Source organism: Streptomyces sp. NPDC001231 (genome assembly GCF_042896885.1).
Taxonomy (GTDB): domain Bacteria; phylum Actinomycetota; class Actinomycetes; order Streptomycetales; family Streptomycetaceae; genus Streptomyces.
In genome coordinates, this window is the sequence record NZ_JBIAXS010000023.1 from 94,876 (window position 1) to 152,546 (window position 57,671).

At 73.1% G+C, this 57,671-nt stretch carries 44 protein-coding genes and 2 pseudogenes (1 of these 46 running past the window's edge); 26 read left to right on the forward strand and 20 right to left on the reverse strand.

Annotated features, from left to right (window positions below; all coding sequences use genetic code 11):
* The 8 genes and pseudogenes from ACFY3J_RS26280 to ACFY3J_RS26315 form a co-directional block, all read right to left on the reverse strand.
* Positions 1-502, reverse strand: a pseudogene (locus tag ACFY3J_RS26280) (hypothetical protein); the annotation flags it as partial.
* The gene (locus ACFY3J_RS26285; protein WP_390841877.1) at positions 502-3,459 is read right to left on the reverse strand and encodes a DEAD/DEAH box helicase; all 2,958 of its coding nucleotides are present in this window, start codon (positions 3,457-3,459) and stop codon (positions 502-504) included. The gene ACFY3J_RS26285 and the pseudogene ACFY3J_RS26280, both read right to left, overlap by 1 nt.
* Positions 3,460-3,562: 103 nt before the next feature.
* The gene (locus ACFY3J_RS26290) at positions 3,563-4,144 is read right to left on the reverse strand and encodes a sugar kinase (protein WP_384185351.1); all 582 of its coding nucleotides are present in this window, start codon (positions 4,142-4,144) and stop codon (positions 3,563-3,565) included.
* Positions 4,141-5,289: an ROK family glucokinase gene (locus tag ACFY3J_RS26295; RefSeq protein WP_390841858.1), complete on the reverse strand. Its 1,149-nt coding sequence runs from the start codon at positions 5,287-5,289 to the stop codon at positions 4,141-4,143. The genes ACFY3J_RS26290 and ACFY3J_RS26295 overlap by 4 nt, the downstream gene beginning before the upstream one ends.
* A gap of 141 nt (positions 5,290-5,430) precedes the next feature.
* Positions 5,431-6,222 carry an ATP-binding cassette domain-containing protein gene (locus tag ACFY3J_RS26300; RefSeq protein ID WP_390841859.1) on the reverse strand — a complete coding sequence of 264 codons (792 nt, stop codon included), beginning with the start codon at positions 6,220-6,222 and terminating at the stop codon, positions 5,431-5,433.
* A complete protein-coding gene (locus ACFY3J_RS26305) occupies positions 6,219-7,283 on the reverse strand; it encodes an ABC transporter permease (protein ID WP_384185343.1) in 1,065 nt (354 codons plus the stop codon). Before ACFY3J_RS26305 ends, ACFY3J_RS26300 begins: the two co-directional genes overlap by 4 nt.
* Positions 7,280-8,284: a sugar ABC transporter substrate-binding protein gene (locus ACFY3J_RS26310; RefSeq protein WP_390841860.1), complete on the reverse strand. Its 1,005-nt coding sequence runs from the start codon at positions 8,282-8,284 to the stop codon at positions 7,280-7,282. Before ACFY3J_RS26310 ends, ACFY3J_RS26305 begins: the two co-directional genes overlap by 4 nt.
* A 183-nt stretch (positions 8,285-8,467) precedes the next feature.
* Positions 8,468-9,217 (reverse strand): GntR family transcriptional regulator, encoded by a 750-nt coding sequence (locus tag ACFY3J_RS26315; protein ID WP_390841878.1) that lies wholly within the window; start codon positions 9,215-9,217, stop codon positions 8,468-8,470.
* A 117-nt stretch (positions 9,218-9,334) separates the two neighbouring features.
* On the opposite strand from ACFY3J_RS26315, the gene ACFY3J_RS26320 reads away from it, so the two are divergent.
* Together ACFY3J_RS26320 and ACFY3J_RS26325 are read left to right on the forward strand one after the other, a co-directional pair.
* Positions 9,335-10,357, forward strand: a complete 1,023-nt coding sequence (locus tag ACFY3J_RS26320) for a Gfo/Idh/MocA family oxidoreductase (protein ID WP_384185338.1) — start codon at positions 9,335-9,337, stop codon at positions 10,355-10,357.
* Between the two features lie 295 nt (positions 10,358-10,652).
* Positions 10,653-11,618, forward strand: coding sequence for an NADPH:quinone reductase (locus tag ACFY3J_RS26325; RefSeq protein ID WP_390841861.1), 966 nt, complete (start codon positions 10,653-10,655; stop codon positions 11,616-11,618).
* Here ACFY3J_RS26325 and ACFY3J_RS26330 read toward each other — a convergent pair.
* The gene (locus ACFY3J_RS26330) at positions 11,607-11,921 is read right to left on the reverse strand and encodes a hypothetical protein (RefSeq protein ID WP_384185333.1); all 315 of its coding nucleotides are present in this window, start codon (positions 11,919-11,921) and stop codon (positions 11,607-11,609) included. The genes ACFY3J_RS26325 and ACFY3J_RS26330 overlap by 12 nt on opposite strands.
* 194 nt (positions 11,922-12,115) lie before the next feature.
* On the opposite strand from ACFY3J_RS26330, the gene ACFY3J_RS26335 reads away from it, so the two are divergent.
* Positions 12,116-13,615 carry a M48 family metallopeptidase gene (locus ACFY3J_RS26335; protein WP_390841862.1) on the forward strand — a complete coding sequence of 500 codons (1,500 nt, stop codon included), beginning with the start codon at positions 12,116-12,118 and terminating at the stop codon, positions 13,613-13,615.
* A complete protein-coding gene (locus ACFY3J_RS26340) occupies positions 13,612-14,592 on the forward strand; it encodes a hypothetical protein (RefSeq protein WP_384185327.1) in 981 nt (326 codons plus the stop codon). Before ACFY3J_RS26335 ends, ACFY3J_RS26340 begins: the two co-directional genes overlap by 4 nt.
* Before the next feature lie 127 nt (positions 14,593-14,719).
* On the opposite strand, the gene ACFY3J_RS26345 is transcribed toward ACFY3J_RS26340, so the two are convergent.
* The 5 genes from ACFY3J_RS26345 to ACFY3J_RS26365 form a co-directional block, all read right to left on the reverse strand.
* The gene (locus ACFY3J_RS26345; RefSeq protein WP_384185325.1) at positions 14,720-15,115 is read right to left on the reverse strand and encodes a ribonuclease domain-containing protein; all 396 of its coding nucleotides are present in this window, start codon (positions 15,113-15,115) and stop codon (positions 14,720-14,722) included.
* A 243-nt stretch (positions 15,116-15,358) separates the two neighbouring features.
* Positions 15,359-16,474, reverse strand: coding sequence for an allantoicase (gene alc / locus ACFY3J_RS26350; RefSeq protein ID WP_384185322.1), 1,116 nt, complete (start codon positions 16,472-16,474; stop codon positions 15,359-15,361).
* Between the two features lie 5 nt (positions 16,475-16,479).
* On the reverse strand, positions 16,480-17,826 hold the full coding sequence (allB, locus tag ACFY3J_RS26355; protein ID WP_384185320.1) for an allantoinase AllB: 1,347 nt from the start codon (positions 17,824-17,826) through the stop codon (positions 16,480-16,482).
* 186 nt (positions 17,827-18,012) lie between these two features.
* Positions 18,013-18,738: an aspartate/glutamate racemase family protein gene (locus ACFY3J_RS26360; RefSeq protein WP_384185317.1), complete on the reverse strand. Its 726-nt coding sequence runs from the start codon at positions 18,736-18,738 to the stop codon at positions 18,013-18,015.
* Positions 18,739-18,825: 87 nt separating this feature from the next.
* Positions 18,826-20,319 carry an NCS1 family nucleobase:cation symporter-1 gene (locus ACFY3J_RS26365; protein WP_384185315.1) on the reverse strand — a complete coding sequence of 498 codons (1,494 nt, stop codon included), beginning with the start codon at positions 20,317-20,319 and terminating at the stop codon, positions 18,826-18,828.
* A 235-nt stretch (positions 20,320-20,554) separates the two neighbouring features.
* Here ACFY3J_RS26365 and ACFY3J_RS26370 point away from each other — a divergent pair, with 235 nt between their 5' ends.
* Entirely contained in the window at positions 20,555-21,358 is an 804-nt protein-coding gene (locus ACFY3J_RS26370; RefSeq protein ID WP_384185312.1) for an IclR family transcriptional regulator, read from the forward strand.
* Between the two features lie 239 nt (positions 21,359-21,597).
* On the opposite strand, the gene ACFY3J_RS26375 is transcribed toward ACFY3J_RS26370, so the two are convergent.
* Together ACFY3J_RS26375 and ACFY3J_RS26380 are read right to left on the reverse strand one after the other, a co-directional pair.
* Positions 21,598-22,302, reverse strand: a complete 705-nt coding sequence (locus tag ACFY3J_RS26375) for an ABC transporter ATP-binding protein (RefSeq protein ID WP_384185309.1) — start codon at positions 22,300-22,302, stop codon at positions 21,598-21,600.
* Positions 22,299-23,333: an ABC transporter permease gene (locus ACFY3J_RS26380; RefSeq protein WP_384185306.1), complete on the reverse strand. Its 1,035-nt coding sequence runs from the start codon at positions 23,331-23,333 to the stop codon at positions 22,299-22,301. Before ACFY3J_RS26380 ends, ACFY3J_RS26375 begins: the two co-directional genes overlap by 4 nt.
* Positions 23,334-23,468: 135 nt before the next feature.
* Between ACFY3J_RS26380 and ACFY3J_RS26385 the strand changes: the two genes are divergently transcribed.
* A complete protein-coding gene (locus ACFY3J_RS26385) occupies positions 23,469-24,653 on the forward strand; it encodes a sensor histidine kinase (RefSeq protein WP_384185303.1) in 1,185 nt (394 codons plus the stop codon).
* The gene (locus tag ACFY3J_RS26390; RefSeq protein WP_384185300.1) at positions 24,650-25,288 is read left to right on the forward strand and encodes a response regulator; all 639 of its coding nucleotides are present in this window, start codon (positions 24,650-24,652) and stop codon (positions 25,286-25,288) included. Before ACFY3J_RS26385 ends, ACFY3J_RS26390 begins: the two co-directional genes overlap by 4 nt.
* Positions 25,289-25,367: 79 nt before the next feature.
* Here ACFY3J_RS26390 and ACFY3J_RS26395 read toward each other — a convergent pair whose 3' ends face one another.
* Positions 25,368-25,682 carry a DUF5955 family protein gene (locus ACFY3J_RS26395; protein ID WP_384185297.1) on the reverse strand — a complete coding sequence of 105 codons (315 nt, stop codon included), beginning with the start codon at positions 25,680-25,682 and terminating at the stop codon, positions 25,368-25,370.
* 192 nt (positions 25,683-25,874) lie between these two features.
* On the opposite strand from ACFY3J_RS26395, the gene ACFY3J_RS26400 reads away from it, so the two are divergent.
* Positions 25,875-26,474: an NTP transferase domain-containing protein gene (locus tag ACFY3J_RS26400; protein ID WP_390841863.1), complete on the forward strand. Its 600-nt coding sequence runs from the start codon at positions 25,875-25,877 to the stop codon at positions 26,472-26,474.
* A 222-nt stretch (positions 26,475-26,696) separates the two neighbouring features.
* A complete protein-coding gene (gene aceB, locus ACFY3J_RS26405; RefSeq protein ID WP_390841864.1) occupies positions 26,697-28,322 on the forward strand; it encodes a malate synthase A in 1,626 nt (541 codons plus the stop codon).
* A 336-nt stretch (positions 28,323-28,658) separates the two neighbouring features.
* On the opposite strand, the gene ACFY3J_RS26410 is transcribed toward aceB, so the two are convergent.
* Positions 28,659-29,573, reverse strand: a complete 915-nt coding sequence (locus ACFY3J_RS26410) for a HipA family kinase (protein WP_384185288.1) — start codon at positions 29,571-29,573, stop codon at positions 28,659-28,661.
* Between the two features lie 210 nt (positions 29,574-29,783).
* On the opposite strand from ACFY3J_RS26410, the gene ACFY3J_RS26415 reads away from it, so the two are divergent.
* The 12 genes from ACFY3J_RS26415 (at position 29,784) to ACFY3J_RS26470 (ending at position 48,836) form a co-directional block, all read left to right on the forward strand.
* Positions 29,784-29,954, forward strand: coding sequence for a thiazolylpeptide-type bacteriocin (locus ACFY3J_RS26415; protein WP_031128743.1), 171 nt, complete (start codon positions 29,784-29,786; stop codon positions 29,952-29,954).
* Positions 29,955-30,501: 547 nt separating this feature from the next.
* The gene (locus ACFY3J_RS26420) at positions 30,502-32,415 is read left to right on the forward strand and encodes a BTAD domain-containing putative transcriptional regulator (RefSeq protein ID WP_384185283.1); all 1,914 of its coding nucleotides are present in this window, start codon (positions 30,502-30,504) and stop codon (positions 32,413-32,415) included.
* A 126-nt stretch (positions 32,416-32,541) separates the two neighbouring features.
* Positions 32,542-34,800: a TOMM precursor leader peptide-binding protein gene (locus tag ACFY3J_RS26425; protein WP_384185280.1), complete on the forward strand. Its 2,259-nt coding sequence runs from the start codon at positions 32,542-32,544 to the stop codon at positions 34,798-34,800.
* Positions 34,790-36,757: a TOMM precursor leader peptide-binding protein gene (locus ACFY3J_RS26430; RefSeq protein ID WP_384185277.1), complete on the forward strand. Its 1,968-nt coding sequence runs from the start codon at positions 34,790-34,792 to the stop codon at positions 36,755-36,757. Before ACFY3J_RS26425 ends, ACFY3J_RS26430 begins: the two co-directional genes overlap by 11 nt.
* A 116-nt stretch (positions 36,758-36,873) precedes the next feature.
* Positions 36,874-38,511: a nitroreductase family protein gene (locus ACFY3J_RS26435; RefSeq protein ID WP_390841865.1), complete on the forward strand. Its 1,638-nt coding sequence runs from the start codon at positions 36,874-36,876 to the stop codon at positions 38,509-38,511.
* 18 nt (positions 38,512-38,529) lie between these two features.
* Complete coding sequence (locus ACFY3J_RS26440; RefSeq protein ID WP_390841866.1) at positions 38,530-41,406, forward strand: lantibiotic dehydratase; 2,877 nt, start codon at positions 38,530-38,532, stop codon at positions 41,404-41,406.
* Positions 41,394-42,527: a lantibiotic dehydratase C-terminal domain-containing protein gene (locus ACFY3J_RS26445; protein ID WP_384185268.1), complete on the forward strand. Its 1,134-nt coding sequence runs from the start codon at positions 41,394-41,396 to the stop codon at positions 42,525-42,527. Before ACFY3J_RS26440 ends, ACFY3J_RS26445 begins: the two co-directional genes overlap by 13 nt.
* Positions 42,524-43,711 carry a metalloprotease gene (locus tag ACFY3J_RS26450; RefSeq protein ID WP_384185265.1) on the forward strand — a complete coding sequence of 396 codons (1,188 nt, stop codon included), beginning with the start codon at positions 42,524-42,526 and terminating at the stop codon, positions 43,709-43,711. Before ACFY3J_RS26445 ends, ACFY3J_RS26450 begins: the two co-directional genes overlap by 4 nt.
* A gap of 47 nt (positions 43,712-43,758) precedes the next feature.
* The gene (locus ACFY3J_RS26455) at positions 43,759-44,727 is read left to right on the forward strand and encodes an ATP-binding cassette domain-containing protein (protein ID WP_390841867.1); all 969 of its coding nucleotides are present in this window, start codon (positions 43,759-43,761) and stop codon (positions 44,725-44,727) included.
* Positions 44,724-45,479, forward strand: a complete 756-nt coding sequence (locus ACFY3J_RS26460) for an ABC transporter permease (RefSeq protein WP_365424450.1) — start codon at positions 44,724-44,726, stop codon at positions 45,477-45,479. The genes ACFY3J_RS26455 and ACFY3J_RS26460 overlap by 4 nt, the downstream gene beginning before the upstream one ends.
* Positions 45,476-47,428 (forward strand): TOMM precursor leader peptide-binding protein, encoded by a 1,953-nt coding sequence (locus tag ACFY3J_RS26465; RefSeq protein ID WP_390841868.1) that lies wholly within the window; start codon positions 45,476-45,478, stop codon positions 47,426-47,428. The genes ACFY3J_RS26460 and ACFY3J_RS26465 overlap by 4 nt, the downstream gene beginning before the upstream one ends.
* 67 nt (positions 47,429-47,495) lie before the next feature.
* On the forward strand, positions 47,496-48,836 hold the full coding sequence (locus ACFY3J_RS26470; RefSeq protein WP_390841869.1) for an amidohydrolase: 1,341 nt from the start codon (positions 47,496-47,498) through the stop codon (positions 48,834-48,836).
* Positions 48,837-48,908: 72 nt separating this feature from the next.
* Here the strand turns inward: ACFY3J_RS26470 and ACFY3J_RS26475 are convergent, their stop codons facing one another.
* On the reverse strand, positions 48,909-50,402 hold the full coding sequence (locus ACFY3J_RS26475) for an IucA/IucC family protein (protein ID WP_390841870.1): 1,494 nt from the start codon (positions 50,400-50,402) through the stop codon (positions 48,909-48,911).
* A 111-nt stretch (positions 50,403-50,513) separates the two neighbouring features.
* Here ACFY3J_RS26475 and ACFY3J_RS26480 point away from each other — a divergent pair, with 111 nt between their 5' ends.
* The 3 genes from ACFY3J_RS26480 to ACFY3J_RS26490 are packed head-to-tail and all read left to right on the forward strand — an operon-like array spanning position 50,514 to position 54,142.
* A complete protein-coding gene (locus tag ACFY3J_RS26480) occupies positions 50,514-52,046 on the forward strand; it encodes an IucA/IucC family protein (RefSeq protein WP_390841871.1) in 1,533 nt (510 codons plus the stop codon).
* 9 nt (positions 52,047-52,055) lie between these two features.
* Positions 52,056-53,321 carry a VWA domain-containing protein gene (locus ACFY3J_RS26485; RefSeq protein WP_390841872.1) on the forward strand — a complete coding sequence of 422 codons (1,266 nt, stop codon included), beginning with the start codon at positions 52,056-52,058 and terminating at the stop codon, positions 53,319-53,321.
* Complete coding sequence (locus ACFY3J_RS26490; protein ID WP_384185245.1) at positions 53,321-54,142, forward strand: hypothetical protein; 822 nt, start codon at positions 53,321-53,323, stop codon at positions 54,140-54,142. The genes ACFY3J_RS26485 and ACFY3J_RS26490 overlap by 1 nt, the downstream gene beginning before the upstream one ends.
* A gap of 60 nt (positions 54,143-54,202) precedes the next feature.
* Here the strand turns inward: ACFY3J_RS26490 and ACFY3J_RS26495 are convergent, their stop codons facing one another.
* The gene (locus tag ACFY3J_RS26495) at positions 54,203-54,841 is read right to left on the reverse strand and encodes a winged helix-turn-helix transcriptional regulator (protein ID WP_384185242.1); all 639 of its coding nucleotides are present in this window, start codon (positions 54,839-54,841) and stop codon (positions 54,203-54,205) included.
* Positions 54,842-54,928: 87 nt separating this feature from the next.
* Here ACFY3J_RS26495 and ACFY3J_RS26500 point away from each other — a divergent pair, with 87 nt between their 5' ends.
* Complete coding sequence (locus tag ACFY3J_RS26500; protein WP_384185239.1) at positions 54,929-56,137, forward strand: pyridoxal phosphate-dependent aminotransferase; 1,209 nt, start codon at positions 54,929-54,931, stop codon at positions 56,135-56,137.
* 279 nt (positions 56,138-56,416) lie between these two features.
* A pseudogene (locus ACFY3J_RS26505) lies at positions 56,417-57,671 on the forward strand (hypothetical protein); it runs 200 nt beyond the window's last position.

The window sequence follows — 57,671 nt, forward strand, 5'->3', positions numbered from 1 at the left end:
CAGCACCGTCCACCAGGGCGCCGGAAGCCACCCCCGGTCCGGGTACCGACTCGTCCACATCCGCCCCAGGCACGACCCCCGAGGAACGGGCCCCCGCCGACCACCGCAGCACAGCACCGTCCACCAGGGCGCCGGAAGCCACCCCCGGTCCGGGTACCGACTCGTCCACATCCGCCCCAGGCACGACCCCCGAGGAACGGGCCCCCGCGGGCCGCCGAGGTGCGGCGCCGTCCGCCGGGGCGCCGGAGGACGTCTCCGGTCGGGGTACCGACTCGGCCGCGTCCTGCGCGGTGCCCCCGTCGTCCGCGGTGCCGTCGCCGCGCCGGGCGTTCACCGCGCGCCGCAAGGCGTCCCGTGCGGCGTCCCCGGGACGGTTCCCCGCACCGGCCGGATCGCCCGGAGCGGGCTTGCGGTGGTCCGCGGGGCCCTCGGGGGTCCGGGTCTGCTGTTCCCGGGCGGCGCGCAGGGCCCGGCGTGCCGCGTCGGCGGGGCGCTCGTCCATCAGGCCTCCCTCCGCAGCGAGACCAGGTCGGCCAGCTCGCGGTCGGTCAGCTCCGTGAGCGCCGACTCGCCCGCGCCGAGGATCGCGTCGGCCAGGGCGCGCTTGGCGGCGAGCATCTCGGCGATACGGTCCTCCACGGTGCCCTCGGTGATCAGGCGGTGCACCTGGACCGGCTGGGTCTGGCCGATGCGGTAGGCGCGGTCGGTGGCCTGCTCCTCGACCGCCGGGTTCCACCAGCGGTCGAAGTGGACGACGTGGCCCGCGCGCGTGAGGTTCAGGCCCGTGCCCGCCGCCTTCAGGGACAGTACGAGGACCGGGGTCGCGCCGCTCTGGAAGCGGTCCACCATCCGCTCGCGCTCCGGGACCGGCGTACCGCCGTGCAGCAGGTCGACCGGGACCGCGCGCGTGGTGAGGTGGGAGGTGATCAGGCGGGCCATGCCGACGTACTGGGTGAAGACCAGCGCCGAGCCGTCCTCGGCGAGCAGGGTGTCCAGCAGCTCGTCCAGGAGCGCCAGCTTCCCGGAGCGCGCCGCCGACCTGTCGCCGCCGCGGGCGTGCTCCTCCTTGAGGTAGAGCGCCGGGTGGTCGCAGATCTGCTTCAGCGAGGTCAGCAGTTTCAGGACCAGTCCGCGCCGGGCCATGCCCTCGGCGGTCTCGATGGCGAGCATCGACTCGCGCACCACGGCCTCGTACAGCGCGGCCTGTTCGCGGGTGAGGGGGACCGGGTGGTCCGTCTCGGTCTTGGGCGGCAGTTCGGGGACGATGCCGGGGTCGGACTTCCTGCGGCGCAGCAGGAAGGGGCGTACCAGGCGGCCCAGACGCCGCACGGCCTCGCCGTTGTCCTCGGCCCCGCCGGTCTCCACCGCGCGGGCGTGCCGGGCGCGGAAGGACTTCAGCGGGCCGAGGAGCCCGGGGGTGGTCCAGTCGAGCAGGGCCCACAGTTCGGAGAGGTTGTTCTCCACGGGCGTGCCGGTGAGGGCCACGCGCGCGGGGGACGGAATCGTCCGCAGCGCCTTCGCGGTCGCCGAGTACGGGTTCTTGACGTGCTGGGCCTCGTCGGCGACGACCATGCCCCAGGGCTGATCGGCCAGCAGGGGTGCCGTGGACCGCATCGTGCCGTACGTGGTGAGCACGAAGCCGCCGTCGAGGCCGTCCAGGGAGCGGTCCTGGCCGTGGAAGCGGCGGACGGGGACGCCGGGGGCGAACCGGGTGATCTCCCGCTGCCAGTTGCCCAGCAGGGAGGCCGGGCAGACCACCAGGGTGGGTTCGTCGCGCGCCCGCTTGAGGTGCAGCGCGATGACGGTGACCGTCTTGCCGAGGCCCATGTCGTCGGCGAGGCAGCCGCCGAGGCCGAGGGAGGTCATGAGGTCGAGCCAGCCCAGACCGCGCAGTTGGTAGTCGCGCAGGGTGGCGTCGAGGCCCGGCGGTGCTTCGGCGAGCGGTACGCCTGCCGTGAGCCGGTCCCGCAGGGTCGCCAGCGCGCCGACGGGCACCGCCTCGACCGTCTCGCCGTCGACCTCCGCGGTGCCGGTGAGGGCGACGGAGAGCGCGTCGACCGGGTCGAGCAGACCGAGTTCGCGCTTGCGGGCCTTGCGGACGAGGGCCGGGTCGACGAGCACCCAGCGGTCCCGCAGCCGCACCACCGGGCGGTGGGCCTCGGCGAGCGCGTCCATCTCGGCGTCGCTGAGCGGATCACCGCCGAGCGCCAACTGCCAGCGGAACCGCAGCAGTTCCTCGCCCTCGAAGAAGCCGGTGCCGTCCTTGGCCGAGCCCGGCGCGGGGCGCACCACCGCGGTCGCCGTGAGGTCCTGGGCCAGGTCGCGCGGCCAGTGCACGGCGACGCCTGCCGCGGCGAGCCGGGTCGCGGCCACGCCCAGCAGCTCGCTCACCTCGCCCTCGGAGAGGGCGAGGACGTCGGGCACCTCCTGCTCGGAGAGCCGGTCCAGCGGGGGCCAGACGCGGGCCGCGCGCCGTACGGCCAGGGCGGCGTCCACGCGTGCGCGTGGGCCGAACGCCGTGTCCGCCTCGCCCGCCCACAGGGCCGCCGCGTCGGCGACGAGGGTGGGGTCGGCGAGGCTGTGCACCTGGACGATCGCCGCGCCCGCGTTGCGGGCGGCCCGGTCGCCGTTGTCGCCGTCGCCGTCGAACAGGTTGTGCGCGGACAGGTCCAGGCGCAGTGAGACCCGTACGCCCGCGTCCATGCCGGCGGCGACCTCGGCCGCCCAGTCGTGGGCGTGCGGCAGGTGCTGCGGCTCGCGGGCGGCGAAGGGTTTCCCGGAGGTGTGGGGCGCGGCCGGGGTGCGGGGCAGGGTGTCGGCGACCGCGTCGAGGAAGGTGCGCAGCAGCGCCTCCGGTTCGGGCAGGCGGAGCGGGCCCGTACCCGGCAGTGGGACCGCGTGGCCCTCGTAGGGCAGGGCGGCGGCGATCGCGCGCAGGTGGGCGATGTCGTCCGGGTCGAGGGGGCCCGCGCGCCAGGCGTCGTGCCCGGTGGCGGTCAGGCCGGGCAGCAGCCGTCCGCGGGCGACGAGCCGCAGCGCGTGCAGTGCGGCGGCGCCCCAGCATGCCGTGGCGGGATGGGCCGCCGGGTCGTGCCGTGCCCGTACGAGGTGGGGCAGCGCGTCCTCGATCGGCAGCGACAGCGCGGACGCGCTCCTGCGCCGGGCCCCCGCCCCGTGCCGCCGCACGACGGTGAGCTCCGTGGGCACCGGCCCACCGCCGTCCGGACGCGGCGCGGGCGTGCTCGCCGCCTCCTGTCCGGCGCCCTGCGGGCGGGGGTCGGCCGCTCGGCCGTTGCCGTCGGCGGGGTCGCTCGCCGCCCGTACGTCGCCGCTCGGGTCCCAGAAGGCGATGCGGCTGTCGCGTGGAAGGGAGGCGGGGAGGAAGACGGCGGCGAGGCGAGGGGACACGGACACCGTGTGCGTCGCGCTGTCCGTCGCTCCGACGGCCATGTCGCTCATACGTTCTGTCACCTCCCGCTCCTCGTCCGGCCCAGTCGTCTTCGACTGTACGGGCGAGGTCTGACAATCGGCTCCGGCGGCCTGGATCGGGCCACGGCCGGCATCAGGGGACGGTGCGGGAGACGACGTAGACCATCGGCAGGACCGGGTTGGACAGGTTCACGACCACGTCCTGCGTGGGGGCGGGGTTCTTCTGGCTGTGGGTGAGGCCCCACCAGGGGCCGGGGCTGGTGAAGGTCCAGCCGGTGGTCTTCTTGTCCCGGGCGCCGACGGTGACGGCGCCCTCCTTCAGGTCGCTGCGGTTGACTCCCATGGCCTCCAGGAAGGAGGTGAGGCCCGGTTCGGTGGTCCGGAACTGGACGTAGAGACGGCTGGTCTTCCAGTTGTTCGTCTCGTAGTAGGAGACCTTGTCGGCCGGGTGCGGGATCGGCACCTGGTAGAGGCGGCGCTGGACCTTGGACGGATAGCCGGGCGCGAGGCCCTTCACCGCGTACCGGGCCTCCTTGTCCTTTCCGCTGTCGCGGCTCTGGTTGGCGGAGATCACCAGGTAACCGGCCGGGACGCCGATGAGCAGCCCGATGATCAGCAGGGTGAGGGTCCTGCGGCGGTTGCGGTGCCGGCGGTCCTCGACACGCGGCGGCCGCCCGTCCGGGGGCGCCGCCTGGCGTGGCAACGACATCGTCACAGCGCCTCCTGGGCCTCGCGCCGCGCCTGCGCGTACCGCTCGTAGCGCTCGTACCGCTCGACCCGGCGCCGCTTGGCGCGCCGGAAGCGGCGGGCGACCAGCCGGGCGAGGTCGGCGGCGCCGACCATGCCGGCCTCGGGACCGAGCTGGGCGCGGGTGATACGGGCCTCGGGGCGGTAGCCGCGGCCGGTGAGGTGCCGTTTGAACGCGTCCCGCGCGGGGCCGATCAGGAGGTCGTCGGCCGCGGAGACCCCGCCGCCGATGACGAAGCAGGACGGGTCGAGGGCGGCGGCCAGGTTGGCGATGCCGACGCCGAGCCACTGGCCGATGTCCTCGAGCAGTTCGACGCACATGGCGTCGCCCTCGCGGGCCAGCTCGGTGATCAACGGACCGGTGATGTCGGCGATGTTCCCTTTGACGTGCTCGATGATCCCGTAGGCGACCGGGGAGTCGGCCGCGGCCAGCTCACGCGCCTCGCGCACCAGGGCGTTGCCCGAGCTGTACTGCTCCCAGCAGCCGCGGTTGCCGCACGGGCAGCGGTGGCCGCCGGGCACGACCTGCATGTGCCCGAACTCGCCCGCGACACCGAATTTTCCCCGCTTCACCTGGCCGTCCTCCAGGATCGCGCCGCCGATCCCGGTACCCAGCGTGATCATGACGAGGTGGTCCTCGTCGCGGCCCGCGCCGAAGCGCCACTCGGCCCAGGCGGCGGCGTTGGCGTCGTTGTCGACCAGGACCGGCACGGACAGGCGTTCGGAGAGGCGGTCGCGCAGGGGTTCGTTGCGCCAGGACAGGTGGGGGGCGAACAGCACGCGGTTGCGGTCGGCGTCGACCCAGCCGGCCGCGCCGATGCCGACCGCGTGCACGTCGTGCCGGTCGGACAGGTCCAGGACCAGTTCGACGATGGTGTCCTCGACGACCCGCGGGCTCTTGGACTTGTCCGGGGTCTCCGTGCGGAGCCGCTCCAGGATGTTGCCGTCGGCGTCGACGACGCCCGCCATCACCTTGGTGCCGCCGATGTCGATGCCCACCGTGGGAACGCGGGGTGCGGTCAGGTGGGAGCGCCGCTCCCGGGTACCGACCGTGCGCAGTACGGGGGCGCGGCGGGAGCCGATGGGGGCGGTGAGGTCGCGGTAGGTGCTCATCGGGCCCGATTCTGCCGCACGATGGGTAAGGGTTCCGTACGGGGCACCGAGGGACCGGTGCCCGGTTGTACGGGATGCGGACGTGCCGGGGTCGTCGCGCCCGCACCGCGGAGCGGCATGATGCCACAACCCCGCGGGCCCTCAGATCCCTTGCAGCTCATGGCGCAGATCGTCCAGGTCGCTGCCGCCCGCCATCTGCCGGGTCAGCTCGTCCAGGGTGATCTCGTCCCGAGTGTGATGGCCGACCATGGTGCCCCGCCTCAGCAGGACGAATCGGTCACCTACAAGGTACGCGTGATGCGGGTTGTGGGTGATCAGCACAACACCCAGCCCCTGGTCGCGGGCCGCCGCCACATACCTCAGCACCACGCCCGACTGCTTCACACCGAGCGCCGCGGTCGGCTCGTCCAGGACGAGCACCTTCGCGCCGAAATACACCGCGCGCGCGATGGCGACGCACTGGCGCTCGCCGCCCGACAGGGTGCCGATGGGCTGGTCGACGTCGCGCAGGTCGATTCCCATCCGCAGCAGTTCGGCCCGCGCCGTCCTGCGCATGAGGTCGACGTCCAGGCGCTTGAAGGGGCCGGCCCCCTTGCGGGGCTCGGAGCCGAGGAAGAAGTTCCGCCAGACCGGCATGAGGCCCACGACCGCCAGGTCCTGGTACACCGTGGCGATACCCCGGTCCAGGGCGTCGCGCGGTGAGGTGAGCCGGGTCTCGTCGCCGTCGACGCGCAGGACACCGCCGTCGTGCTGGTGCAGTCCCGCGATGATCTTGATCAGGGTCGACTTGCCGGCGCCGTTGTCGCCCAGGACGCAGGTGATCTCCCCGGCGTGGACCTCCAGGCCCACGTCCTCCAGGGCGCGGACACCGCCGTAGTGCTTGCTGACGCCGGACAGCTCCACGAGTGCCGTGCGTGCTTCGTTCTGCGTCACTTGGTGGCCTCCGCCCGCCTGCGGACCCAGGTGTTGAGCAGGGTCGCGAGGAGCAGCATCGCTCCGAGGAAGAACTTGAACCAGTCGGGGTTCCACTCGGCGAAGACGATGCCCTTGCTGGTCATGCCGAACAGGAGGGCTCCGACCGCCGAGCCGATGGCGCTGCCGTAGCCGCCGGTGATCAGGCAGCCGCCGATGACGGCGGCGATGATGTAGATCAGCTCGTTGCCGACGCCCTCGCCGGACTGCACCGCGTCGAAGGAGAAGAGCAGGTGCTGCCCGCAGATCCAGGCGCCGAGACCCACGCCCATGTAGAGGCCGGTCTTGGTTCCGGTGACCGGTACGCCGACCGCGCGGGCCGCGTCCTTGTTGCCGCCGACCGCGAAGATCCAGTTGCCGGTGCGGGTGCGCAGCAGGATCCAGGAGGCGAGGGCGACCAGGCCGAGCCACCACAGGATGGTGACCTTGACGTCGACGCCGCCGATGGTGAGCGTCGAGGCGAACACCGCGTGGGCGCTGGAGAAGCCCTCCATGTCGCCGATCGTCTTGGTGGAGACGGTGCCGTCGATCAGCTTGGTGAAGCCGAGGTTCATCCCGGTCAGCATCAGGAAGGTGCCCAGGGTGACGATGAAGCTGGGCAGCCCGGTACGGGTCAGCATGAAGCCGTTGAAGGCGCCGATCGCCAGGGTGACCAGGAGCGATACGCCGACTCCCACCCAGACGTTCGCGGTCATCTGGTAGCTGAACATCGAGGAGACCAGCGCGGAGGACGTCACCATCACGCCCGCCGACAGGTCGAACTCGCCGCCGATCATCAGCAGCGCGACCGGAACCGCCATGATGCCGATGGCCGAGGACGCGTACAGGACGGTGCTGAGGCTGGAGGCGCGCAGGAAGCCGTCCGCGGCGCAGGCGAAGAAGACGAAGACGGCGATCGCGCCGACGACCGAGCCGAGCTCGGGACGGGTGAGCAGCCTGCGCAGCGCCGAGCTCTGCGGAAACGTTTCGGCAGTGGAGGTCTCGGTATCGGCGGCAGTGCGGTTCGTGGTCGTCCCGCTCATCGGGTGCCCCGCTTCGTGTACTCCTCCAGCGTGGCCGCCTGGTCCTTGGTGACGATCTGCGGGCCGGTGAGCACCGGCCGGCCGCCGCCGAGGACGTCGCCGTTGTACTTGTAGAGCCAGAGCAGGTCGACGGCCTGGTAGCCCTGGAGGTAGGGCTGCTGGTCGACGGCGAAGCCGAGCGTGCCGTCCTTGAGCTCGGCGGCGACCTTGGCGTTCAGGTCGAAGGTGTCGACCTCGGCCCTGCTGCCGGCGTCGGCCTTCGCCTTGACGGCGGTGTCCGCGTACGGGGCGCCGAGCGTGACGACCGCGTCGACGGACGTGTCCGCCTGGAGCCTGGCGCCGATCGCGGCCTGCGTGTCCGGCATGTTGGTGCCGTTGACGTAGAGGTTCTCGACCGTGCCGGAGAAGGTCTTCGCCACCCCGGCGCAGCGCTGCTCGTGCCCGACGTTGCCCTGCTCGTGCAGGACGCAGAGCACCTTCTTCCTTCCGCGCTCGGTCAGCTCCTGCCCGACGGCCTCACCGGCGACGGTCTCGTCCTGGCCGACGTGCGTGAGGGCGCCGTACGCCTTGGACTGCGCGGATCCGGAGTTGACCGTGATCACCGGGATGCCGGCCCGCTCGGCGCGGGCCACGGCGGCCTTGAGCGCGTCGGGCTTGGCGAGGGTGACGATGATGCCGTCGACCTTCTTGTCCACCGCCGCGTCCACGAGCTGGGCCTGCTGCTGGGCCTCGGCGTCGTGCGAGTACAGGAAGTTGATGTTGTCCTTGACCGCGGCCTGCTTGGCGCCGCTCTGCACGATGTCCCAGAACGTGTCGCCGTCCCCGGAGTGCGTGATCATCGCGAAGGTCCAGCGGGGGGTGTCCACCGCGGCCCTGCCCTGGGCCGCCGCGACCTTGCGGGCGTCCTCCGCCCGCTTGCCGCCGGTGCTGCTGCACCCCGCCAGCGACAGGGACAGCGCCCCCGTCAACGCGATGACTACCCAGGTTGGAAACCGTGCCACGAGGCCGTGCCCTTCTTGCTGTGCCCGAACGTACGCAAGGGGCCGATGACGATTCCACCAGCCCCGAACGTTCCATTATCAGACACCGGAACCTCTGGTTCCGCGGCCGGGCAGTGGTGACCGGTCATATTGTCCGGACATGAGGAGGGCGCCTGGAGCACACCGGGCGGGCGCAGGGCGCGGTCAGGGGCGTACGAGGAGCTGGAACTCGAAGGAGTAGCGGGAGGGCCGGTAGGTGTGCGTGCCGTACTCCACCGCGCGGCCGGTGTCGTCGAAGGTGGTGCGCTGCATGGTGAGCAGCGGGGCTCCCTCGGCCTCGGTGAGCCGCTCGGCCTCCGCGGAGGAGGCGGCGCGGGCGCCGATGCACTGGCGGGCGCTGTGCAGGGTGATCCCGGCGGCGCGCATCAGCCGGTACAGGCCGGTGGCCTCCAGCTGACCGGTGTCCAGGTCGAGCAGTCCGGGCGGCAGGTAGTTGGTCAGGTACGCCATCGGCTCACCATGGGCCAGGCGCAGCCGTTCGACGCGGTGGACCTCCTCGCCCTCGGCCACCCCGAGGGCGGCGGCGACCTCGGCGGAGGCCGGGACCACCGTGTTGACCAGGACCTTCGTCGCCGGGCGCTGACCGGCCGCCTCCAGGTCGTCGTAGAGGCTGCTCAGCTCCAGCGGGCGCTTGACCCGGCTGTGCACGACCTGCGTGCCGACACCGCGGCGGCGTACCAGGAGGCCCTTGTCGACCAGCGACTGGATGGCCTGGCGGACGGTGGGCCGGGACAGGCCGAGCCGGGCGGCGAGCTCGATCTCGTTGCCCAGCAGGCTGCCGGGGGTGAGGCTGCCGTGTTCGATCGCGGCCTCGAGCTGCTGGGACAACTGGAAGTACAGCGGTACCGGGGAACTCCGGTCCACATGGAGTTCGAGTGGGACGGTGGGGTCCACTTCTGGTTTCGGCACGGCCCGAGCGTAGCTCCGCGGCCGGTTGACGGGAAGTCGTGAAGTTCGATTGTCCGGACATGCGGATTGACAGGGTCCGGGGTCCGCCCCCACTTTGTTTCCATGCGCATCGGGGTCATCGGTACGGGCCGCATAGGCACCATCCACGCGAACACACTCAGCCGCCACCGTGAGGTCGGCTCCTTGATCCTCACGGACGCCGATCCGGCGCGGGCACAGGCGCTCGCCCTCCGGCTGGGTGAGACGGCCGCACCGGGGGTGGACGAGATCTTCACCTGGGGCGTGGACGCGGTCGTGATCACCACGGCGACCTCGGCCCACGCCGAACTGATCGGCCGGGCGGCGCGGGCGGGGCTCCCGGTGTTCTGCGAGAAACCGATCGCCCTGGACCTGCCGGGCACGTTACAGGCGCTCGCCGAGGTCGAAGCCGCCGGCACGGTGCTCCAGATGGGCTTCCAGCGCCGCTTCGACACGGGCTACGCCGGCGCGCGCGACGCGGTGCGCTCGGGACGCCTCGGCCGTCTGCACACGGTCCGCGCTCTCACCTCCGACCAGGCACCGCCGCCGCCCCAGTGGCTTCCGCTCTCCGGCGGGCTTTTCAGGGACACACTGATCCACGACTTCGACATGCTGCGCTGGGTGACGGGCCGCGAGGTCCTCAGCGTGTACGCGGCCGGATCCGACGCCGGCCCCGCGATGTTCCGCGAGGCGGGCGACGTCGACACGGGCGCGGCGCTGCTCACCCTCGACGACGGCACACTCGCCACCACCACCGCGACCCGCCTCAACGGCGCGGGCTACGACGTCCGCATGGAACTGGCCGGGGAGCGGGACCAGATCGTGGTCGGCCTCGACGACCGCACGCCGATCGCGTCCACCGAGCCGACCGGCCCACCGGCCGCGGACAAGCCCTGGCCCGACTTCCTGGAACGCTTCGGCCCCGCCTACGAAGCCGAACTGGCCGCGTTCGTGCAGGTGCTGCACGGTGAGCGCCCCAACCCGTGCGACGGCCACGAGGCCCTCCAGGCCCTGCGCATCGCCGAGGCCTGCGAGGTCTCCCGCCGTGAACACCGCCCGGTGAGCCTGGCGGAGATCCCGGGCGGCGACCGTGCGGTCTACCGGTGACGGACCCCCATCCACGGTGACCCGCCGTCCGGGCACCTGAACTCCCGGACACCCGGACGGCTTTCGCACCGGCCGCGGCAGGCGCCGCGGAGGACGGTGGCCGGCGGCGGCGCCCGCACAGCGGCTCACCAGCCGCACCGGTTGATCGGCCCGTCGGCCGCACCAGCCCACCAACCCACCGGCCGCCGCGGATCACCGACCCACCGGGCCCCGGCTCACCAACCCACCACCGGGACTCGCCCGCCCGCAGGCTCCGCAAGCGACGCGCGGCCGTCCGGTGGGAGAATCGGTGGTCATGCGTGCCGCCTATGTCGAACAGCTGGGGCCACCCGGCGTCATCCGCTTCGGCGAGTTGCCCGCGCCCGTGCCGGGGACGGGTGAGGTGCTGGTGGACGTGCTGGCCACCACGGTCAACCCGGTGGACACCTTCGTCCGCTCGGGGCTGTTCCGCACACCGCTGCCGTTCCCGTTCGTGGTCGGGCGCGACCTGGTGGGCACGGTGGCGTCCGCGGGCTCCGGTTTCGCCGTCGGCGAGACGGTGTGGTGCAACAGCCTGGGCCACGACGGCCGGCAGGGAGCGGCCGCCGAACAGGCCGTGGTGCCCGCCGACCGCCTCTACCGGCTGCCGGCGGGCGTGCGCCCGGAGGAGGCCGTGGCCGTGTTCCATCCCGCCGCGACCGCCTATCTGGCGCTCTTCACACACGGCGGGCTGCGCCCCGGCGAGACGGTCCTGGTCGGTGGCGCGGCCGGCAACGTGGGCGGCGCGCTGGTGGAGTTCGCGCACCGGGCGTACGCGCGGGTCGTCGCCACGGCCGCACCGCGCGACCACGAGCACGTCCGGTCCCTGGGCGCGGCGCAGGTCGTGGACTACCACGCCCCCGATCTCGCGGCGCGGCTGACGCGGCTCGCTCCGTCCGGCGTCGGCGTCCACGTCGACACCTCGGGACGCAACGACCTGCGGACCGCGGTCGACGTCCTCGCCCACCGCGGCCGCATCGTCGTCCTGTCCGGTGCCCGCGACGAGCCGGCCCTTCCGGTCGGTCCGCTCTACATGAAGGACGGCTCCCTGCGCGGGTTCGCCATCTCCAACGCCACGGCCGCGGAACTGGCCGAAGCGGCGGCCGCCGTCAACGACCTCCTGGCCTCGGGCGGGCTGCGGCCCCGTTCGGTGGAGTACCACCCCCTCAGCGCCGCGGCGCAGATCCACCAGCGCATGGAGCGGGGCGAGCTCCACGGCCGGCGCGTGGTGCTACGCCCCTGACCCGGACCCGTCCGGCACCTCCCCGTCACCCGCTCCCCGTTCCACGGGGGCGGTCGTCCGGGCAGCCCACCGCCGACGGGCGCACATCACCGAGACGGGGTGGCCGACCACGACGGCCAGCCCCAGCCCGACGAAGTAGACGCCGCTCAGGACGGCCCGCGGCGCCGGCCACAGCGCCACCGCCACGGTCAGCATGACGGTCCCGGCGGCGCAGCACAGCGCCCCGGCGCCCACGATCACCCAGCGGAACCGGGCGCCCTTCCACCCGGCCTCGGTCTTCGACCGGATCCTGGCGCCGTTCACGGTCCGCAGCTCACGGGCAGGCCGGCCCCTGCGGCGCACCTCCCGGTGGTGATCCACGGCCTCGGCCTCGGCACCCGTGAGGGGACCCCGGCGCGCCCGTCCACCCATCGCCCACCCTTTCCCCACCTGGCGTCCACGAAATTAAACCGCCTATGACAGAATCCGCCGACACCTCACGGCGCGACAGGAGTGTGATGGACGGTCGCATACCCGGAGGGCCGCAGGTCTCGGCGGCCCGTGTCCGGCTGTTCACCGCGGCCATGTCCGCCGTCGCCTGGCTGCCTCTGCTGGCCCCCACTCTCCTGGTCGCGGCCGTGGGGGTGGCCTGGGGGGTCTGGCAGATGGCCGCGCTTCCGGTGCTGTGGTTGCTTCCGGCCCTGCGCGAGGTCGTCATCCCCGACGTCCTGCCGGGCCGGGCGGTACGGCCGGACGATCAGCCGGAACTGGCGGCGTTGGTACGGGACTTGGCCGAGCGGACCGGCTTCGGTGCTCCGCTGCTGGTGCGGATCCTCCCGGAGCCGGCGGTGCTCACGTGCCGTGTGAGGGCGGCGGGCGGACACGGCTACGCGCTGCTGCTCGGGCTGCCGCTGGTCCGGGCGCTCCCGGCCGCGCAGCTTGCCGCGGTGATCGCGCACGAGCTGGCCCACCAGCGCCACTTCGACGACCGTCGCACACGTGCCCTGCTGGCGGCACGCGGTGCGCTCTCCGAGCGGCTGGAGGGGCCCCTGCGACCGCTGGCCCCGTTGGCCGCTCCCCTGCTGCGCGCGACCCAACCATGGTCCTGGCAGACGGAGTTGGCGGCCGACGCGGAGGCCGCACGGGTCGTGGGCGGTACGGCGGTGCGCGAGGCCGTGGAACGGGTCGCCGTGATCGAGGCGGCTTTCGACGGAATCGCGCAGGGCTGGGTGGAGGACCTGGTCGAGGACGGCACGTATCCGGTGGACCTCTACGAGGCGTTCGACCTCGCCCTCCAGGATCCGACGGTGCTGCACCGGGCCGTGCGCGAGGACGCCGAGGACCGCGCCCTGGACGTCTACGCCGGGGCCGCCCGGCCGCCGTCGGCCGTGCGGATGGCCGCGCTGCCGCACACCGGCACCTATGCGACGTACGGCTCGGCTCCGCTCGGGCTGCGGGACGCCGAGGCGGTCGCCGAGTGGTGCGTCCAGCGTCTGGCCTGCGCGGACGGACCCGGTGCCACCCTCCAGGAGGGCGGCGGTGTACGGGGCAGCGCCCTCCGGCCCGGGGACCTGAAACCGGTACGCCTCCTCGAACTCGACCCCGACAGGCTTCGCCTCCCCGCCGACGGCGGCCCCGGCGCGGCGGCGCTGCCGGCGGCGACCGGGCAGCCCTCCCCCACCGGGGCACTGCACGTCGCACTGGACGCCCTCGCCGACGCCGACTGGTACCGCCTGGCCCGCCGGATCGACCCTCAACTGCGGTGGCTGCCGGCCGCCGCGCGCAGGGCGGTCGGCGGCCAGGTACTGGCCGATGCCATGGGAGCGGCCCTGGCGCCGTTGCTGCTGGAGGCCGGCTGGTCCTACGCCGGCCGCTGGATGAGCACCGTGCTCAGGGCGCCGGACGGCACGGTCGTCGACCTGTACGAGGTGCTGGTCACGGCCGTGGACGGCGGTGACCCGGCGCCCGTCCACGCCCTGCTGGAGAAGACCGGGACCGAGAAGGCGGAGAGAGCATGAGACGCCCCGGCCCCGCCCTGCGCGTCGCCCTGCTGGGCGTGACGGCCACCCTGACCGGCTTCGCGCTGCTCGCCGGCTGGCTGGGTTTCCACGCGTACGCCTACGACCAGGCCCGCGAGCGGGCCACGGCCCGCACCACCGGCGTGATCGTCGAGGACGGCCTCGGGGAGGGCGAGGACATCCGGGTGCGCTGGAAGGACCGCACGGGCCGTGAACACGTGCAGCGCTTCGGCGTCTACGACACCGACCGCTACACCAAGAGCCGTCACTTCCCCGTCGTCTACGACCCGGACGCGACGGACCCGCGGGGCTTCCCCGGCGACCCTGAGGAGACCTCCGACGAGGACGACCTGCTCGTCCCCATCCTGCTCGCCGGGGTCACGGCCGCCGCGCTGTGCTCGGTGTGGGCCTGGCGTGGCGTGCGGTTCCGGTGGGCGGCGCGGCGACCGGGCCGTCCGATGACGGCGACGGCGCACTACGGTGTCCGGCCCGTCTCCGCGCAGGCGCTGTCGGAGACCCTGTGGCTCGCACTCGCCGAGACGGGCGTGCGTGACCGGCCGGTCGCCTGGCAGCGGATCATGTGGCATCCCGCCCTCGACGAGCTGCACGGCCCGGTCGAGGTGAGCGCCCGTCACCGGGCGGGCTCGCGCGGCGCCGTGGTGGCCCAACTGCCGGACGGCACCCGCCTGGTGCCTTTGGGGCGCCGGCGGCACCGTGCGCCGCGCCGCGTGTTCCTCGACGAGTACACGGCGGTCCGTGTGACCCTGGAGGACTCCTTCATCCCGGTCGACGCCGCGACCCTCTCCGCGAGGCCCTGGTGGTGGCCGGGTGCCCGGGCGGCCGCCGTGGGACTCGTCGTGGGCGCCCTGGCGGGGGCGCTCCTCATCGGCGGAACCGCGGTGGCGGCCGTGGGCATGGCGCTGTGCGGGGCCACCCTCCTCATCGCGCTGTGGGCGCTGAGCGCTCCGCGGCCCTGACCCGGGCCGCCTCGAAGCGGCACCCGCTGCCCGGCGCCGTCCGAGGCCGGGGCCGGGCAGCGGCTCACCCCGCGGCCGGTGTGCGTGGAGGGTCCGCGAGGCGAGGGACGTGCGATGGACGCGTCTGTCAGCAGCCGAAGTTGACGAGCTTGAACGTGACGTAGTGGTCCGCGGTGTAGTAGTCCTCCCGGGTCTTCTGGCCGGTGACTATGCGTCGGGCCCCACGGTCGGGGGAGCCCGGGGTGACGACCGTGTACTCGTGGTAGTACCCGGTCGACTGCTTGGGCAGGACGCCCTCGCGGTTCTGGAAGACGGAGCCGTCCTGGGAGTACGGGTAGGGACCGCCCTTGTCGATCAGACGGAGTGTGTCGTACGCCTGGGAGGGCAGCGCGCTGTAGCAGATGCTGCCGACCGCGGTCGCGGCGGCGTCGGCCGGGGCGGCGGCGACGGTGCCACCGACCAGGAGGGCGGACAGGAGGGCGCCGGCGGCGCCGATGCGGGTGGTGCGTGGGGGGAATCTCATGCGCTCATCATGACGCGCGTAGACACTGGCATGTCAATGACAAGTCCGAGGAATTTACCGTCAAGTTCGATGAATTCGCAGGGAGTTAATCCAGGTAGGAACCGTACCGGGGGCGGTAGGTGCGGCGGCCGAGGAGGAAGGCGCCGGCGCGGTCGAAGACCTCGGCCATGAACCGGCCGAAGCCCTCGTCACCGGTTCGGACCCGGTCCGTGCGGCCGGCCGCCCCGCGGGTACGGACGGGTCTCAGCCGCCCAGTTCCTGGTGGCGGGCCGCCAGTGCGGCCGCGCCCTGCTCGGTCAGCGCGCCGAACAGGCGGAGCCGGGAGATGCCTCCGTCCGGGAAGATGTCCACGCGCGCGTGCGTACCGACGGCCGCCGCGGGCAGCACGAAGCGGTGGTTGGTGTCGGGCTGGAGACGGGTGCGCGGCAGGATCTCCGTCCACTCGCCGTCCTCCCCGTCCTTGACGGAGACCGACGCCCAGCCGGCACTGTTGCCCTTGAGGTAGGCGGTGTCGACCTCCAGGGCGCGGATCTCGGTGTGCCCGGCGAGGCGGTAACTGATCCAGTCGTTGCCCTGGTCGCGGCGGCGGCGGGTCTCCCAGCCGTCGTCCATCTTGCGGGAACGGCCCGGCTGGATGGTGTTGGTGGCCGGCGAGTAGAAGAGGTTGGAGGCGTCCACGACACTGCCGCCGTTCTCCAGCGCCACCACGTCGAAGGTGCCGAGCGCGGCCAGCCACGCGGGGTCGGGCACGACCTCGCCGTACACCCGCAGGCGCGCGATGCCGCCGTCGGGATGCTGCTTGAGACGCAGGTGCGTGAAGCGCTGCTCGGCGTTCACCTCGAAGCCGTTGGCCGCGTGGCCGCCGACCGCGGTGCGCGGGACGAGGGTCGTCCACTTGACGTCGTCGGCGAGGAGTTCCTCGGGTGTGGGGGCGCCGTCGACCGAGGTGCCCTCGACGGAGACCGCCTGCGGGTAGTTGCCGCGGAAGTGGGCGGTGTCCACGACGATGCCGCGGACGACGCCGGGCGCGCCGAGCCGGATCAGCGCCCAGTCGTGGTCGTCCTCGGTCGGCCAGGGGTGCTCGGCCGAGACGCCGCGCCGGCGACGGGTCTCCCAGCCGTCCATGACCTTGCCCTTGTGCCCGAAGTCCTCGGGGTCGAACTCGGCCCGCTCGGGCACCAGCAGGTTCTCGCGCTGGGCGAAGAACTCGTCGTTGGCGGCGATGACACCCGCGCCGAGCCGGCGGTCGGCCAGGTTGGCGTGCCGGGTGAAGGGGAAGTCGGCCGTGCGGAAGTCGGCGTACGGGTCGCCGCCGCCGTAGGGGTTCGCGTCGCCGGTGAAGCTCAGGGTCGCCGTCACGGTGATCAGTTCGTCCTTTCCAGGAGTCGGCCGGTGGGTTCGGTGAAGTGGTCGTCGAGCGCGGGGGCGTAGATGCGCTCGCCGCGCAGCCAGGTGGATTTCACGACACCGCGCAGGGTCTTGCCCGCGTACGCGGTGATGCGGTTGCGGTGCTGGAGCGCGGCGGGGTCGACGGTGAAGGTCTCGTCGGTGGCCAGGACCGCGAAGTCGGCGTCCCGGCCGGGCGCGATGGCGCCCTTGCGGTCCAGACCGGCGAGGTTCGCGGTGCGTTCGGACATCCACCGGACCACGTCCTCGATGCCGTGGCCGCGCCGGGCCGCCTCGGTCCAGATGGCCGACAGGCTCAGCTGGAGCGAGGATATGCCGCCCCAGGCGGTGGCGAAGTCGGACGTCTTGAGGTCCACGGTGGACGGCGAGTGGTCGGTGACGACGCAGTCGATGGTGCCGTCGGCGAGTGCGGCCCACAGCAGGTCCTGGTTGGCGGCCTCGCGGATCGGCGGGCAGCACTTGAACTCGCTGGCCCCGTCGGGCACTTCCTCGGCGGTGAGGGTGAGGTAGTGCGGGCAGGTCTCGACGCTGAGGGGGACGCCCTCGCGCTTGGCGGCGGCGATCAGCGGCAGCGCGCCGGAGGAGGACAGGTGCAGGATGTGGACCCGCGCGCCGAGCCGGCGGGCCAGGGCGATGAGCCCGTCGATGGCGCTGTCCTCGGAGACCTGAGGGCGGGTCTGCAGGAAGTCGGTGTACTTCGGGCCGCTCAGCTGGGGGGCGAGCCCGAGTTCGTGCGGGTCCTCCGCGTGCACGATGAGCAGTCCGCCGAAGCCCGCGATCTCCGCCATGGAGGCGGTCAGCTGGTCGTGGTTCAGCTCCGGGAACTCGTCGACCCCGGACGGGGACAGGAAGCACTTGAAGCCGAAGACGCCCGCGTCGTGCAGGGGCCGCAGGTCCTTGACGTTGTCCGGGAGCGCGCCGCCCCAGAACCCGACGTCGATGTGGGCCTTGCTGCGGGCCACCTCCTGCTTGACGCGCAGGTTGTCGACGGTGGTCGTCGGCGGCAGCGAGTTGAGGGGCATGTCGACGAGAGTGGTGATGCCTCCGGCTGCCGCCGCCCGGGTGGCCGTCCAGAAGCCCTCCCAGTCGCTGCGCCCGGGGTCGTTCACATGGACATGGGTGTCGACCAGGCCGGGCAGCAGAGCGTCGTCACCGACGTCTTCCAGCCACGCTCCCGCAGGGACCTCGGCGTCGTGCGGCAGTACGGCCACGATCCGGCCGTCGGCGACGGTGACGGACGCGGGGCGCACGCCCTCGGGGGTGACGACGCGTGTGGAGCGCAGTACGAGCTGTACGTCGGGCAACGGACGCCCCTCCTCTGGTGCTGTTCCTCTATTCACTGTCGCTCACCCGCGAAGCAAGCAATATTCCGGAGAGCGGAAATGAGTTTCCTGTAGACGGAGTCTTCATGGCCAAACCTCATGAGTCAAGACCTTCTTGGCGGAGCGGGCCTCGTCGCGGCGGCCTGCGCGGGTGTCTCGCGACCTGCGTCAACGCGTGCGCGGGGGCCAGTTGACCATCCTCTTGGGCCGCGGCGGCGCGTATGTGCGCACCTTGGAGGTGGACAGGCCGAGCCGGACGAGGGATTCGGCGATCGTCACGGCGGCGGTCACGCCGTCGACGACCGGGACCCCGGTGCGTTCGGCGACGCGCTCGGTGAGTCCGGACATGCCCCCGCAGCCGAGGCAGATCACCTCCGCCCGGTCCTCCTCCACCGCGCGGGCGGCCTGTTCGGCGATCGCGGCGACAGCGGCCTTCTCGTCCCGTTCCAGATCCAGCACGGCGAGCCCGCTGGCGCGCACGGAGGCGCACCGGGCGCTCAGCCCGGCGATGTGGAGGCGCTCCTCGATCAGCGGGACCGTGCGGTCCAGGCTGGTGACGACGGAGTAGGAGCGGCCGAGGAACTGGGCGGTGCTCGCGGCGGCCTCGGTGATGTCGACGACGGGTACGTCGAGCAGTTCCTGAAGGCCCTCGCGGCCGTGCTCGCCGTATCCGGCCTGGATCACGGCGTCGAAGGGCTCGGGGTGGGCGCGGACGGCCTCCATCACGGCGATGGCGGCGAGGTAGCTCTCGTAGTTGCCCTCCACGGACTCCGCTCCGAAGGACGGGGTCAGCGGGACGATCTCGGTGCCGGGGGACGCCGCAGCCGCCGCCTGCTCACCGATCGAGTCGGTGATGGACTGCGTGGTGTTGACGTTCACGACGAGGATGCGCATGGTTCGCTTTCCGGGTGGTTCTGCTGGACGGCTCGTTCGGGGCTGATCCGCGGCTGGTTCGCGACTGATCCGCGGCTGGTTCGCGGCTTATTCGGCGGCGACCGCGATGGCCTCGCCGTCCACGTCCCGGATCAGGACGTTGCGGTCGGCGATGACCGAGTAGAAGACGGCCCCGAGGATGGCGCCGACGAACCAGGAGAAGCCGGCCACGGCATGGAAGAGGGGCACCAGGGCGAGGACGACGGCGATGGCCGCGGACGGCACGAAGGCCCACACGGCCCGCGGGTTGTAGCCGCGGCGGTAGTGGTACTCGCCCTGCGCGTCCTCGGTGTAGAGGTCGGGCACGTTGACCCGGGCCCTGCGCAGCAGCCAGTAGTCCGCCATGATCACGCCGAAGAGGGGCCCGAGCAGGGCGCCGAGTCCGCCGAGGAAGTACTCCACCGCGATCGGGTTGTTGTAGAGGTTCCACGGCGTGATCACCAGGCCGGCGATCGCGCTCACCAGGCCGGCGCGGCGGAAGTTCAGCCGCTGCGGGAACAGGTTGACCAGCGCGTAGATCGGCGCCACGAAGTTGGCCAGCAGGTTCACCGCGACGGTCAGGGCGATGAGGGCGAGCGAGGCCGCGGCCAGCAGGATCATGTTCGGGATGGTGCGGACGATATCCGTAGGGCTGGTGATGATCTGCCCGTCGAGCTTGAACTGCGCGCCGCTGAGCACCGCCACGATGACGGCGAAGAAGAGCATGTTCACCGGGATGCCGATCACGTTGCCTCGGACGATCGAGGCGCGGCTCCTGGCCGACCGGGTGAAGTCGCAGAAGTTCAGTACGAAGGTGCCGTAGATCACCACCCACAGGGCGGCGCCCTGGAAGATGTGCAGCCACATCGCGCCGCCGGTGAGCGCGGCGCCGTCGGACAGGGAGATCGATCCACCGGCCCGGAAGAACATCCAGGCGGCCAGGGCGGACATGGTGATCAGCGTGGTGGGCGCGGCGAAGGCCATGTAGCGCCGGATCATCTGCATGCCGTAGCTCACGATGAGCACCTGGAGCACCCAGAGGGCCATGAAGGTGAGCCAGCCGAGCAGGGTCTGGCCGAGCACGGAATGCGCCTGGAGTCGGCTCAGGCCGGGGAACAGGGCCACCAGCAGCGCGCTCAGGACGGCGGAGGCGAGGTAGGTCTGGATGCCGAACCAGGCGATGGCGACGGCGCCGCGGACGCCGGCCGGTATCTTCGCGCCCTTGATGCCGAAGGCGATGCGGCTCATGACGGGGAACGGCACGCCCGTCTTGTGTCCCATGAAGCCGGACAGCGTGAGCAGCAGGAAGAGCAGGACGGAGGCGAGCGCGAAGGCGGCCAGGATGCCCCACACGTTCAGGCCGAGCGCGAACAGACCGATCGCGAAGGCGTAGTTTCCGAGGCTGTGCACATCGTTGGCCCAGAGCGTGAAGACGTTGTAGGCGCCCCAGCGGCGCCCTTCTTTCTTCGTGGGGGCGAGATCGTACGTGTACAGGCCGGAACTGGCTGTGTTGCCTGTGTTGCCGGCATCCACGGACGATCGGTCATCCACAGCAGGAGGCATAGGGGGCTCCCGGGAGGGAAAGTGGGGGAACGTTCGGTGTTTTCCACAGAACGGAAGTAAACTTCCGGTGGCCAGAACGTAGTTTTCGCCGAGAGCACCGTCAAGGGCCCGACCGCAATGCAGACGAGCATATGGACAAATCCTTGCTGATCGGTAGGAACGTCTCGTGACGGCCCTCGGTAGGCATCCGACCAGGCCGGTAGCATGCGGCCACACCCGCAGAAAGGAATGCGACGTGCCGCCGTCAGACGAGCGCAAGTCCTCCGCCTCCGCCGGCCCCGCCGCCACCGGTGGGGTCCAGTCCCTCGAGCGTGCCTTCGACCTGCTCGAGCGGATGGCGGACGCCGGGGGCGAGGTGGGTCTGAGCGAGCTCTCCGCCGCGAGCGGTCTGCCGCTGCCCACCATCCACCGGCTGATGCGGACCCTGGTCGCCTGCGGCTATGTGCGGCAGCAGCCGAACCGGCGGTACTCGCTCGGTCCCCGCCTCATCCGCCTCGGCGAGTCCGCCTCGCGGCTGCTCGGCACATGGGCGCGGCCGTACCTGGCACGGCTGGTGGAGGAGACCGGCGAGACCGCGAACATGGCACTGCTGGACGGGGACGAGATCGTCTACGTGGCGCAGGTGCCGTCCAAGCACTCCATGCGGATGTTCACCGAGGTGGGCCGCAGGGTGCTGCCGCACTCCACGGGCGTCGGCAAGGCCCTGCTCGCGCACACGTCCGACAACGAGGTGCGCGCGCTGCTGGCCCGTACCGGCATGCCGGCCGCCACGGACAAGACGATAACCACCCCGGACGGCTTCCTGGCGGCCCTGAAGGACGTCCGCCGGCTCGGCTACGCGGTCGACGACAACGAGCAGGAGATCGGGGTCCGCTGCCTCGCGGTCACCGTCCCCGACAGCCCCACCGCCGCGGCGATCTCCATCTCCGGCCCGGCGGGCCGGGTCACGGACACGGCGACGGAACGGATCGTCCCGGTCCTCCAGCAGGTGGCGCGAGACCTGTCCAAGGCCCTCGCCAGCTCGGGCCCGGCGGCCTGATTCCCGGCCCGCCGGCTTCCGGTCGGCGGATCCCGCCCGCCGACGGTCGTGGCCGCCCGCGGGCCGGGACGCGCACGCGGTGACGGACCGCCGGCCGGGCGGCCCGAGGGGCTGGGCCCCGGCCGGCCGGCTCCTGCCCCCGGCCGGGGCCGACACTCACCTCCCCGGCCAACCGGCCCCACCCCGACCACCCCGGTTCCCGCCCCACCGGCCGGCCGCCGCTCTCAGGCCCTTCCTCGTCAGCCCGGCCGGTGTCCCGCATCACCGAGGCGTTCGGTGACTGGAGGGGCCAGCCGTCCGTCTCTCATCTCCCGCACCGCGTCGGCCGCGTCCAGGTGGGTGCGGTCGTGGGTGACGAGGACGGTCGCCGTGCCGCGGGCACGGGTGAGGCTGGTCAGCAGGTCGAGGACGGCCGCGCCGCGTTCGTGGTCGAGGGCGCTGGTGGGCTCGTCGACCAGGAGGACGGAGGGGTCGTTCATCAGCGCACGGGCGATGTTGACGCGCTGGCGCTGACCGCCGGAGAGCTGGTGCGGGCGCCGGTGTGCCCGGTCGGCGAGGCCCACGGCGGCCAGGAGTTCGCGGACCCGGCCCGCCGCCGCCCGGCGGCCGTCCAGGCGGGCCATCACCTCGAGCTGCTCCGCCGCCGTCAGCGACGGCAGCAGGTTGGGCTGCTGGAACACGATCCCGATGCTGCGGCGGCGCAGTACCGCCCGCTCCGCGGCGCTCAGCTCCCCGGTCGGCGTACCGTCCACGCATACGCGTCCGCTGTCCGGCGTGATCAGCGTGGCGGCGACCGCGAGCAGGCTGGACTTGCCCGAGCCGGACGGCCCGGCCACCGCCGTGACCGTGCCCGCGGGCACCTCCAGGCGTACCCGGTCCAGGGCGGTGAGCCTGCCGTCGCCGTCGGGGTAGGTCAGGGTGATGTCGTCGAGGAGCAGGCTCATCGCACGCCTCCCAGCGCGGTCAGCGGGTCGACGGCGGTGATCCGCCGGACGGAGAGGCCGGCGCCCAGCACGCCCAGGACGGCCATCACCGCGGCGGGCAGCAGGACGGTCGGCAGGTCGAGCACGAAGGGAATCGCGCCGCCCCGTACCAGGGCACCGGTCAGGGCCGCGAGCCCGGTGCCGAGCAGCGTCCCGGCGGCGAGCAGCACCGCGGCCTGTCCCAGCGCGTCGCGCAGCAGGTGGCTGGTGGAGGCCCCGAGTGCCTTGAGGACGGCGATGTCGGGGGACCGCTGGATCGTCCACACCGTGAAGAACGCCCCGACGACCAGCGCGGAGATGGCGAACAGGAAGCCGCGCATCAGTTGCAGCGAGCCGTTCTCGGCCTGGTAGGAGCCGATCGCGGTCAGTGCGTCGTCCTTGGCGAGGGTCTTCGTGCCGGCGGTCCGGTCCCCGGCCGGGACGTCGGCGCCCCGCGTGCGCAGCGCGATCACGGTCGCCCGGCCGCCGTCCCACGCCGTCCACACCACGGGCGTGTGGCTGTAGGAGGCACCGCCCGTCACGGCCGCCACGGTCCAGGTGGCGGAGCCGAGACGGACCCGGTCCCCGGCGGCGACGCCGAGTGCGGACGCCGCCTTGGCGGAGAGCACGGCCCGCCCGGGCGCCACGCCGTCCGGTGCGATGCCGGCCGCCGGGCGTACGGCGAACACGGACACTGCCGCCGTACGGCTCCCCGCGGCCGCGTCGAGCGTGCGGATCGCGACCGGCTCCGCGTACGGGACGCGCTCCGCCCACTGCCGGACGGCCTCCGGCGGCAGCGAGGAACCGGTGAACGACACCGGCCGGCCGCCGGGTGGCGCGGCGAAGGCGAGGTGGTCGGCGGGCAGGCCCTTCACCGCCGAGACGTTCTCCTCGGCGAGCCCGGCGGTGAGCCCGGACAGCAGCCCCACGAGCAGGGTGATCAGTGTGACCACGGCTCCCATCAGGGCGAACCGCCCCTTGGCGAACCGCAGGTCTCTCCATGCGACGAACATGTCCTCCACCCTGCGCGGCGCCGCCCCCGCCGGGCATCGCGCCGGGGTACGGCTGCCGCGGATCGAAGGAGGCACCCGTCTTTCGAACTTTCGGTTGACCGGCGCCCCGCCCGGCCCGTCTACCCTGGACCCGTCATGGATGTCCGCACCCACTCCCCCGTCGTCGTCACCCTGCGCCTGTGCCTGTACGCGCTGTTCGCAGGCCTGCTGGCGCTCGCCGCGGCCCGCGCGCACGGCCCGGCCACCGTGGTAGCGGCGCTGGGAACGGGCGCGGTGTTCGCCTGGGGGGTGCTGAGCCCGGCCACCCACCGCTCCCAGCGCGCGGCCGCGGTGTGGCTGGCGGCGCTCTGCGCGGCCTGGCTGGTGCTGCTCGCGCTCTCCCCCGACGCCCTGTGGGCGGCCTTCCCGCTGTACTTCCTCCAGCTGCACCTGCTGCCGGTGCGCTGGAGCCTGCCCGCGGTCGGGGCGACCGCGGGCGCGGCCATCGCCGGTTTCATCGGGCACGGGGAGCGGCTCACCGCCGGCGCCTTCATCGGCCCGCTGCTCGGCGCGGCGGTGGCCGCCGCCACGGTCCTCGGCTACGAGGCCCTGTACCGGGAGAGCGAGCGGCGCCGTGAGCTGATCGAGGAGCTGGTGGCCACCCGCGCCGAGCTGGCCGACGCCGAGCGCACCGCCGGCACGCTCGCGGAGCGGGAGCGGCTGGCCCGGGAGATCCACGACACGCTCGCCCAGGGCCTGTCCAGCATCCAGCTGCTGCTGCGTGCCGCCCAGCGTGCGCTGCCCGACGGCTCCCCGGCCGCCGCGCACATCGAGCAAGCCCGCGCGACCGCGCAGGACAACCTCGCCGAGGCCCGCCGCTTCGTGCACGCGCTCACCCCGCCCGACCTGGAACGCGGCTCGCTGGCCGGAGCCCTGGAACGGCTGTGCTCGGGCGTTGCCGCCCCGCCCAAGGTCCGCTTCACGGTGAGCGGCACTCCGGCCGAGCTGCCCACCCCCTACGAGGTGGCGCTGCTCAGGATCGCCCAGTCGGCGCTCGGCAACACCCTGCGGCACTCCCGCGCCCACCGCGCGGAGATCACCCTGAGCTTCATGGACACGGCGGTGGCGTTGGACGTCGTCGACGACGGCGCCGGTTTCGACCCCGACGCCGGGCACACCGCCGCACGGCCCCGCCGGGCGGCGGACGGCGGTTTCGGGCTGCCCGCGATGCGCTCGCGGGCCGAGGCGCTGGGCGGGACGTTCGCCGTGGAGTCGGCGCCCGGCCAGGGCACCGCGGTGGCGGTCACGCTGCCGTACCCGGTCTCCGGGGGCGGCGCATGACGATCCGGCTGCTGCTGGCGGACGACCATCCCGTGGTCCGTGCGGGCCTGAAGGCGGTGCTGTCCGCCGAGCCCGACTTCGAGATCGCCGGGGAGGCGCCGACGGCGGAGCGTGCCGTGGAGCTGGCCGCGGCGGGCGGTGTGGACGTGGTGCTGATGGACCTGCAGTTCGGCACGGGCGGCGCGCACGGTGCGGAGGCGACGGCGGCGATCACCTCCCGACCCGGCGCCCCGCGCGTCCTGGTGCTGACCACGTACGACACCGACGCAGACATCCTCGCCGCGGTGGAGGCCGGTGCGGCGGGCTACCTCCTGAAGGACGCGCCGCCGCAGGAGCTGGCCGCCGCGGTGCGCACCGCGGCCTCCGGCCGCTCCGCCCTCGCGCCCGCGGTCGCCCACCGTCTGATGGACCGCATGCGCACGCCCGCGGCCGCGCTCAGCCGCCGCGAGCTGGAGGTGCTGGAACTGGTCCGCGACGGCCTGTCCAACCTTCAGATCAGCAAGCGCCTGTTCCTGAGCCAGGCCACGGTGAAGTCCCATCTGGTGCACATCTACGCCAAGTTGGGCGTCGAGTCGCGTACCGCGGCGGTGGCGGCGGCGACCGGGCAGGGCCTCATCCGGCGTCTGAGACCCTGACGGGCACGGACACGGACGGGCCCGCCGGCGCGGACACCGGGCCTTTGGGCACGGACGCCGACCGGGACTGACGGGTCCGTCAACCGCGCGGCGGCTCCGCGAACAGGTCGACCGCGGTGCGCACCTGGGACAGTCCGTGCGCCAGGGCGCTGACCGAGCCGATGGATCCGGCGATCAGCAGCAGGGAGCGGCGCAGCCGCGGGATCTCGGGAGTGCCGTGGGCGGCCATCGCGGCGAGGGCGGCCAGTTCGTCCTCGGCGATGGCACGGTCGGGGAACTCCGCCGGATGCGCGGCGAGTTCACGGCGCAGCCGGGCCACGGCGGTCCGCAGCTCCGTCACCCTGGGATCCTCTTTGCCGCCGGTCGCCGGCCGCCGGTCCAAGCTCCGCAACACAGCCCCTCCCCCTCGCACGCCGTCGTGCGCCGTCCCCTCCGTGGTCCCGTCGGACATCCCTGTCAAGCAGGTCGGGCGCCGGGGGACGCCGATCAGTAAACGCCACCAGGACCGCGGTGCGCCACCGCGGGGACCGAAATTCAGCCCCCGCACACCGGCTCGACCGGGGACGGTCCGCGGTATGCAGGACCCATGACACGCACAGAGGACGAGATCGCGGGACTGGTGCTGGCGGCCGGCGGCGGGCGGCGGCTCGGCGGGCGGCCCAAGGCGCTGCTCGCACACCGGGGCCGGCCGCTGGTGGAGCACGCAGTCGGGACCCTGCGCGCGGCCGGATGCGAACGCGTCCACGTCGTCCTGGGCGCGCGGTCGGCCGAGGTGCGGCGGCGCGCGGCACTGGCCGGCTGCGTGCTCGTGGAGAACCCGCGCTGGGAGCAGGGCATGGGCTCCTCGCTGCGGGCCGGGCTGGACTCCCTCACCGGTACGGAGGCCCGCGCGGTCCTGGTCCTGCTCGTGGACCAGCCCGGCGTGAGCGCCGAGGCGGTGGGCCGGGTGCGGGCCGCGTACCGGGACGAGGGCTCGCTGGTCTCGGCCGCGTACGACGGCGTGCGCGGCCATCCGGTGCTGCTCGGGGCGGCCCACTGGGGCGGCGTCGCGGAGAGTGCGACCGGCGACCGGGGAGCACGCGCCTACCTGAGGGCGCACGAGAGATCGATCACCCTCGTCGAGTGCGGGGACGTGGCACGGGCGTACGACATCGACACCCAGGCCGACCTGGGCCACCTTGAGTGAGCGGGGTGGCACCGAGCGCCACCTTCACTCGATTCGAAGAATCTCGACGTCAACACACCATTGAACTTCCACCATGAGGAAACTACTATCCACATTTCAGAAGCACTCGACCGCTCCTCGGGTGCGAAATGCCGTATTCATAGCCATTGGCACCCCGTGCCACGGCATGGTGGCACTGAACGTGGTTCGCTGAAGAAGCTCCCCCGAAGGAAGTGACAGCTCATGTCCGCACCAGCGCCGTCCCCGCTGGCCATCGTCGACGCCGAGCCCCTGCCCCGGCAGGACGAGGTCCTCTCCGACCCGGCGCTCGCCTTCGTGGCCGAGCTGCACCGGCGGTTCACGCCGCGCCGCGACGAACTCCTCGCCCGCCGGGCGCGGCGCCGCGCCGAGATCGCCCGCACCTCCACGCTCGACTTCCTCCCGGAGACGGCCGCGATCCGCGCGGACGACTCCTGGAAGGTGGCCCCGGCTCCCGCGGCCCTGAACGACCGCCGGGTCGAGATCACCGGTCCCACCGACCGCAAGATGACCATCAACGCGCTCAACTCGGGTGCGAAGGTCTGGCTCGCCGACTTCGAGGACGCCTCCGCCCCCACCTGGGAGAACGTGGTCCTCGGCCAGCTCAACCTGATCGACGCCTACACCCGGAACATCGACTTCACGGACCCCGGCTCCGGCAAGTCCTACGCGCTGCGCCCGAACGAGGAGCTCGCCACGGTCGTCATGCGCCCGCGCGGCTGGCACCTGAACGAGCGCCACCTCGTCGACGCGGACGGCACCCAGGTGCCGGGCGCCTTCGTCGACTTCGGCCTGTACTTCTTCCACAACGCCCAGCGCCTGCTCGACCTCGGCAAGGGCCCGTACTTCTACCTCCCGAAGACGGAGTCGCACCTGGAGGCGCGGCTGTGGAACGACGTGTTCGTCTTCGCCCAGGACTACGTCGGCGTCCCGCAGGGCACCGTGCGCGCCACCGTCCTGATCGAGACGATCACGGCCGCGTACGAGATGGAGGAGATCCTCTACGAACTGCGCGACCACGCCGCCGGGCTGAACGCGGGCCGCTGGGACTACCTGTTCTCCATCGTCAAGAACTTCCGTGACGGCGGGTCCAAGTTCGTCCTGCCGGACCGCAACGCGGTCACGATGACGGCTCCGTTCATGCGCGCCTACACCGAACTCCTCGTGCGCACCTGCCACAAGCGCGGTGCGCACGCGATCGGCGGCATGGCGGCGTTCATCCCCTCCCGCCGGGACGCCGAGGTCAACAAGGTGGCCTTCGAGAAGGTCCGCGCCGACAAGGACCGCGAGGCCGGCGACGGCTTCGACGGCTCCTGGGTGGCCCACCCCGACCTGGTGCCGATCTGCCTGGAGTCCTTCGACAAGGTCCTCGGCGACAAGCCGAACCAGAAGGACCGGCTGCGCGAGGACGTGCATGTCGAGGCGGCCGACCTGATCGCGGTCGACTCCCTCGACGCCAAGCCGACGTACGCGGGCCTGGTCAACGCCGTCCAGGTCGGCATCCGTTACATCGAGGCCTGGCTGCGTGGTCTGGGCGCGGTCGCGATCTTCAACCTGATGGAGGACGCGGCCACCGCGGAGATCTCCCGCTCGCAGATCTGGCAGTGGATCAACGCGGGCGTGGAGTTCGAGAACGGCGAGAAGGTCACGCCGGAGCTGGCCCGCGAGGTCGCCGCCGAGGAACTGGAGAACATCCGCAAGGAGATCGGCGACGAGGCCTTCGCCGCCGGTCACTGGCAGCAGGCCCACGACCTGCTGCTCCAGGTCTCCCTCGACGAGGACTACGCCGACTTCCTGACCCTGCCGGCGTACGAGCAGCTCCAGGGCTGACAACCGCACCGCGCGAAGTGGCCCCGGAACCCTCCGGGGCCACTTCGCGCCGTGTGCCCCGGCGCATCCCAGGCGCAGGAACCAATCCCGTGCTGCGACCGATCACCCCAGGCGCCCAGACCAATCCCGCGCCGCAACCAGTCACCCCAGGCGCCCAGACCAATCCCGCGCCGCGGCCGGTCACCCCAGGTGCACGGACCAGCCCCGCGCCGCGGCCGGTCACCCCAGGCACACGAACCAGCCCCGCGCCGCGGCCGGTCACCCCAGGCACACGAACCAGCCCCGCGCCGCGGCCGGTCACCCCAGGCACACGAACCAGCCCCGCGCCGCGGCCGGTCACCCCAGGTGCACGGACCAGTCCTGCGCCGCGGCCGGTCTGCCGTGCAGGTCGGGGACGCGTTTGAGCCAGTCCGGTCGGCCCGCCCGGGTCCGCGCGGCCCGCCGGGACTCCTCCGCCGCCAGCTCCTCGCGGGTGGGGAAGTCGGTGGGCAGCCAGGCCGGGGAGGCCTCGACGCGGGCGGCGAGGTAGTCGACGTAGGCGTGCCGGGCCTCGTCCGGGCCGGCGAAGCCGGGCTCGTCGGCGAGCCAGGTGTCCGGCACCTCGGCGAGGACGGACCGCAGCAGCTCCCGGGTCACCCTGGGGGCCAGTTCGGCGTCGGCGGCCCGCACGTCCGGCGCGTACCGGCCCAGCGCGTGGTGGCGGAAGTCGTAGGCCTTCCCCGGTTCCGAGGCGTCCCAGCGGTGGTGGAAGACCAGGGCCGCACCGTGGTCGATGAGCCACAGGCGCGGCGGCGCGGTGCCGAAGGTCGGCCACACCATCAGGTTCGAGCTGTGGACGGTGCGGTCCACGTTCACGGTCAGCGCGTCCAGCCAGACGATCCGGCCCGCCTCCACGGGGTCCACCGGAAAGTGGTCGGCAACCTCGGGGGTGAAGTCCGCGGCGCCCGGCAGGAAGTCCATGCCGAGGTTCACGCCCGGGCTCGCGTCGAGCAGGTCGCGCACCTCCTGGTGGGGTTCGTGCGCGGCGAGCGCGGGGTCGAAGTGCACGAGGACCAGCTCGGGGAACCGCAGTCCGAGGGCGCGCGCCAGCTCACCCACGATCACCTCGGCGACCAGCGCCTTGCGGCCCTGCGCGGAGCCGGTGAACTTCACCACGTACGTGCCGAGGTCGTCGGCCTCGACGACTCCGGGTACGGAGCCACCGGACCGCAGCGGCGCTATGTAGCGGGTGGCGTGGACCTCAGTGAGCATCCTCCCAGGCTATACGGGGAGAATCCGGCGAGTTTCGACTGGCGTGCCGATCCCTCCGCGCGCCCCCGGTCGCCCGCTGGCGCCGCGTGCCAGCGGGATGCCAGCGGAAGACGTGCCGAACGGTAAGCGGAGGCCGCTGGAATGGTCCCGTACCCCACACGGCGGAGGCCGCCGGCCACGGCGGTCCGCCCCGACTCATCGGGAGGCACCATGAACAAGGACCTGAGCACCCTCGCGGACGAGATCCTCGAGCTCGAGGCCGAGACCTTCGAGATCTCCGACTACTCGGACGCCAGCGAGGTCGTGCTGGCCGGCTGCACCAGCACCAGCTCCACCTCGACCTCCAGCTCCACCTGCAGCACCACCTCCTGCTCCGCCTGAGCCCAGGTCCGGTGCGGCAGCGCCCGGTTCGCGCCGTCTCTCGTCAAGAGGCGGTCGCGAACCGGGCGTTTGCCGTGCCCGCGGACCGGCCGCACCGGCGCCCGGCGGCACGCGCCCCGGCCCCGGGCCGGCCGGGGCGGGAGTGAATGCCGTGACAAGGTTTGGAGAACGCCATACACCAAACGCGCCTGCCTTCTCTGAAGCGTCCGTCCGGCACGGGACGCCGACAGGTCCGTAACCAGTAACTACACTGGCACCAAAGTAAGTTGACGAATAGTCAGTGGCTGAAATCCATCCCTTGAGCATTGCTTGACCGCCTCTTGACCCGCGGTCTACGCCAGTAGACACTCACCACTGCCACAAGGCCGAATCGTTTCGTGAAGGCGACTTCACACGTGCTCCGTCCCGCCCGCACCAGAGGGGAGACCTGGGTCCTGCGTGAGCCACCGCTCCCGGCAGGGGCGGCCATGGCGGCAGGACACCACTTCCCTGAAGGCGCCGTGGTGAGCCGGTCCGGCAGGTGTTCGACGGTCAACGGGGGAACTCGGTGCGTTTTCAGTTGCTCGGTCCGCTCAGCATCACCGACGGGCGTGACGTGGTCGTTCTTCCGCCGTCCAAACCGACGTCGCTGCTGGCGGCGCTGCTGGTCCGCCCCGGCGAGGTGGTCCCGACGGATCGTCTCCGGCAGGCCGTCTGGGGGGAGGAGCAGCCGGCGACGGCGAAAGCGGCCCTGCAGAGTTGCGTCCTGCGGCTGCGCCGCCTCTTCGCGAAGTACGACATAGAGGAGCAGTCGGTGGTCGCGGTCGCCGGGGGCTACCGCCTCCCGGCCGACAGCGACACCCTGGACCTGCTGCACTTCCGCCGCCTGGTGTCCAGGGCGGCCGGGGCCGGAGAGTCCGAACTCCCCTTGCTGCGCACGGCACTCGGTCTGTGGCGGGGACCGCTTCTCGCCAATGTCCCCTCCGAACTCATACACCGCGACGAGGTGCCCCGGCTGGTCGAGGAACGCCTGCGCGTCCTGGAACGTGTCTGCGAGATCCAACTGGCCCGGGGACGATGCCGCGAGGTCCTGGTGGACCTCTGGGAGGCCACCCGGACCCACCCCGAGCACGAGGGATTCGCCGCCCAGTTGATGCGGGCGCTCTACCGGGTGGGGCGGCAGATCGAGGCGCTGGCCGAGTACCGGCGGATCAGGACGCACCTGCGGGACGAACTCGGCGTCGACCCGGGCGTGGAACTGCAGAGCCTGGAACTGGCCATCCTGCGCGGCGACGAATCCCGTGGCCCGGCCTTCGAGGCCACGCCGCTCACACTGACGTCGCACGTGGTACCCGCGGCGGGCGACGCCACGGCCGACGACCCCGCGGCGCAGCACGGGCGCACCGCTTCGGCCGGACCCGTCCCGCCCGCCGGCGGCCGCGTGTCCCCGGGTCCGGCCGACCCGCCCGGACCCCGACTGCCCCACGTCCCCGGCTTCACCGGGCGCACCCGTGAGACCGCCCACCTGGTGAGCCATCTGAGCGGCGGCGGCCGAAGTGACGGGCGGGCGGATGCCGCCCCGGTGATCGCGGTGATCTCCGGGGGCCCCGGCATGGGCAAGACCGCGCTGGCCCTGCACGCCGCGCAGCTGGTGGCGGACCGGTACCCCGCGGGCGGCGTGCTGCTTCGGCTGACCGGACCCGACGGTGCGCCACGACCCGCCGACGAGGCGGCCGCCGAACTGCGCTCCCTGCTCCCCGCCGGCGCTTCCCGCGGATCGTGCCTGGTGATACTCGACGATGTCGTGCACCCGGACCAGGCGCGCGGGCTGCTCGACGTGAGCGGCTGCGGCGCCGTCGTCGTCACCAGCCGTCTGGGACTGGCCGCCCTGGTCGCCACGCACGGCCCGGCGGTGCTTCAGCTGGGTGCCCTGTCGCCGCAGGAGTCCCACGCGCTCCTCACCGCCGTCCTGGGTCATGAACGGGTGGCGGCCGAGGCCACGGCCGCACGAACCCTCACGGACACGTGCGGACATGTCCCGCTGGCCCTGCGGATCGTCGCGGCCCGGCTGCTGACCCGGCCGAAGCTGCGCCTGGCGGACTACGCCGCGTGGCTGCGGCGGGACCTGCCCGCCCGGCTGGCCCTGCCCGACGACCCCCGGATGTCCGTGCCGCTGGCCCTCGACGCGGCCCTGGACCGGCTGCCCGCCCCGCTGGCCGACGCGCACCTGCGCCTGGCGCGACTGACCGGGCAGATCACCGGACCGGCCGCGGCCGCCGCACTCTCCGTCTCCGAGACACACGCCGAGGAACTGCTCGAACGGCTCCTCGACACCGGGCTCCTCGACGAGGCGCAGCCAGGGACGCTCCGGATGAACACCCTGTTCCGCGCCCACGCGCTGCACAGGGCCGCCCGGACCGGCGACATCCCGCAGGCCGTCGGCTCCCCGGCCCGGCGCGCGCTTCCGTCCGGAGCCACCTGACGGCCCCGGCGCCACTGCGCGGAACCCGGCTCGGCTCGGCCGGCCCACACCACGAACGCCCCGCCCTTTCCCACCTGTTCAGACCAGAGCGGCCGACAGGCCCCGACCCGGAGGTGCGATCCCCGCATGCCCACGACGCCGTACGAGGAGACCGCGCGCACCCGGCCCAGGGTGCGCCGCGACGTGCTGTTCACCGAGACGCCGGGCGGCGTGATCTTCCACAACGCCGACGGTGGTTTCCAGCTCAGCTCCCCGTCCGCCTACCGGTTCGCCACCCTCCTCGTCCCGCACCTGGACGGGAGCCGGACCGTGGCGGAGATCTGCGCCGGCTTCAAGGACCCGCAGAAAGCGATGGTGGGCGGCCTGGTCAAGGCGCTCTACGCGCGCGGATTCGCCCGGCCCGTTCCGGACCCCGCCAAGGAGAGACCGGGCGCGTCGGTGGAACCGGCGGTCGCCGCCCGCTTCGGGCAGCAGATCGCCTACATCGACCACTACGCCGACGACGCCGGGAGCAGATTCGCCGCGTTCCGCGGCACCCGCGTCGCCGTGCTCGGCGACGGACCGGTCGCCCGTTGGTGCGCGGTCTCCTTGATCCGCAACGGCTGCGCCTTCGTCGGCGTGGAGGCCGCTCTGACCGAAAACCCCGCCACCGCCGCCGAGTTCGGCGCGCTCAGGGCCGAGGCGGCGGAGCTCACCGCGCAGGGCAGCCCGGCCGAGGTGGCGGTGCTGCCCGACGCCGGACCCGGCGCGGCGGGCGGCTGGAACGCGTACGAGGGGTACGACGTGGTGGTCGCCGCCTGCGGTCGCGACGCGTTCCGGACCGCGATCGCCCTGCTCGGCCGGGGCGTTCCGGACGGCCGCCTCCTGCTCCCCGCCTGGACCTTCGGTGACCGGGCGGTGGTCGGACCGGTCGGCGCCCCGGACTCCGTCGGGTGCGTGGCCTGCGCGGCGCTGCGGCTCGGCGCGACGGGGGACGCGGCGGTCGCGGCCGACCTCTGGAGCGGCCTGGCGCTGGGGGGCGCTCCCGGACCCGGGCCGCGCGGCCCGCTCGCCGCGATGCTCGGCAACCTGCTCGGCTACGAAGTGTTCCGGCTGGTCACCAAGGCACTGCCGGCCGAGACCCGGGGACAGGTTCTGCTCCAGGACATGGCCTCCTTCGACGTCCTGGCGGAGCGGCTGCTGCCCCATCCACGCTGCCCGTTCTGCCCGATCCGGCCCGACTGTCCCGAGCCCGTCGACCTGACCGCGGCCCCCGAGCGGCCCGCCTTCCAGCCGGTCGTCGCCACCGCCCCGGACGACGGCGCGACCGAGGGGCCACTCGCCGAGCTCGACCGCCGCTCGCTCGCGGTCCGGCCGTCCGTCGGAGTCTTCACCCGGTACGCGGACGAACCGGTCACCCAGACCCCGCTGAAGGTCGGCGCCGTGGAGATCGGTCTGGGCGCGGCCGGAACCCGCACCGTCGCCGCGTTCGACGTCCATCACACCGCGGGCGCCCGCCTGCGGGCCCTCAACGCCGCCGCCGAGGTCTACGCCGAACACGTGGTGCCCGCCTTCCCCGCCCCGAACGGCACTTCCCGCGCGGACCACCCGGACACGCTGCCGAAGGTGGACCCGGACACGCTGACCACGGCCACCGGCGCCGGAGGCGATCCGGTCGCCTCCTGGGTGGCGGCCACGTCGCTGCTGACCAAGGAACGGACACTGGTGCCGGCCGGCGCCGTACGGCCCTTCGGGCCGGACAACCAGGACCGTCGGTTCGAGCCGTCCCGCGCCGGAGCCGGCGCGGGCGACGGCCTCCCGGAGGCCGCGGCGGCCGGCCTGCTGTCCGCGCTCGCCCACGACGCGCTCCAGCGGTCCGTGCGAGGGACCGGGCGCACCACGGTGATCTCCCCGGCCGAGTTCGCCGACGACCCCGAGACGACCTTCCTGCTGCGTTCCGCCGGGCATCTGGAACTGGACGTCGAAGTCCTCGACCTCGGGGAGGCGGACCACACCGGGGTGTCCGTCGTGCTGGCCAGGACCCGTCCGACGGAGCCCGACCAGCCGTGCCGCTGGGCCACCGGCGCCGCCCTGGACCGGGCGGCCGCGGCCACCGACGCCCTGCGCGACCTGCTCGGCACGGTCCAGGTCGCCGCGGAGGGAGTGCTGGGCGCGCCCGACACCGGTGACCCGCTGCTGGCGGACCTCGACGCGGCCCTGATACCGGTCACGGCACAGGAGGACGCCACCGGCCGGCCCGCGGTGACCTGGACGGACGTCCTGGAGCGCCTGGCCGCCGCCGGGCGTGACGCCCTCGTCGTGCCCACGCACGCGGCCGACCTGCCCGCCGCCGGCATCCACACCGTCCGGGTCCTGCTCACCAAGGCGGCCGGCGATGACCGTTGACCTCGTCGAGGCCACCGTCGACGGGGCCGAGGAGCCGCGACGAGAGGCGTGCCGCCTCTTCGCGGAGGAACTCCGCCACGCCCTGACCGAACTGCCGTCCGGGCCGGGCCGCCGGGTTCCCGTCATCGAGGTCTCCGCGCTCGGTGTGCGGGACGCCTTCGCCGCCCCCACCAGTGCCTTCGCCGCCCCCACCAGTGCCACACGCGGCACGCTCCCGGTGCACCTGTACGGCCGGCAGGTGCTGGTCGGTCCCTGGCCCGCCGAGGGGCGGGCCGGCTGCGGCGAGTGTCTGCGGCGCCGCTGGCAGGGGGTGCGCTCCGTCGGCCTGCGGGAGGGCATCGAGTTGCGCGGCGGGACCCGGGAGGCGGGCCACTGGCCCTACCGGGTGCCGTTCGCCGCGCAGGCCGTCGCCGCGCTGATCGCCCGGCTCGGCGCCGCTCCCCGGGACGCCCGGCGACCGTTCCCCGACGTATGGCTGGTGGACCTGGAGAAGCTGACGGTCCGTCACCATCCGCTGGTGCCCGAGCCGGACTGCCCCGGCTGCGGCACACCGGAGCCGGTGACCGCCGAGTCGGCCGCTCTCGTCCTGCGGCCCGCGCCCAAGTACCGGCCGGGCGTCAGCAGGGTCCGGCCGGTGGACGCGTACGGCCTCCAGGTGGACGCGTTCGCCAACCCCCACTGGGGCGCCGTCGGGCCGTCGGTGGTGTGTGACGTCACCTCGCCGACCACCTCGGCCACCGTGGGCTGCTTCTCCAGCCGCTCCGGCGACTATCTGCGGGAGACGTTCTGGGGCGGTCACGCCGACACGTATCACGCCAGTACCCGGATCGGCGTCCTGGAGGGCCTCGAACGCTTCGCCGGGATGCGCGCCCGGGGCCGCGCCCTCACCCTGACCGCCTCCCTGGACGATCTCGGGCCGACCGCCGTCGACCCGCGCGAGACCGGCCTGTACACGGACGGCTTCCACCGGGCCAACCCATGGGTGCCGCCGTTCACCCCGGACCGTCCGATCCCCTGGGTGTGGGGCTGGTCGCTGCGGGACGCGCGCCCCCGCCCCGTCCCGGAGATCCTCGCCTTCTACCACAAGCCCGGGATCGAGCACCGGTTCGTCCAGGAGAGCTCCAACGGCTGCGCCTCCGGGGGCAGTCTGGAGGAGGCCGTGCTCAGCGGCCTGATGGAGGTCCTGGAACGGGACGCCTTCCTGCTCGCCTGGCACGGGACGCAGCCGCTGCCCGAGATAGACCCGGCGACCAGCGCCGACCCGCGTACCCGGTTCATGGTGGACCGGATGGCCATGTACGGGTACCGGGCCAGGTTCTTCGACACCCGGATCACCTTCCCGGTCCCCGTGGTCACCGCGGTCGCCGAACGGTTCGACGGCGGCCTCGCCCGGATGTGCTTCGGGGCCGGAGCCGCCCTCGCCCCCGAGGCCGCTCTCGCCGCGGCCCTGTGCGAGATCGCCACCGACTCGGTGCAGCTCCTCCAGCGGTTCCGGCGCAACGAGTCCGGGTACCGCGCCATGGCCGAGGACTTCGAGAAGATCACCAGCCTGCACGACCATCCGCTGGTCTACGCGGTGCCGGAGATGGGCCGCCACGCCGACTTCCTGCTCCGCCCGGCCTCGCCCCCCGACCCACTGGGCGTGGCCGACCTGCGCTGGACCCGCACCGACGGCTCCGGTCCGGACGTACGGGACGATCTGCTCGCCGCGGTGGACGCCGTGACGTCCGCCGGATTCGACGTGGTCGTCGTCGACCAGACCACGCCCGAGCAGCGCGCTCTCGGTCTGCACACCGTGAAGGTGCTGGTGCCCGGGCTGCTCCCGCTCGACTTCGGCTGGACGCGGCAGCGCGCCCGGCACATGCCCCGGATGCGCACCGCACTGCGCGAGGCGGGCCTGCGGCCGGACGACCTCGCCGTGACCGATCTCAATCCCGGCCCGCACCCGTTCCCGTGACCGGCCGTCCGTCCGTCAGCCCCCGGCGCGAGTGCGCCGAAGAACCGAGCAGAACCCAGAAAGCCCAGAAAACCCAGGAAACCCAGGAACCGAGGAACCGAGGAAAGGGGGATCCCATGGGGTACGCCCATGAGTACGCGCACGCCATCCTGCACCGCGGCCGCGTCCCGATGGAACCCACCGACCATGTCGTGAACTGGGCCGACGGCCCGCGCAAGGGCAAGTACTACCCGAACGCCGAGGCGTTCGCCCTGCCCGGCACCGAGGACCTCGCCGACGTCCCGATCGCGCCGGGCCTGCTGCCCGGCAGCGCCCAGGACCAAGACGCCGACGGCTCGCCCGGGTTCAGCCTCCCGCTGCTGTCGGCGATGCTCAAGGACTCCTACGGGCTGACCGGGCGCCGCCTCGGCATCCAGGCCAACACCGACCTGGCCGGGCTGCCGTTCTACACCCACGCGAACTGGTCGCGCGGCACCGCGGGCGGCGGCGGGCTGTACCCGGTGAGCATCCACTGGGCATCCGGCCCCTCGGGCCCCCTCACCCCGGGTCTCCACTACTACGACATCCACCGGCACGCCCTGCAGCGGCTGCTGGCGGGCGACGTCACGGACCGGGTCCGCGACGCGCTCGGCCCGGACGCGCCCGAAGAGGCCCTCGACACCGACCAGTACCTGGTCCTCGGCGTCAAGTACTGGCAGAACTCCTTCAAGTACAACAGCTTCTCGTTCCATGTGGTCTCCACCGACCTCGGCACCCTGGTGCAGACCTGGCGGATCTGGGCCGCCGCCCGGGGCCTGCGGCTCGCCCCCGTGCTCTGGTTCGACGAACCCCGGCTGAACGAACTGCTCGGTGTGGCGGGCGAGGAGGAGACCGTGTTCGCCGTCGTGCCGCTGCACTGGGACGGGCCGGCGCCCCGCCGGGACGCCGCCGCCGGCCAGGACGCCCCGCGCACGGATCCGCGCCACCGGCCCGCCGTCCGGCACCGGGACGTCGAACGCTCGCGCACCCTGCTGGACTTCGACGCGCTGCGTGGCATGCACACCGCGACGCTGGAGGGCGCCGCCGACCGGCCCGGCCCCGGCGCGCTGGCCGCCGCCGCGGCCCTTCCCGACGACGCGGACGGCGTCCGCGTGGCCCTGCCCGAGCCGGCCTTCCCGGACACCGGCGTCCGCCGGGCCCTGCGCGGGCGCCGCTCCAGCTTCGGCAGGTTCGACGCCCGGCGCCCGGTCGGCAGCGGCCACCTCTCGGCGGTCCTGGCGGCCTGCGCCGGGACCCGGCTGGCCGGCGACACCGATCCGTCCGGCGAGATCCGGCTCGCCAGGCTCTACGCCTTCGTCAACCACGTGGAAGGCGTGGAGCAGGGGGCGTACGCGTACGACCCCGACCGTGGTGCCTTGCGTCCGGTCGCCCCCGGCCCGCAGGGATCGTTCCTCCAGGAGAACTACTTCCTGGCCAACTACAACCTGGAGCAGGCCGGCGCGGTCCTGGTGCCCACCGTGCGGACCACCGCCGTGCTGGACGCCCTCGGCGACCGCGGCTACCGGCTCGCCGTCGGCACCGCCGGAGCCGTCGCGCAGAGCTTCTACCTCGCGGCCTCCGCCCTGGGCCTCGGCGCCGGTGTGGCGCTGGGCTTCGACAACGTCTCGTTCGTCGAGCGCCTCGGGCTGGCGGAGGGTGACGAGGCCCCGCTGCTCATCATGGCCCTCGGTCACGAACGGCCCGAGCCCGCCGACTTCCGCCACGAGATCGCCTGACCGCCGCAGAGGATTCCCATGACACCCATAGAGTCCGCCGCCCCGGACATCGACACGGGCGCCGCCTCGGACACCGGCACGGACACCGCCACGGACACCGGCACGGGCGCCGCCGCGGAGCCCGGGACCCGCTGGGAGCCCGGCAGGCGCTTCGTGCTCCGTGCGGCCGGCCTGCCCATCGAGACCGTGCACGGCCTGCGCTGCCCCGGCACCCGCCGCTGGTCCGACGCCGTGCTGGCCGAGGAGGAACGCCTGACGGCCGCCGGAGCGGCCCTCAGCGATCTGCTGCACACCCTGGTCAAGTCGACCACCGGCCCCGACGAGGACCCGGGCGCCGCCGCAGTGCGGCGCGGCCTGCTCAACCTGCGGCGGCAGATCTTCAACAACCGTCTGCCGGCCGACTCCGAGGCCGCCGTCCGCCTGGTGACGGAGCTGGACGGGGAGACCGGCCGGCGCACCGCCCAGTGGTTGCGGGACCGTGCCCGTCTCGAGGAGCTCCGGGCCACCGGAGCGGACCTGATCGCCGGCGAACTCCAGGAAAGCCGCCGCGCGTTGCGCGATGTGCTGACCGACGACCGGCTGCGCCTCGGCCTGCTGCTGGCCTCGCCCGCCCTCGACGGCCGACTGGACGCCTACCTGCGCGACACCAGCCCGCGGCCGGGCAACCGCCTGCGCAAGATCGAGCGTTCCGCGCTGACCTACCTGTACCGCACGGCCTGCAAGACCAGCCCCTTCAGCACCTTCACCGGCATCGGCCTCGGCACCTTCGCGGGCGACCCGAGGGACGACGGGGCCGCCCTGCGCACCGGCGAGGACTGGGTGAGCCACGTACGGCTCAACGTGGTGGTGCTGGCCCGGCTGACCGAACTGATCACGGCCGACCCCGGACGCCGCCGGGACCTGCCGGTGGTCCTCTCCCCGGGCTGGGGACGCGACGCCGACCGCATCCGCTACGTACGCCATGTCATGACCGCGGGCGACGACAGCGCCGCCGTCACCTTCGACGCGGTCCGCGACCGGCTGTTCTTCCTGCGCAGCAGCGGCACCCTGGAACGGCTCCTGGAGTGGTTCGGCGGCCACGAGGCGCCGGTACGCCACCGGGACCTGGTGGACTGGCTCCAGACCGAGCACGACGCCGGACGCGACGAGTGCGAACGGTACGCGTCGGCCCTCCTGGACCTCGGCATGGTGCAGGTGCCGGTGCTCCGCACGGACGTGCACAGCCGCGACCCGCTGCGTTCCTACCAGGAGGCCCTGCGCTCGCTCGGGGTCGCCTGGGCCGACCGGCTGGCCCACCTGCTGGACGGCCCGGCCGGCTGCCTCGCCCGCTACCCCGGGGCCGACGTCGGTGAACGCCGCACCCTGCTGAGCGTCCTGCGCGGTCAACTCCTTGATGCCCAAAGGGAACTGGGAGCGCCGGAGCGGGCCCTTCCGCAGACCTTGGTGTACGAGGACGTCAGCACGGGCGACGACCTGGTCTGCGGGCCCGCCGTGCTGAGCGGGGAGACCGGCCGGGCCCTGCGGGCCGTCGAGGGCGTCCTGCCGCTCTTCGACCTGACGCTGCCTCAGCGCGTCACCCTGCTGGGCTTCTTCATCGCCCGCTACGGCCGCGGGGGACGCTGCGACGACCTGCTCGGCCTGGTCCACGACTTCCACGAGGACTTCTTCGACCAGTACGTGTCCTTCACCTCCAAGCGGGCCTCCTTCGACGAGGACGGCGCCTACGTGCCGGAGGAGAACTGGCTCGGGCAGAGCGAGATGAAGGCCCTCGACCGGGCCCGCCGCCACTTCCACGAGGGCATGCGCGCCCTGTGGCGGCAGCACGGCGGGGGGAACGAGGCCGAGGAGATCGAACTGCCGGACGGGCTGCTCTCCGAGACCGCCGCCGAACTCGCGCCGCTCACCAGCCACTTCATACCGCAGAGCCACCATCTCCAGCTGTCCCGGCCTCCCGGCGGCCGACAACAGGTCGTCCTCAACAAGTCCTACGGCGGAATGGCCTTCCCCTTCAGCCGGTTCACCCACCTCTACGACGGCACCGCACCGGCCGCGGACACGGCGGCACCCGGCTTCTCCGACGCGCTGCGCGAGGAGATGGCGGCCCGCAGTCCGGTCGGCGCCGTGTTCGCGGAGGTCACCGGAGGGCCGGTCAGCAGCAACCTGAACCTGCACGGACGGCTGACCGACCACCAGATCGTCTGCCCGGGCGAGACCAGTTCCGTGCCCGAGGAGGCCCGGATCCACCTCGACGACCTCTACGTCGAACACGACGAGCCGTCGGGACGCCTGGTGCTCCGCTCCCGCCGCCTCGACCGCGAGGTCGTGCCGGTCTACCTCGGCTACCTCGTGCCGATCGCGCTTCCCGAGATCCCGCGCACCCTGCTCCTCCTCTCCCCCAGCACCATGGCCCCCTTCGACGTGTGGGCGGGGGTCCCCGAGGGCGAGGCCGAGAGCGGGGTCACCCGCAGGCCCCGGGTCCGGCACGGGAACGTGGTGGTCAGCCGGCGCGGCTGGACCGCGGACGCGGGGGTCCTGCCGGCCCGGCGCCCCGGAGCCGGGGAGGAGGAGGGCTACCTGGAGTGGCGGCGCTGGCAGCGCGCCCACGGTCTGCCCGACCGCTGCTTCGCCACCGTCTCCCACGCCGGCCAGGGCCCGATCGGGGCCAAGCCCGTCTACGTCGACTTCGACAGCCCGCTGTCCCTGGCCGCGTTCGACGCCCTGGTGGAGCGCAAGCCGGGCACCCGGGTGACCTTCCGGGAAATGCTCCCCGCCGAGGACGGCCTCCACCTCACCTCCCGGCGCGGCCGGCACGTGGCCGAACTCGCCGTGGAGACCTTCACCACCCGCCAACTGCCGCAGTCCAGACCGGAGGTCGCACCGTCATGCCCGAACTGACCGAACCCGCGGGCTTCCGTCCGGCTCCCGAGGACGCCGAACCGTCGCCCTGGCTGGCCCTGCACGTCTTCTACGCCGCCAACCCCCAGCCGCTGCTGGTCAACTGCGTGCGCCCGCTGGTCGGCCAACTCACCGAGGACGGCCTGCTGTCCGGCTACTTCTTCATCAACTACTGGCTGGAGGGGCCACATGTGAGGCTCCGCCTGCGCCCGAGCGGCCCCGGTGCCGAAGCCGAGGTGCGCCGCCGCGCCGAGGAGGCGGTGAACGGCTTCCTGAAGACCCGGCCCGCGCTCTACGAGGTCGACTCCGGCTTCCTCAAGGACTTCTACAACGCCCTGTTCGACATCGAGTTCCCGGGCGAGGACCGGGCCAGGTACATGGGCGCGGACGGCCGGATGAACCTCCGGCCGAACAACTCCTTCTCCCAGGAGGTCTACGCCCCCGAGTACGCCAAGTACGGCGGACCGGCCGGTGTCGCCCTCGCCGAATGGCACTTCCGGCACTCCAGCGACCTGGTCCTGGAGGCGTACCGGAGCATGAACCTGCACCTGCGGACGGTGCTGCTCGGGACCTCCGCCCAGCTGATGATGGTGATGGCGAGCTGTTTCCTCCCCGAGGAGGAGCGGCTCGCGGACTACCTCGACTCCTACTACGCCTTCTGGCACCGGCTGTTCCCCGGTACCAACTTCATCGGGTCCACCGAGTACGAGCGGACCTACGAGCGCATGGCGCCCTCCCTCGGCGCCCGGTTCGCACAGCTCAGGCAGGCCGTGGCGAGCGGCGACCTGACCCGGCTGCCGGCGTTCCTCCGCCGCTGGGCCGAGCACTGCCTGGAACTGCGCGCGAAGGTGGTGGACCTCACCGAGCGCGGTGAACTCGCCTTCCCCGCCTGGGACGGTCCGGCGCGAGAGGACGCCGGCCAGGAGCGCGCCGAGGATCCCGACGCGGCTCCCCTGGTGACCGTCACCCAGGTGCCGGCGGTGCTGCCCCGCCTGCTGTCGCCGTATATGCACATGACCAACAACCGGCTGCATGTGACGATCCGGGACGAGGCATACCTGGCCTTCATTCTGGGCCGGGTCCTGCGCGAGCCGGCCGGCGGACGGCAGGACGCCTCATGAGCGCCACGGACCATTCCGCCACCGACCGTTCCGCCGCGGACCGTTCTGCCACGGACAGTTCCGCCACCGACAGTTCCACCGCGGACCGTTCCGCCGCCGCCCGCGCCTACCGGCCCGCGCTGCGTCCGGGCGTGCTGATCGGTCCGCCCCTGCTGCGCGGCCCGCGCACCGTCCACCTCATCAAGCACCCGGTCAGCGGCGCCGCGTTCGAGGTCGGCCCCAAGGAACACTTCGTCATCAGCCGGCTCGACGGAACCCGGAACCTCGACGACGTCGTGTCCGAGTACGCGGCCCGGTTCAGCCGCAGGCTCCCCGAGGAACAGTGGACCCGGCTGCTCGGCCTGCTCGGCACCCGCGGGCTGCTCGCCGGATCCCCGGATCCCGCACCGCCCGAACCGCCCCCGGCCCGCACCGGCACCTTCTGGAAGGGCAGCCGGCGGACCGTCGCCGACGCGCACAGGACCACCGGCAGCCTCCACCGGCTGCTGCGCCCGCTGCTACGCCCCTGGGCTCAACTGCCGCTGGTAGCCGCCGCATTGGCTATGATCGTCGCAGTGTTCGCGGATCCGGCGGCGCTCCTCGACGGCACGCTGGAACTGCTGACCCGCCCCCTCGTCCTGATCCCGTTCGCGGTCTTCCTCTGGTTCAGCATCTGTCTGCACGAACTCGCCCACGGCATCGCCGCCCGGCACTACGGCGGTGTGGTCACCGAGATCGGGCTGCGCTGGCGGTTCCCGGCCATGATGATGTACTGCACGGTCGACAACTACCTGTTCCTGCCCGGCCTGCGGGCGAAGCTGGTGGTCGCCGCCGCGGGCGCGTACGTCAACCTGGTGCTCCTGCTGCCCTTCGGGCTCTGGTGGGCGCTCCTGGACCCGGCCGACCCGAGCCGCCCGCCGCTCACCGGGATGCTCTTCGTCGGTATCGCGCAGGCCCTGAGCAACCTCGTCCCGCTGCCGCCTCTGGACGGGTACCGCATCCTCGGCCACGCCCTGGGCACCGCCAACCTCGCCCCTGAGACCCGGATCTACCTGACCCTGCGCCGGCGCGGGCGGGACGCCGTCACCGCCTACTCGCGGCGCGCCCGCCGTCTCTACACGTCCTACGCCGTCACGGCGGTCGCTCTGGTGCTGCTCGCGGCGGCCGGCACCTGCACCGCCGTCGTTCTCCTGCTGTTCCGATGACGGTCCCGACCTCGAAAGATCACGCAACTCATGAATGAGGTACCCGTATGAGCTCCACCTCCCCCACCCCAGACCACGGAGCCCAACCCGCCGTCAAGGTCAGCGACGTGATCAAGAGTTACGGCGACCGGCGGGCCGTCGACGGCGTCTCCCTGGGCGTCCGGCGCGGCGAGTTCTTCGGGCTGCTCGGCCCCAACGGGGCCGGGAAGTCCACCCTGGTGGAGATCATGGAGGGGCTGCGCAAGGCCGACTCCGGCTCGGTCACGGTGTTCGGCGAGTCGCCCTGGCCGCGCAACACCGCTCTGCTGCCGCGCATGGGCGTGCAGACCCAGTCCTCGGCCTTCTTCGTGCGGCAGACCGTCCACGAGCACCTGCGTACCGTCGCGGCGCTGTTCGGCGCGGAGCGCGAGGCCGTCGACGCCACCCTCGACGCCGTGGGCCTCGGCGGGCAGCACGGCGTCCGGGTCGACGACCTCTCCGGCGGCCAGCGGCAGCGGCTCGCCATCGCCTCCGCGCTGGTCCACGGACCCGAGCTGATCTTCCTCGACGAGCCGACCGCGGCGCTCGACCCGGAGGGCCGACGCGATCTGTGGGAGGTCCTGCGGGGTCTCAAGGCGGAGGGCCGGACCATCGTGTACACCACACACCACCTGGACGAGGCGGAGGCGCTCTGCGACCGCGTGGGCATCCTGGTGGCCGGCCGACTCGTCGTCACCGACGAACCGCAGCACCTGATCGGCACCTTCGGCGCCACCAGCCGGCTGCTGGTTCCGCTCGGCCGGATCGACGAGCGCGAGGCCTCGTCCCTTCCCGGCGTGGACGGCGTCACCGTGCAGGGCGGACACCTCGTCCTGGAGACCCGCGCCACCGGCCGGGTGCTGGCCGCCCTCGACCCCCTCACCGGTCTGGACGGTGTCCAGACCCGCACCCCCACCCTCGAGGACGTCTACCTCGAGATCACCGCCCGGCAGACCCGGGCCCCCCTCACCACGAACAACCAGGAGCAGCAGGCATGAGCGCCTACACCGCGCTGACCACGGCGGGCTACCGCGCCCAGGTCCGGGACAAGACGACCGTCTTCTTCACCTTCGCCTTCCCACTGATCTTCCTCGTCGTCTTCGGGCTCGTCTTCCGCGGCCGGAGTGTCGAGGAGAGCGGCTTCTCCTACCTCTCCTACACCGCCGCCGGCGTGCTCTCCTGGGGCGTCGCCAACGCCGCCGTCTTCGGCATCGGGTTCACGCTGATGCAGTGGCGCGCGGACGACATCCTCCGGATGATCCGTATGTCGCCCGCCCCGCTGTCCTCCGTCATCGGGTCCCGCTACGTCCTCGCCCTGGGCGTGGGGCTCGTCCAGTCGGTGCTGTTCGTCGGGGTGGCGATGCTTCCCGGGTTCGACCTGGTGCCCGCGTCCCGGTGGCCCCTGCTGATTCCCGTCATGGTCCTCGGCATCACCACCTTCCTGCTGCTCGGGGTGATCATCGGCAGCATCGCCGACACACCGGAGTCGGTCGCCGGCATCGCCAACTTCCTGATGCTGCCCATGGCCTTCCTGTCCGGGTCGTTCTTCCCGCTGGACGCCATGCCCGACTGGCTGCAGAAGGTCTCGTTGATCATGCCTCTGCGCTATCTCAACGACGCCGTGTCGGCGGCTCTGACCGGTCGCGGCGACCTGTCCGACATCGGCGTGGGGTGCGCCGGGCTCGTCGCGTTCGCCGTCGTCTTCGGGGCAGCCGCGGCGCGCACCTTCCGCTGGACGAAGACGTCATGAGCGCCACGCCCCGGCTCCTCGCGCACCCGATGGAGGAGGCCCGCGACACTCTCCAGGCTTTCCTGGACGGCCACTTCGGCGCCGGCGCCCCACGGGTCGTGCCGGTCGGTGCCGTCGGCGCGGGGGGTGGGGACGCCGGGGCCCCGGACCCCTGGGCCGCGGACCGCCCGACGGCGCTGGTCCACGTCAGCGCCTCGGCGATCCTGCTCGGCCCGTGGGGAGGCGACGGCAGCGCGCCCGCCTGCGGCCGCTGCCTCGCCGTACGGTGGCAGCGGCTGCGCAGCCGCAGCGAGCGCAACGCGCTGGAGACCGGCGGCCCGGACGGGCCCCGCCCGGCGGGCGCCTGGCCACTGCTCACCAGCCATGTCCAGGACACCGTGGCCGCGCTGTGCGAGGCCTTGCTGAACAGGCCCTGCCCGGTGCCCCCCGCCGAACTTCCGGCGGACCGCGCCCTGCCCCAGGTGACCCGGCTGGACCTGGCGAACCTGCTGATCAGAACGTTCCCACTGCTCGCCGACCCGCTCTGTCCCGACTGCGGCCCCCGGGCTGAGGCACCGAGCAGCGTCCCGCCGCTCACCCCGGCCCCGCGTCCCAAGCCGGATCCCGGCACCTACCGGCTGCGCTCGGCCTTCGCCTACCCGCTCCCCACCGACGCCCTGGCCAATCCGGTCTGCGGCGCCCTGGGGGCCGGCACCTGGACCGACGTCACCTCGTCGACCACCGCTCCGGTGGCCGGCAGCGTGTTCATCCGGGGGTACGCGGGGCTCCACGACGTCACCTGGAGCGGGCAGGAGAACTCCTTCGCCACCAGCCGCCGGCTCGCCTTCCTGGAGGGCCTGGAGCGGTACGCGGGCACCCACCGGCGTGGCGGCTCCGCGCCGGTCGTCGGCTCCTACGACGAACTGAGGGCCGACGCGGTCGACCCCGCGGTGTGCGGCCTGTACAACCCGGAGACCTACCGGGACGACCCCTTGGTCGAGCCCTTCGACCCGGGCCGGCCCATCCCCTGGGAGTGGGGCTGGTCGCTACGGGACGAGCGCCCCGTACTGGTGCCGTCGCGGCTGGTCTACTACAGCATCCCGCCGGCCGACGACAACTTCGTCTTCGAGTGCTCCAACGGCTGTGCCATCGGCGGGTGTCTGGAGGAGGCGGTCCTGGGCGGACTGCTCGAACTCGTCGAGCGCGACTCCTTCCTGAACGGCTGGTACGGCGCGGCCCGGCTCCCCCTCATCGACCTGGAGACGGTCGGCAGTCCGACGGCCGCCGCCATGGCCGAGCGGGCCGCCCTGCAGGGCTACGACGTCCATGTCTTCGACAACCGGATCGACCTGGCCATCCCGGCCGTCACCGTGGTCGGCGTCCGCCGGGACGGAGGCCCGGGCACCCTGTCCTTCGCTGCCGCGGCCTCACTGGACCCGAGGAGCGCGGTCGAGGGGGCACTGTCCGAAGTGCTCAGCTACATACCGCACCTGGCCCGGCAGACCGCCGAACGCCGCGACGAACTGGAGGCCATGGCCGACGACTTCTTCCTGGTACGTCACCTGAAGGACCACCCCCAGCTCTACGGGCTGCCCCGCATGGCCGAGTACGCGCGCGGCTACCTGGAGCCGTCCGGGGCCCGCCCCTTCGACGAGGTGTACCGGGACTGGGAGAGCCACGGCCGCCCCCGTACCGGCGACCTGCGCGACGACGTCGCCGTGGTCAGGGACGAACTGGTCCGGGCGGGCCATGACGTCATCGTCGTCGACCAGACCTCGCCCGAGCAGGAGCGGATGGGGCTGCGGACGGTCGGCACGGTGGTGCCGGGACTGCTGCCGATCGACTTCGGCTGGAACCGGCAGCGGGCCCTGCTGATGCCCCGGCTGCGCACCGCGCTGCGACGCGGCGGACACCGGGACCGCGACCTCACCGACGCGGAGATCCGCCGGGCCCCGCATCCCTTCCCGTGAGCCCACCTCCCGCACCCGGGCCTCCCCGCACCGCGGCGGAGGCCCGGCCGTTCCCCGGAGTCCGCCCATGAACCCGCCGTCCCACCACGCCCCGGTCCCGGCACGGGCCGGCCACAACGCCCCGGTCGTGACCGACCGCGACCCGCTGCCGCCCGGCGCGCAGGACCTCCTCACCCGCGCCGGGGACGTGCTGCGTCCCGCTCTCTCCCTCTATCTGGACCTGCACGCGCATCCGGAACCGTCCGGGCGGGAGGCCCGCACCGCGGACCGCTTCGGCCGGCGACTCGCCGCGGCGGCCTTCGAGATCACCCACGGGGTGGGCGGCCACGGCGTCGTCGGCGTGCTCCGCAACGGGGACGGCCCCCGCGTCTGGCTGCGGGCGGAGCTCGACGCGCTCCCGATGCGCGAACGGACCGGGCTGCCGTACGCCAGCCGCAACGACGCCATGCACGCGTGCGGCCACGACCTGCACCTGGCCGCCGCGGCCGGCGCCGCGGACCTGCTCGCCCGCCTGTCCGACCGATGGCGGGGCACCCTGGTGGTGGTGGGACAGCCGGCCGAGGAGACGCTCAGCGGGGCCGAGGCCATGCTGCGCGACGGACTGTACGAGCGGTTCGGCAGCCCCGGCGTCGTCCTCGCCCAGCATGCCGCGCCGCTGCCTTCCGGCACGGTCGCGCACGCGGCGCGGCAGGTGCCGATGGCGGCGGCCGGCGCGGTGCTCGACGTGGTGCTGCACGGACAGGGCGGTCACGCCGCCACTCCGCACCTGGCGGTGGATCCGGTCGTCGCCGCGGCCGCCGTCGTCACCCGGCTCCAGAACGTCGTCGCACGCGAGACCGCGCCCGCCGACCAGGTGACCCTGACCGTGGGCACGCTGCGGGCCGGAACGGCCGCCAACGTGATACCGGACCGCGCCGAACTCGGCATCGGGGTCCGCGCTTCGAGCGAGGCGTCCCTCGACCGGGCGCTGACCGCGGTGCGCCGCATCGTCCTCGCCGAGAGCGCCGCCGCGGGCGCCCCCCGGGAACCCGAGGTGACCGTCACCTCCCGCTCGGCGGCCCTGCGGTGCGACCCGCACACCACCGACTCGATACGGCGCGCTCACACCGGACTCCTGGGCCCCGGACGGGTCCTGCCCTGGCCGGGATCGATGGCCACGGAGGACTTCCCACTGTTCGGGGACGCCGGAGCCGGTGTCCACGGGCAGCACGGAGTTCCGCTGGTCTACTGGATGCTGGGCGTGGTGGGCGCGGACGAATGGCGCCGGGCGACGGCCGACGGACCCGACGCCTCACCACCCCCGGCCCCGAACCACTCCCCGCACTTCGCCCCCCACATCGGCAGCGCCCTGCGCCCCGCGATCGCCGCGCTGACAAGTGCGGCACTCGACCAGTTCGCCGCTACGTGAGAGCCCGGCCGCAGTCGCGTCGCGGAGCACACCGGCCAGGGTGTGGCGGGCAGTCGTGGCACTTCCCGGCCGTCACGCGCTCACCAGCGGGTTCGGCACCGGCCGGTAGCGGGCGGCGGCGCCGTCGGCGTTCGTCCAGCGCAGCAGCAGGTTCGTCTTGCCGGGCACGGTGGGCGAGGTGAGCAGGGCGGCGGCCTCGGGCAGGTCGTGGCGCGCGAGTTCACGGCGGGCGGCGGGCCAGGGGTCGAGACCCTGGTGGCGTTCGGCGAGGGCGGCGGCGATCTCGCTGAGGTGGTTGACGACCAGGCAGTACACCAGCCGCTCCCATCCGGCGGCCCGGGAGACGTCCGGCAGCAGCTTGACGCCCTCCGCGTCCCGGAAGAGTGCCTGCACGGGCAGGCCGGCGGCGTCCACGGCGATCAGCGAGTTCTGCAGATGGGCCTCCAGGACGACGCCGTGCCGCGCGAAGGCCCCGAGGACGGGAGGTATCACCTGGCGCAGATACGCCTCCCACCACAGCGCCGGGTCCGCCGGGCCGTCGAGCGGGTTGCCGTCGAAGCCCTCGGCGAGGGCCGCGGCGAGCAGCGGGGTCGCGCCGGGCACCAGGTGTTCACCCAGTCCGTCGCGGACGACGACGGCGAGTTCCTCGAAGGCGAAGGCGGCGGTGCGGTAGCCGCGGTCGGACAACCAGGCCGCCGGGCCCGGCAGATGGGCGAAGGCGGTCACGACCGCCGTGTCCGTGCGGCGCAGCCTGCCGAGGTCGTGCCGCCACAACCGCCGTACGTCGTTGGTGATCCGCACGTCCAGACTGAACTTCAGGAAGAGGTCCGCGCCGGGGACGTGGACGGTGCGGACCGCCGCCGTGGGCCACACCGTTCGGGCCGTCGTGCCCAGTCGCAGCAGCCGTCCGTCGGCGAAGGCCGAGGCGAGGTCGCGGCCCACCAGTTCGAGCTGCCAGGGGTGGGCGGGCAGCAGCCGGTAGCAGGGCGGGGCCTGGCCCAGCGCGTCGAGCGCCGAGGTGTCGCCCTCCTCGGCGACCACGTCCTCGCGCACCCCGAGCAGCTCCAGGGGGAAGCGGGCGTGGGCCTCGGGCGCGTACGGCAGCCAGGAGGCGACCGGGCCGCCACCGCGTGCCTTGGGCGCCGGGTGGTACGGGTGGCCGGTGACGAGCGCCTGCTCGGACCGGATGTACGGGTCCTCGGGCGCCGGCGCGCGGTCGCGGGCGGCGAGCAGCGCCGCCACCGCCTCCCGGCTGTCGATCATCTCGGCGGGCAGTTCGTCGTTGGGCAGGCCCGTGTGCCGGCGCAGCTCCTCGGCCACGAGTTTGACCAGTTCCGGGTGGTCGATCCGCTGCCAGCCGCCCTCCGCGTACACCTCCGGTGCGGTGGGCCGCCGCCCGTCGCGCACCCGCAGCAGCCGGTCCACGCCCGGCAGCCGGTACGTCCGCCGGCCGCCCGGATCCGGGTACGGCCGTGCGACCTCGCGGATCAGGCAGTTCAGCAGGGGCGCGGACGCGTACGCGTCCGCGCGCTCCGCGGCGTCGTCGGTGGGGGGCGTGAGCTCCATGCGTTTTACTCGGTCCGTTCGGTCCATAGGTCCACACGGTGCGAAGGTGATCAGTATGTCTGCCCGGCACGCGCGGACCTGACGCCCGCCCGCTATCGGAGGAGTCCGACCGTGCACCGTCCCCCAGCCACCGAGACCGAGGTCGCCGAGGAGCTGGCCGCCGTGCGGCCCGACCTGGTCTCACGGTACGCGGCGCGGCTGCACGACGCGCGGGCCGCCGTACTGACCCGGCTGTGGCGCGCGCTCGCCCAAGAGCCGCTGCCGTGGATCACCGGCCGGGAGCGCACACGGGACGCGCTCGTCCTGCGGCTGCGCGACGGCCGCCGGCTGGAGGGGCCGCCGTCCGACCCGTACGCCACCTCCGCGTACGTCACGGCCGTACGTCTGGCCGGGGCGGCCCACGACGATCCGGCACGGCTGATGGGGGACCTCGCCGTGCCGCACGGCGACTCGCTCGCCGCCGAACTCGGGCACAGCGTCGCCTCGCTGGCACTGTCGCGGGCCGATCAGCCACCCCGGGGCGAGGGACGTCCAAAGGAGTGGCCGGTGGCGGACTGGCAGTGGGAACAGCGGGTGGTCGACGGCCACCCCTTCCACCCCAACTGCCGTTCCCGGCCCGGTTTCTCGGTAGCCGAGCAGCTCGCGTACGGGCCCGAGCACCGGCCGTCGGTCGAACTGGGCCTGCTGCCGGTGCCGGAGCGGGAGTGCCTGGTGAGCGGGACGTGGCCGCGGGACCTGCGGGACGGCGGGCGGCTGCTGATCCCCGTGCACCCCTGGCAGGCGACGCATGTGCTCGAACGGCCGTGCGGGGAACGTGCCCTGGCGGCCCATCCGCTGATGTCGCTGCGCACCCTGGCCGTGCCCGGCGGGCTCCACGTCAAGACCTCGCTCAGCGCCCGGCTGACGTCCTCGGTCCGGGACATCTCGGTCGCCTCGGTGACCGCCTCCGCCGCCCTGTCGGACTTCGCCGTGGACCTGGCGGCCCGCACGGACGGCCTGCTGCACATCACACGCACCCTGGGCGCGGCCACCGCGGGCTCCCCCGATCTGGCGGCCCTGTGGCGCGAGTCGCCGCAGGCGTACGCCGCCCCCGGGGAGCAGGTGGTGCCGGTGGCGGCGCTGCCCACCACGGGCCTGCCCGACTCGCCGTCCTGGACGGGCGAGTTCACACGCCTGGCGCTGGCCGTCGGACTGCGTCTGCTGGAGCTGGGGGTGGCCCTGGAGGCACACGGCCAGAACCTGCTCGTCGTGCTGTCCGCATCCGGATCCCCGCTGCGGCTGGTCTACCGCGACCTCGCCGACATCCGGGTCAGCCCGGCCCGGCTGACCCGGCACGGCATCTCCGTACCGGAGTTGCCCGCCCGGAACCTCACCGACGACCCGACCGCCCTGCGCCGCAAGCTGTTCGGCTCGCTGGTGGCGGGCGCGCTGGCCGGCACGGCCGGATCGGCGGCCGCGCTGCGGGCGGCACTGGAGCCGGCCGTACGGGAGCTGCCGCGCACCCCGGATCTCGAGGCGCTGCGCGAACAACCGCTTCCGGCAAAGGCGTTGACGCTGATGAGGCTGTCGCCCGGCACATCCGGCGACCTGTGGACCGGGCTGCCCAACCCGCTCGTTTTGATCCCCGGCACGTCCGGTCAATAGGATCCGCCGATGATCACAAGACAACGGCTGGCGGCGGGCGTCTGTGCTCTGCTCGCCGCCCTGACGGCCGGGATGGCCTTTCCCGCCGGTGCGACAGCCGACGAGATGGAGGGGCAGGACGCCCCGAAGGTCGAACTCGTCCTGGACGTCAGCGGTTCCATGCGGACCCGCGACATGGACGGCGGGACGCGGATGGCCGCGGCCAAGCAGGCGTTCAACGAGGTGCTCGACGCGACCCCCGAGGAGGTCCAGCTCGGAATCCGCACCCTCGGGGCCAACTACCCTGGCAACGACAGGAAGACGGGCTGCAAGGACACCGCCCAGCTCTACCCGGTCGGCCCGCTGAACCGCACCGAGGCCAAGACGGCGGTGGCGACGCTGGTGCCGACCGGCTGGACCCCGATCGGACCGGCGCTCCAGAAGGCGGCCACGGACCTCGACGGCGGCAACGGCATGCGCCGGATCGTCCTGATCACCGACGGCGAGGACACCTGCCAGCCGCTGGACCCGTGCGAAGTGGCCCGCGAGATCGCGGCCAAGGGCATCGGGCTGACCATCGACACCCTCGGCCTGGTGCCGGACGCCAAGACCCGCGACCAGCTCATCTGCATCGCGGAGGCGACCGGCGGCACCTACACCTCCGTACAGCACAAGGAGGAACTCAGCGACCGAGTCGGCCAGTTGGTCGACCGGGCGGCCGACCCGGTGGTGACGCCGGTGGCCACGGAGGGCGCCACCGAGTGCGCGAAGGCACCGACGCTCAAGTCCGGCCTCTACACCGACCGTGAGGAGTTCGGACAGCAGCGCTGGTACCGGGTGGACGTCAACCCCGGCCAGGAGCTGCGGGCCTCGGTGAGCGTCGCCGCGGACCGGGCCGTCGACCCGGACTACGGCCTGCTGGTGCGGGCCGTGACGGAGCGCGGCCGGGAGATCGTGCGCGGTGAGGCGGCGGGCAACGGCCGTACGGACGTGATCTCCACGGGTCTGCGCTACCCGAAGCCGGAGAGCGACGACGAGAGCGCCCCGGCCGAGACCGTGTGCCTTCAGATCACCAACGCCTTCTCGGCGGCCTCCGGCGTGCAGACCACGCCGGGTCTGCCGCTGGAGCTGACCGTCGACGTGGTGGGCGGTCCGGGCAAGTCGAGCGACGTGGCCTCCTTCGGTCTCGGCCGCGGCTGGTGGCTGCTCGGCGCGCTGGTGCTCACCGGCTTCGTCGCGGGCCTGCTGTGGGGCTGGGTGTCGCGTTGGCGGGTCGCGATCTGGAGGACGAACTGATGCGTATCACCCGTGTGTTGGGCGCCGCTCTGCTGGCGCTCGGGCTGGCCGCGGGCCCCGCGGCAGCCGACTCGTCACCCTCGGCGGATCCGTCCGGCGACAGCGGGGCGCCCAGCCGGGCGGGCACCTCGTTCCGTAGCGCGACCGAGATCGAGCAGGGGCAGCAGGCCACCGCCAGCGGCTCCACGGGCGACTACCTGTACTGGTCGTTCGCCGCGGACGCCGGGCAGCGCCCCACCGTCAAGGCGACGGTGAAGCTGCCCGAGGCGCACGCCTCGCAGACCTGGCAGATCGACGTCTACGACGGTCTGCGGCGCCGCCAGTCCTGCCAGTACGGCGCCCAGAGCCGCACCGCCGCACAGGGCACGACCTCGGTCGAACTCACCTGCGTGCTGCGCACGGTGCGGGCCTGGTCGGAGCCGTGGGCCAACGACCCGCTGCCGGGCACGTACTACATCCGGCTCACGGTGGCCGGCCTGCCCGCCTCCGACCTGGGTCTGCCGGTGAGCGCCGAGGTGCGGGCCGACTCCAAGGACATCGGCGGCGCCGCGGCGGTCGACGGCTCGCTCGCGCAGCCGCTGACCCCGGGCATCGCGGTCAAGTCCGAGCAGGACGGCAGCGATGCGCAGGACGACCAGGGTTCGAAGAAGTCGGCCGTACTGTCCAGCATCGAGCCGGACGGCGGCTGGTCCTCCAACTGGTGGTCCGATCGGTGGGTGTGGACCGGGATCGGCGGCGTGCTCGCCGCGCTCGCGGGCATCGGCGGGTACGCGCTGACGCGCGGCTCGGGACGCCCGTCGCGCATACCGCCGGGCGTCTGACGGCAGTTCCGCCCGGCAACACCTCGGAAGGCCCGCTCCTCCTTTGGAGCGGGCCTTCTCTCATGCCTCGCGCAACGCCTTGGCCGCAGCGCCGTCCCCGCTCACCTCGACGCGACCGTCCCGTACCGCGTCCGCCAGGCTCAACTCCCCGCGGCTGACGGCCGTACACGTGACGGAGTCGAGAGCCAGCCGGGCGTCCGGCTCCACCGGCGCGGGTCCGTACCCGTGGAGCGGGCCCTCCACGGCGCCCACACGCAGATGGAAGTCGCCTTCCTGCAGCCGGACTTCGACGACGCCCGCCCCGATCCCCGCCTCCTCCAGGGCGCGCAGCAGGGGCAGCGCGAACCAGTGCGCGCGCAGCGCGTCGGTGGGCCGCCGCTCCCCCAGCTCCGTCTGCCCCCACTCCCCGAGCGCCCGCAGTACAGGCAGCAACTCACGCCCCCGGGAGGTGAGTTCGTAGACGTGGACGGCTCCGGGCGGCGGCAGCCGGCGCCGGGTCGTCAGCCCGTCCCGTTCCATGTCCTTCAGCCGTGAGGCGAGCATGTCCGTGCTCACACCCGGCAGGTCGGCGTGCAGATCGGTGTACCGGCGCGGACCGGCCAGCAGCTCCCGGACGATCAGCAGGGTCCAGCGGTCGCCGACGGCATCCAGCGCGCGGGCGGCGGAGCAGAACTGGTCGTAGCTACGGCGAGGTGACATGCGACGCAGTGTAGACGGGTTGTTGGACTTTCCAAGCTCCCACTTGGTAAAACCAAGCAGGACCAGTTACCGGAGGGGAAGCGGCGCATGGAGTTCCGGCAGTCGAGCAAGCTCAGCGAGGTCTGTTACGAGATCCGCGGCCCGGTGATCGAGCACGCCGACGCGCTGGAGGAGGCCGGTCACAGTGTGCTGCGGCTGAACACCGGCAACCCCGCGCTGTTCGGCTTCGAGGCGCCGGAGGAGATCCTCCAGGACATGATCCGGATGCTTCCGCGGGCGCACGGCTACACCGACTCGCGCGGCGTCCTCTCCGCCCGCAGGGCCGTCGCCCAGCGCTACCAGGCCCTCGGCCTGGAGGTGGACGTCGACGACGTCTTCCTGGGCAACGGCGTCTCGGAACTGGTCTCGATGGCCGTGCAGGCACTGATCGAGGACGGCGACGAGATCCTCGTGCCCGCACCGGACTTCCCGCTCTGGACGGCCGTGACGACGCTGGCCGGTGGCAAGGCGGTCCACTATCTGTGCGACGAACAGGCGGACTGGTACCCGGACCTGGACGACATGGCCTCCAAGATCACCGACCGTACGAAGGCCGTGGTCGTCATCAACCCCAACAACCCGACCGGCGCGGTCTACCCCAAGGAGGTCCTGGAGGGCATCTGCGACCTCGCCCGCCGCCACGGCCTGATGGTCTTCGCCGACGAGATCTACGACCAGATCCTCTACGACGACGCCGTCCACCACTCCACCGCCGCGCTCGCCCCGGACCTGGTCGTCCTCACCTTCTGCGGCCTGTCCAAGACCTACCGGGTGGCGGGCTTCCGCTCCGGCTGGCTGGTGGTCACCGGCCCCAAGCAGCACGCGAAGGACTATCTGGAGGGCCTGACCATGCTGGCCTCCATGCGCCTGTGCGCCAACGCCCCCGCCCAGTACGCGATCCAGGCCGCCCTCGGCGGCCGCCAGTCCATCCGCGAACTGACCGCACCGGGCGGCCGGCTGCACGAACAGCGGAACATGGCCTGGCAGAAGCTCAACGAGATCCCGGGCGTGACGTGCGTGAAGCCCAGGGGCGCGCTGTACGCGTTCGCCCGCCTGGATCCCAAGGTCCACCGGATCCACGACGACGAGAAGTTCGTCCTGGACCTCCTCCTGCGCGAGAAGATCCAGGTGGTCCAGGGCACGGGCTTCAACTGGCCGGCCCCCGACCACTTCCGCATCCTCACGCTCCCCCACGCGGACGTCCTGGACACGGCGATCAGCAGGATCGGCCGGTTCCTCGGCGGGTACCGGCAGTAGGTTCCGGCGCCGCGCGGCTTGGGCCCGCAGCCGGTCCGGGCCCGAGGTCCGTCCGGGCCGGCGATGGGTCCGGGCCCCCTCCGGCCAGGGAAACTCCTTCGGGCCCGCGACCTGCGCCGTGTTACGGTCCCGGTGCCGGCCGCGGGACTTCGGTGCGACTTCCGGAACCTGCCTCTGAAGCAATGATTCGCAGCTCGTGCCCCCATTCCCCGGCCGGCCCCGGCAAGGGAGTGCCGGCCAACGGCTCCGGCAGGGGGCCGCGAGTGAACGGGTGGGGGCATGGAGTCGTCCGGGGATCCGATCGCGGCCGAGGACGTACTGCTCTTCGTCAACGCCGCGATCACCGCGACCGGCCAGCGCGAGTTCCGCTCCGACGCGGCGGCCCAGCGGCTCTCCCTCGACTTCCTGCACGCCTACACACTGGGCAACTACCGCGACCTCTACGCGGGCGTGCTCGCCCTCGACATCAACGACCACAACGCGGCGCTGATGATCCGCCGGCTGCTGGAGACCGCCGGCGAGGCCAGCGCGGACCAGCGCCGCAGCGAGGGCCGGCTGATCGCCGGGCGGCTGGCGCTGCTGCCGCCGCAGCGCGTCTACGGGCTCTTCGGCGCACTGCGCCGCTCCGGGGTGAACAACCGCCGCACCCGCGCCCTGCTGCGCGACTGGCTGGCCGCCCGGCCCGATCCGGCCCTCGACGCCGTCAAGTACCGCAACGGCCTCAAGCGGGCGCTGCGGCACGTGCATCTGGCGCTGGACGACGAACTCGGCGCCTTCCTCTTCGCGCCGCACAGCCGTGCCCGCTACGACACACCGCTCCTGGAGGCCTGGCGGCGCGCACACTACGAACAGGCGGCGCTCTACGAACTCCCGTACACCGTCGCGGAGGGCTTCGCGGCCAGGCACGGCATACCGCGCGGCGTGTTCCTGGAGCGCATCGCCCCTCGGCTGACCCGCCTGGAGACGCTGCGGCTCTAGGAGGCGGCGCGGCAGCACGGTCCCGCCGCGGCGCGGGCGGTGGCGGCCGACCTGTCCCGGATGCCGCTCACCCGGCTCGCCGGGTACGTGCTCTCCCTTCCCGCCCCGGAGCGGGTCGCCCGGCGCGAGGAGCTGACCGGCGCGCTGCGCACGGCCGCCCGGCGGACGGCGGGCCGGCACCGGGGAACGTGGGGCCGGGTGGCCGCCGTCCTGGACGACAGCTTCTCCTCCTCCGGTTCGGGCGTGAAGCGGCGCCGGCCGCTGGCGGTCGCCCTGGCCTGCCACTACCTGCTCGAAGCGCTCGCCGGCCACTACACCGGGCTGTGGACCTCCGGCCGCGGCGACGCGCTCCTGGCCCACCCCGTCGGCCCGACCCCGCTGGGTGAGCGGATCCTCGACGCGCTGGAGACGGCACCGGAACGCCTGGTGATCGTCTCCGACGGCTGGGACAACTCTCCTCCCGGACTGGCCGACGAGGTGCTCCGCGTCTGGCGCACCCGCCTCGACCCGGCCCGCCGCACCGGCGTGGTCCACCTCAACCCCGTGTACGACGCCG

What these genes read in the sequence shown, in the direction of transcription:
- ACFY3J_RS26285 (WP_390841877.1), bottom strand. Translation starts at nt 3,459, where the DNA reads ATGAGCGACATGGCCGTCGGAGCGACGGACAGCGCGACGCACACGGTG.
- ACFY3J_RS26295 (WP_390841858.1), bottom strand. Translation starts at nt 5,289, where the DNA reads ATGAGCACCTACCGCGACCTCACCGCCCCCATCGGCTCCCGCCGCGCC.
- ACFY3J_RS26305 (WP_384185343.1), bottom strand. Translation starts at nt 7,283, where the DNA reads ATGAGCGGGACGACCACGAACCGCACTGCCGCCGATACCGAGACCTCC.
- ACFY3J_RS26320 (WP_384185338.1), top strand. Translation starts at nt 9,335, where the DNA reads ATGCGCATCGGGGTCATCGGTACGGGCCGCATAGGCACCATCCACGCG.
- ACFY3J_RS26325 (WP_390841861.1), top strand. Translation starts at nt 10,653, where the DNA reads ATGCGTGCCGCCTATGTCGAACAGCTGGGGCCACCCGGCGTCATCCGC.
- ACFY3J_RS26335 (WP_390841862.1), top strand. Translation starts at nt 12,116, where the DNA reads ATGGACGGTCGCATACCCGGAGGGCCGCAGGTCTCGGCGGCCCGTGTC.
- ACFY3J_RS26340 (WP_384185327.1), top strand. Translation starts at nt 13,612, where the DNA reads ATGAGACGCCCCGGCCCCGCCCTGCGCGTCGCCCTGCTGGGCGTGACG.
- ACFY3J_RS26345 (WP_384185325.1), bottom strand. Translation starts at nt 15,115, where the DNA reads ATGAGATTCCCCCCACGCACCACCCGCATCGGCGCCGCCGGCGCCCTC.
- ACFY3J_RS26360 (WP_384185317.1), bottom strand. Translation starts at nt 18,738, where the DNA reads ATGCGCATCCTCGTCGTGAACGTCAACACCACGCAGTCCATCACCGAC.
- ACFY3J_RS26365 (WP_384185315.1), bottom strand. Translation starts at nt 20,319, where the DNA reads ATGCCTCCTGCTGTGGATGACCGATCGTCCGTGGATGCCGGCAACACA.
- ACFY3J_RS26375 (WP_384185309.1), bottom strand. Translation starts at nt 22,302, where the DNA reads ATGAGCCTGCTCCTCGACGACATCACCCTGACCTACCCCGACGGCGAC.
- ACFY3J_RS26380 (WP_384185306.1), bottom strand. Translation starts at nt 23,333, where the DNA reads ATGTTCGTCGCATGGAGAGACCTGCGGTTCGCCAAGGGGCGGTTCGCC.
- ACFY3J_RS26385 (WP_384185303.1), top strand. Translation starts at nt 23,469, where the DNA reads ATGGATGTCCGCACCCACTCCCCCGTCGTCGTCACCCTGCGCCTGTGC.
- ACFY3J_RS26390 (WP_384185300.1), top strand. Translation starts at nt 24,650, where the DNA reads ATGACGATCCGGCTGCTGCTGGCGGACGACCATCCCGTGGTCCGTGCG.
- ACFY3J_RS26400 (WP_390841863.1), top strand. Translation starts at nt 25,875, where the DNA reads ATGACACGCACAGAGGACGAGATCGCGGGACTGGTGCTGGCGGCCGGC.
- aceB (WP_390841864.1), top strand. Translation starts at nt 26,697, where the DNA reads ATGTCCGCACCAGCGCCGTCCCCGCTGGCCATCGTCGACGCCGAGCCC.
- ACFY3J_RS26410 (WP_384185288.1), bottom strand. Translation starts at nt 29,573, where the DNA reads ATGCTCACTGAGGTCCACGCCACCCGCTACATAGCGCCGCTGCGGTCC.
- ACFY3J_RS26415 (WP_031128743.1), top strand. Translation starts at nt 29,784, where the DNA reads ATGAACAAGGACCTGAGCACCCTCGCGGACGAGATCCTCGAGCTCGAG.
- ACFY3J_RS26425 (WP_384185280.1), top strand. Translation starts at nt 32,542, where the DNA reads ATGCCCACGACGCCGTACGAGGAGACCGCGCGCACCCGGCCCAGGGTG.
- ACFY3J_RS26430 (WP_384185277.1), top strand. Translation starts at nt 34,790, where the DNA reads ATGACCGTTGACCTCGTCGAGGCCACCGTCGACGGGGCCGAGGAGCCG.
- ACFY3J_RS26435 (WP_390841865.1), top strand. Translation starts at nt 36,874, where the DNA reads ATGGGGTACGCCCATGAGTACGCGCACGCCATCCTGCACCGCGGCCGC.
- ACFY3J_RS26440 (WP_390841866.1), top strand. Translation starts at nt 38,530, where the DNA reads ATGACACCCATAGAGTCCGCCGCCCCGGACATCGACACGGGCGCCGCC.
- ACFY3J_RS26445 (WP_384185268.1), top strand. Translation starts at nt 41,394, where the DNA reads ATGCCCGAACTGACCGAACCCGCGGGCTTCCGTCCGGCTCCCGAGGAC.
- ACFY3J_RS26450 (WP_384185265.1), top strand. Translation starts at nt 42,524, where the DNA reads ATGAGCGCCACGGACCATTCCGCCACCGACCGTTCCGCCGCGGACCGT.
- ACFY3J_RS26455 (WP_390841867.1), top strand. Translation starts at nt 43,759, where the DNA reads ATGAGCTCCACCTCCCCCACCCCAGACCACGGAGCCCAACCCGCCGTC.
- ACFY3J_RS26460 (WP_365424450.1), top strand. Translation starts at nt 44,724, where the DNA reads ATGAGCGCCTACACCGCGCTGACCACGGCGGGCTACCGCGCCCAGGTC.
- ACFY3J_RS26465 (WP_390841868.1), top strand. Translation starts at nt 45,476, where the DNA reads ATGAGCGCCACGCCCCGGCTCCTCGCGCACCCGATGGAGGAGGCCCGC.
- ACFY3J_RS26470 (WP_390841869.1), top strand. Translation starts at nt 47,496, where the DNA reads ATGAACCCGCCGTCCCACCACGCCCCGGTCCCGGCACGGGCCGGCCAC.
- ACFY3J_RS26475 (WP_390841870.1), bottom strand. Translation starts at nt 50,402, where the DNA reads ATGGAGCTCACGCCCCCCACCGACGACGCCGCGGAGCGCGCGGACGCG.
- ACFY3J_RS26485 (WP_390841872.1), top strand. Translation starts at nt 52,056, where the DNA reads ATGATCACAAGACAACGGCTGGCGGCGGGCGTCTGTGCTCTGCTCGCC.
- ACFY3J_RS26490 (WP_384185245.1), top strand. Translation starts at nt 53,321, where the DNA reads ATGCGTATCACCCGTGTGTTGGGCGCCGCTCTGCTGGCGCTCGGGCTG.
- ACFY3J_RS26495 (WP_384185242.1), bottom strand. Translation starts at nt 54,841, where the DNA reads ATGTCACCTCGCCGTAGCTACGACCAGTTCTGCTCCGCCGCCCGCGCG.
- ACFY3J_RS26500 (WP_384185239.1), top strand. Translation starts at nt 54,929, where the DNA reads ATGGAGTTCCGGCAGTCGAGCAAGCTCAGCGAGGTCTGTTACGAGATC.